The following is a 57,671-nucleotide window of genomic DNA, read 5'->3' on the forward strand; positions in this document are numbered from 1 at the left end:
GGTGGCACGCTGCTGGAGCTGCAGCCGCTGACCGGGCGCTCGCACCAGCTGCGTCTGCACCTGGCCAGCATCGGCCACCCCATTCTGGGCGACGCGCTGTACGCAGACCCGGCCAGCCAGGCGGCTGCGCCCCGGCTGCTGCTGCATGCCACGGCACTGCGTTATGTGCATCCTGTCACAGGGCAGGCCTTGCACATCGTGCAGCCGCCCGCCTTTGCGCCCGATGTCCGGCCTACCGTGTCGGTGGAAGCCGTCACCGACGCGTCCATCGCTTGACCCGGCCGCGCGCACAGGCTGCCCCGGCGCGCTACGATGGCCGGATGAGCTCCCACACCCCTCACCTCACCATTCTCACGGGCGCCTCGCGCGGCATGGGCCTGGCCATGGCGCAGCAGTTGCTGCAGCGCGGGCACACGCTGGTCTGCATTGCGCGCAGCGCCAATGCCGAACTGGCCCAGGCCGCCCAGGCCGCCGGTGCCACGCTGCTGCAATGGCAGCACGACCTGGCCCAGGGCGAACAGGCCGCGCAGCAGTTGCGCAGCTGGCTGGCGGCACACAACCCGCAGGCCTTTGCCAGCGCCACGCTGATCAACAACGCGGGCGTGATCCCGCGCATCGCCCCGCTGTCGGACAGCGACCCGGCCGAGCTGGCGCATGCGCTGCGCGTGGGGCTTGAAGCGCCCATGCAGCTCACCGCCGCCTTTCTGGCAGCCACCGAAGCCTGGACCGTGCCGCGCAAGGTGCTCAACATCTCGTCAGGCCTGGGCCGCCGGGCCATGGCCTCGCAATCGGCGTACTGCGCCGCCAAGGCGGGCATGGACCACTTCACCCGCTGTCTGGCGCTGGACGAAGCCCGCAAGCCCCATGGTGCCCGCGTGTGCTCGCTGGCCCCGGGCGTGATCGACACCGACATGCAGGTACAGTTGCGGGGCGCCGATCCGGCCGCCTTCCCCGACCTGGCGAACTTTGCCCACCTCAAGACGGCGGGCCAGCTCACCTCCCCAGCCGACGCCGCCACCCGCGTGCTGGCCTGGCTCGACCGCCCCGATTTCGGCTCTGCACCCGTGGCCGATGTGCGGGAAGCCTGATCTATCGTCTGCTATGTTTTTGATAGCTGCTCGTGCTTATTAAACCAGCACAAGCGGCCATTTTGATGCCTGAAAGGAAATCTCCATGAGCCGTGAAGTCGTCGTCGTCAGCGCAGTGCGCACCGCCATTGGCACCTTTGGCGGCAGCCTCAAGGATGTGCCGCCCACCGAACTGGGCGCGCTGGTCGTGCGCGAATCGCTCGCGCGCGCCCAGGTCGAGGGCAAGGACGTGGGCCATGTGGTCTTCGGCCACGTGGTGAACACCGAACCCAAGGACATGTACCTCTCGCGCGTGGCGGCCATCAACGGCGGCTGCGCCGAGGGCACGCCTGCCTTCAACGTCAACCGGCTGTGCGGCTCGGGACTGCAGGCCATCGTGAACGCCGCGCAGACCATCTTGCTGGGCGATGCCGACATCGCCATTGGCGCCGGGGCCGAGAACATGAGCCGCGCGCCCTTTGCCAGCCTGAACATGCGCTGGGGCGCGCGCATGGGCGACACCAAGATGGTGGACATGATGATCGGCGCGCTGCACGACCCCTTCCACACCATCCACATGGGCGTGACAGCCGAAAACATTGCGGCCAAGTGGGGCATCACGCGTGAAGAACAGGACAAGCTGGCACTGGAAAGCCACCGCCGCGCCGAGCGCGCCACCGCAGCGGGCTACTTCAACAGCCAGATCGTGCCCGTCACGCTCAAAGGCAAGAAGGGCGAGATCCACTACGCCACCGACGAGCATTTCCGCTCGGGCGCCACGCTGGAAGACATGGCCAAGCTCAAACCCGTGTTCGTGAAGGAAAACGGCACCGTGACGGCCGGCAATGCCTCGGGCATCAACGACGCCGCGGCCGCCGTGGTGCTGATGGACGCCAAGACCGCCCAGGCGCGCGGTGCCAAGCCCATGGCCCGCCTGGTGGCCTACGCCCACGCGGGGGTGGATCCGAAGTACATGGGCATCGGCCCCGTGCCCGCCACGCAGCTGGCGCTCAAGAAGGCCGGGCTCACGGTGGCCGACCTCGACGTGATCGAGGCCAATGAAGCCTTTGCCGCCCAGGCCTGCGCCGTGACCAAAGACCTGGGCCTGGACCCGGCCAAGGTCAACCCCAACGGCTCGGGCATCTCGCTGGGGCACCCGATCGGTGCCACAGGTGCGCTCATCACGGTCAAGGCCCTGCACGAGCTGCAGCGCATCCAGGGCCGCTATGCGCTGGTCACCATGTGCATCGGCGGCGGCCAGGGCATCGCCGCGATCTTCGAACGCATCTGACGCCGACGCCGCGCGCTGCCATCGCCACCTGCGATGGCAGCGCCGCACAACAGCAGGGCAGACCGTCGATTGCCCGCGTCATCATCGTGGCTTGCGCACGGCGCGCCATCCGCAGGCGCCGCACCACTCTATCGGAGACAACACCCCATGCTTCGCCAACTGCTCTCTTTGTCCGTGCTGTCGTTTGCCCTGGGCAGCACCGCCTTCGCACAGACCGCCCCTGCCGCCACGGCCGCGGGTGCCTACCCCAACAAGCCCGTGCGCCTGATCGTGCCCTTCCCGCCCGGCGGCGGCACCGACATCCTCTCGCGCCTGGTGGCCACCAAGCTCACCGAACATGCCAAATGGACCGTGGTGGCCGACAACAAGGCTGGCGCGGGCGGCACCATTGGCATCACCGAAGCCGTGAAGGCCGCGCCCACGGGCTACGACCTGGTGATGGGCCAGAAGGACAACCTGGTCATCGGCCCCTGGCTCTACAAAAACCTGCCCTGGGACCCGACCCGGGACCTGACCGCCATCGCCCACGTGGCCTACACGCCGGTCATCATCGCCACCAGCGCCAACTCCAAGTTCAAAACCCTGGCCGACGTGGTGGCCGCCGCCAAGGCCGCGCCGGGCACCGTCACCTACGGATCGCCTGGCAATGGCACATCGATCCACCTGGCAGGTGACCTGTTTGAAAAGGCTGCCGGCATCAAGCTCAGCCACGTGCCCTACAAGGGCTCCAACCCGGCCTTGATGGACGCGCTGGCCGGCAACGTGGACCTGCTGGTCTCGTCGGTGCCCTCGGCCATGGCCCAGATCAAGGCCGGCAAGCTGCGCCCGCTGGCCGTGACCTCGGCCAAGCGCAGTTCGTCGCTGCCCGACGTACCCACCGTGGCCGAATCGGGTTTCAAGGACTTTGACGTGAGCACCTGGTACGGCGTGTTCGCCCCGGCCGGTACGCCCGCCGCTGTGGTGAGCGCAGTGAACGCCGAAGTCAACAAACTGCTGGCCATGGCCGACGTGCGCGCCGCCATTCAGGCACAAGGCGCCGAGCCCGAAGCCATGAGCGCTGCGCAATTTGCCACCCTGCTCAAAACCGACCACGCCAAGTGGAAGGGCATCGTCGAGGCCTCGGGCGCCAAGATCGAATGACGCCTTTCTGAACCACGCTGTTCCAAGCGCAAGCAAAAACGGCTCCCGCGGGAGCCGTTTTGCATGGAGCCTGTGGTGGGCTCAGTCGCGCACCACCAGCACCGGCACATGTACCACGCCCAGCACGCGCTGCGTCACGCTGCCCAGCACCAGGCGCTCCAGGCCCCTGCGGCCGTGCGAACCCATCACGATCAGGTCTGCGCCCGAGCTTTCGACCGCCCGCACGATGCCCTCGTGCACCGCATGGCCTTCGCCGATCACGGTGGTCACGGCCACGCCTGCGTCGGCCATGGCCTGCTTGGTGGCGTCAAGCGCCACATTGGCCTCCGCAGTGGCGGCGCTGATGTACTGCGCCTGCCCATAAGCAAAGTCGGCACCGACGCCCGTGAACGGGTACGGGTCGATCACATACACGGCCGTAACGGCGCTGCCGAAGGCCTTGGCCAGCCCCGCAGCCTTCGAGACTGCGAGCATCGACGTGGGCGATCCGTCCACGGGAACCAGAATGTGCTTGAACATGGTGCTTCTCTCCTTGGTTGATGGGGCGGCGGGTTGTGCCCGCTCAGTTGCGAGTGTGTGCGCATGCCCCGGCCGACATCTTGATTCGCATCAAATGTCGCCGCTGCCGTCCCCGGGAAAGAAATGCAAGCTCTGGTAACGACCGTGCTCAGGTCGGCGCGTCGGCCCCCTGGAAACCCTTGCGCCGCAGCGTGACCACCAGGGTGTCGCGGTATCCACCGGCCGCCGTGGGCTGGATGGGGGTGGTCTCGTGGATCATGCGCGCATCGTCGAGCAGCAGCAGCGACCAAGGCTCGGTGAGCGTGAAGCGCTGACCCGCAGGACCAGCGGCCTCGAAGATGCGTGTTTCGCCGCCCTTCACGTCGTGGCGCGCCACCAGAAACACGGCCACCAGATCAACGCCGTCGCGGTGCGCGCCCTCGGGCGTGGGCCGGCCAATGCCATCGGTGGTGTCGATGCGGAACTGGTGCGCCTCGACAAACCAGCGCTCGGCCGGGCCCTGGGGTGCAAACACGGCGTCGCAGGTGGCTGCCAGGGCCTGCAGCAGTGCGGGCCAGGCCGGAGACTCCAGCGTGCGCGGCTCCATGGGCGCAAACATGCGCTCCATGCCGCCGTGCAGCGCGTTGTATTCCACCGGCTGCCAGTGCGCACGGTGCGGCGCCTGGCTCACCTGGCCCTGCTCCACCACAAAGCAGCTGTGGCGGCGGCGGCGGTAGCGGCCACCGTCGCGCAGGTAGTCGTCAGGAGGCAAGGCGTGCCAGTCGGCCTGGCGGTCCAGCAGCGCGGTCAGCTCGCAACCGGCCCACGCGGCCACATCGGCGGGCGAAAGCACGGCAAAACCGCGACTGGTCAATTGGGACGCCACATGGGCGGGCGCCGTGTACGGAGGGGGAAAGCTGACCTGGGGCATAGAAGCCCGAGCTTACCGCGCTGCGGCATCGGGCGCTGCTGCACGGGCACTGCGGGCATCGGCACAGCCCGGAGACTGCGCCGGCAAGACCGGCTCAGTCGTCGTGCTTGCCATGGCCCTTGCCGCGTCCGTGGCCATCTTCGTGGCCCTTGCCTCGACCCGGCCCACGGTGGTCGTCACCGCGCGCATGACCAAGCGGGCCGCCCTTGCCGCCCGCGTGTGGCTCCTTCACAAAGTACACGGGCTGGTGGCAGGCGTTGTACTTGGCACAGTGCTTGGGCCAGTTCTTGGCGTGGCCTGGCGGCACGTACAGGTACGCGGGTGCCATGGCCACGCCTGGCCCCGGGCGGTGCACGATGACCGGCTCGGCATACCAAAGCGGCGGCGGCGGGGCGTTGCCGATCTGCACCCGGCCGTACACACCCGGCGTGATCTCGCCGCTGATCGTGGCACTGATACTTTGCGCACCGGCAGGCCCCCACACGGTGGCAGCCACCGCCCCCATGCCTGCGAGCCAGGAAAGACGAGAAAAAGACAACATGCAGCACTCCGGTCGAAGGCCCTGATTGTCGTCACCCAACCGCCGCGGGATGTCACCGCAGCCCCCTATTTGTAACAACAGGCACACCCCACGCGACACGCACCAGCGGCGATACCGGCAACGCTGCGCTGGGGGCGTTTCGCAGGCCCGGGGCACGGTGTAGCATTCGGTAACACACAGCCCAGGAGACACCGCCCATGCCTTACGAACGCCGTCACTACGTGCGGGTCCACTTCGATGCACCGGCGCTGCTGACCACCCAGCGCGACGCCTTCAGCGTGCAGGTGCTGGACTTGTCGCTCAAAGGGGCCCTGGTGCGCATGCCGGTCGAAACCGCATTGGAGCCTGGCACGCTGTGCCAGCTGACCATGCCGCTGGCCGATTCGGGCAACCACATCGCCATGAGCACCGAGGTGGCCCACCTGCAGGGCACCCACACGGGGCTGCTGTGCAAGTCCATCGATCTGGACAGCGTCACGCACCTGCGGCGGCTCATTGAGCTGCAGTTGGGCGACCCGGCCCTGCTGGAGCGCGACCTGGCCGAGCTGATCCAGGCCCAGAACTGATGCGGCAGCGGCGGGTGCACCGCCGCCCGGCTCAGGCCACGCCGCGGCCCTGCTGGCTCGCGTAGTACACCACCTTGCGTGCGCGCTGCACCTCGCCCAGCGGCCGATGTGCGGCCAGCGCCTGCCAGGGGTCGAACACACTGCCCTCGACCTGCGTGGCAAACGCCTGTGCGGCGGCACTGTCCAGGTTCTGCTGCGGCAGCGCGAGCTTTGCCACGGTGGTGTAGGGCGTGGGCCAATCCACCGAGGCGTCTTCAATGGGCGTGATCGCTTCGCTCGCAAAGTACTGCAACTGCAGATCCCAGTGCAACGACCCGGCGCGCAGGCGGCGGGCCATGTCGGCGCCCCAGTCCTTGGCAGCAGCCTCGTCGGGTGCGCCGTTGGACGCCGCAGGCACCAGCCGCACCCGCACTGCGTAGGGCCCACAAGCGATTGGCGCAGCACTGTAGAAGGCCTGCGTGGCAAAACCGCCAAACGGCCGACCCACGGTGCGCTTGAACTTGGCCAGCTCGCGCGGCAGCGCCCAAAGCCCGTGCGTACGCACCAGATGGCCCAGCAAGGCCGCCGGACCGCGCGCGGCCGCTTCGACCAACGCGACAAAGGGCCCCGTGGTGGCAAAGGCAAACGCCTCCTGGTTGATGAGCGCGAAATCCTGGCTGGGCGTGGCATCGCCGCCCAGGGCCGAAGGCCCCTGCACGCCCAGCACCCGCAACGCGAAGCCGCGGATGTCGGGCACCCGGTCGGGCGCACGGTCCAGCCCGCCGTTGGACAGCCGCACCCAGGTGGCGTACGTGCCCGGCTGGGCAAACAGCCCATGCCGCGCAAAGTCGGGCAGATCGCCCAGCACCTGCAGCGTGCCCTGCAGGGCGGCCAGCGGTTTGCGGTGCAGCGTGCGCCCCGGGCCATAGCGCTGTGCGCGCTGGGCCTGGATGGCGGCAAAGCGCCGCGCATAGTCGGCAAAGCGCTCGGGTTCGTCGGCACCGATGCGTTCGGCCCAGTCGGTGCTGGGCAGGGGAATGGCGGTCATGCGAGGCCCTCTCAATGGTCGTGCAGAACCAGTGTAGGGGCCTGTGGGCCGGTCGGCCAGCGGCTTATGACTTGGCCTCGGCCTCCTGCAGCGCGCGCCACATCACCTTGCCGCTGCCGCTCTTGGGCAGTGCGTCGGCAAACTGCACGATGCGCGGCACCTTGTACACGGCCATGTTCTCGCGGCACCAGTCGATGATCTGCTGCTCGGTGGTGTCTTTGTGCGTGGCACGCAGCACCACCACGGCCTTCACCGTTTCACCGCGGTAGGCGTCGCGCGCCGCAATCACGCAGGCCTCCTGGATGGCGGGGTGGCGGAACATCAGCGCCTCGACCTCGGCGGGCCAGACCTTGAAGCCGCTCGCGTTGATCATGCGCTTGAGCCGGTCGGTGAGGAAGAAGTAGCCGTCTTCGTCCATGCGCCCCAGGTCGCCCGAGCGGAAGAAGCGCTTGCCGTCCAGCTCGATGAAGGCCGAGGCCGTGGCGTCGGGCCGCTTCCAGTAGCCGTCGAACACCTCAGGGCCGTGGATGATGATTTCACCCTGCTCGCCCACGGGCACCTCCTGCAGCGTGTCGGGGTCGATTACGCGCGCATCGGTGCTCATGAACGGAATGCCCAGGCACTGCTGCTTGGGGTGGTCGGGCGGGTTCGAGTGCGAGGGCGCAGCGGTTTCGGTCAGGCCGTAGCCCTCGGCGTAGCGCAGGCCGTACTGCTCCTGCAGGCGCTGGGCCACAGCCTGCGGCATGGCCGCGCCACCGCCGCCGATATAGACCAGGCTGGAGAGGTCGTAGCTCGCAAAGTGCGGGCTGCCCAACAGGTCGATGATCATCGTCGGGATGTTCGTCCAGTTCGTCACCTGGTAGCGCGAAATCAGCCGCCCGGCCAGGTCGCGGTCCCAGCGCGGCATCAGCACCATGGTGGCCCCGGCGTAGATCGACGCGTGCATCACGCTGACCATGCCGGTGATGTGGAACATGGGCACCACGGCCAGGGTCACGTTGTCGGCGCTGCCCGAGCCCCACAGGCTGCTGGACACCGCGTTGTGCATGATGCTGCGGTGCGGGTGTATGCAGCCCTTGGGCAGGCCGGTGGTGCCGCTGGTGTAGGGCAGGATGGCCAGGTCGGCCGAACCCGCCGTGCACGGGGCCAGCGCTGCCGTGCAGGCCAGTGCCTGCGGCCAGGCGTGCACCTGCCCCCCCTGCAGCGCGGGGGCCGGGTGCTGTGTGGTCAGCCAGGGCAGCCAGGCCTCGGGCGGGGCGTCGGGCCCGCTCACGCTGGCATCGAACGCGTCGGTGAAATGCGTGACCAGCAGGTGCGCCAGCCCCTGCCCTGCGGGCAGCGCGTTGCTGGCCTGGGCCAGCTCGGCCGCGAGGTCGGCCGTGGTGATGGCCACGCGCGCATCGGGGTCGGTGATGTAGTGCTTGAGCTCCTCGGCCCGGTTCATCGGGTTCACGGGCACCACCACCGCATCGGCCCGCAGGATGGCGAAATGCGCCATCACAAGCTGTGGGCAGTTCTGCATGCACAGCACCACGCGGTCGCCCTTGCGCACACCCAGCGACACGAGGTACGCGGCGATGCGTTCAGCGCCTTCGGCCAGCGCCTGGTAGCTCAGCGCCCGGCCAAAAAACTGCAGGGCCGTTTTGTGTGGATAGCGGCGTGCGTTGGTGGCCAGGTTGTCCCACAGCGAGGTGGCGGGCACGGTGATGGAATGTGGCAGGCGGCGGGGCCAGAACTGGTGGTGCGGGCGCATGGGCGGCAGGTCTCCTGTGTTTTGGAGTGCAAGCCTAGGCGCGCCGCGCGGCGGGGGCAATGGGGCCGCGCCGCAGGGGCGTCGCCAACGTGACGGCCGGCTCACACCGGCAGCACGCGTGGTCTCGGGCAGCGCCCGTGCCCACGGGCCTTGCGGGCTGCCAGGCCCTAGCCACCCGACGCAGGTGGGGACACACGCTCCAGCACATGCGCGGCCATGCCGCGGGCCAGTTCGTGCTCGCCCACAAACACCTCGCCCAGGCCTTCCTGGCGCAGCCATTCGGCCTCTTCGGCGCTGTGGGTGCGCAGCACGACTTCAATGCCTGGATTCAGCGTGCGCGCAATCTCGACCATGCGGCGCACGTCCACCGTGTCGGGAATCGCCACCACCAGCATGGCGGCGCGGGCAATGTGGCCCTGCACCAGCACCTCGGGCGTGGCGGCGTCGCCGCTGACCGCGGCCAGCCCGTCCTGGCGCAACGCGTTGACCAGCTCACGGTTCTGCTCCACCACCACCAGCGGAATGCCGCGCTCGCGCAGCGCCCGCGCAATGCGGCGGCCCACGCGGCCGTAACCCACCAGCACCACCTGGCCACTCAGCAGGCGGTGGTCGGTGCTCATGGGCAGCTCGGCCAGCGGGTCGTCGCGCATCTCCAGGCGGCGGGCCAGCGCTGAGCGCGCCAGCACCCAGCGGCGCAGCGGCTCGATGGCGGAAAACACCGCGGCGTTGGCCGCAATCGAGATCAGCGCCCCGGCCAACACCAGGCTTTGCCCCTCTTTGGGCAGCAGGCCCAGCGCCACGCCCAGCCCGGCCAGAATGAACGAGAACTCGCCAATCTGCGCGAGGCTTGCGCCCACCGTGAGCGCCGTATTGAGCGGATAGCGAAAAGCCAGCACCAGCGCCACCGCAGCCATCGTCTTGCCCACCAGAATGATGGCCACCACCGCCAGCAGCTTGAGCGGCTCGTTCCACACCACGGCCGGGTCGAACAGCATGCCCACCGACACAAAGAACAACACCGCAAACGCATCGCGCAGGGGCAGCGATTCGTCGGCCGCGCGGTGGCTGAACTCCGACTCGCGCATCATCATTCCGGCAAAAAACGCCCCGAGCGCAAACGACACATCGAACAGCTGGGCCGCTCCAAAGGCCACGCCTACGGCAATGGCCACCACGCCCAGCGTGAACAGCTCCTGCGAGCCCGTGCGCGCCACCCACCACAGCAGCTTGGGCAGCAGCCGCCGCCCCACCACCAGCATCAGCACGATAAAGGCCGTGACCTTGGCCAGCGTGATGCCCACCGTGGTCCAGATCTCGCGCGCCTCCGGCGCAGGTCCGGCATCGCCCCCGTGGGCCTTGAGCAGCCCTGCCAGAGCAGGCAGCAGCACCAGCACCATGACCATGACCAGATCTTCCACCACCAGCCAGCCCACGGCGATCTGCCCGTTGACCGACTTGAGCAGCCCCTTGGATTCGAGCGCGCGCAGCAGCACCACCGTGCTCGCCACCGACAGGCACAGCCCGAACACCACCGCCCCGCCCGGACTCCAGCCCCACCACAGCGCCACGCCAGCGCCCAGGGCTGTGGCCACCGCAATCTGCACGATGGCCCCGGGCACGGCAATCGCCTTCACGGCCATCAGGTCCTTGAGCGAGAAATGCAGGCCCACGCCAAACATCAGCAGCATCACGCCGATCTCAGCCAACTGGCTGGCCAGGCCCACATCGGCCACAAAGCCCGGGGTGGACGGCCCCACCACAATGCCCGCCAGCAAATAGCCCACCAGCGGCGGCATTTTGAAGCGCGTGGCCAGCAGCCCAAACACCATGGCCAGGCCAAAACCGGCGGCAATGGTGGCAATGAGGCTGACGTCGTGCGGCATGGGGTGTTGGGATTGCGTGGAACTGGGGCTGGGGGCGGCGCAGAGGCAAAGCACGGGCCGTACCACCGTGCTGCCGAACTTAGCATGTCCGGCTGGTGGGCGGTGTCGGCATTGCACCGAAGCCGCGCCATCGCAGCCCGGGCCCGGGCAGCGCATCGTTTGCTATTAATTTAATAGCTGCTCGTGCTTTACTTTCCTGCCTCACAGGCCGATTTGGTCTGTCATCTGGTGGTGCATGGAGCACAGACGCATCGCCTTGTGCCGCCTTGCCCCCAGGGCCTAGCCCCTGCCGCATGGCACGGCCATTTGAAGCTAGGAGAGCCCGACTGCGCCCCCTAGAATCGTCCGCCGGAGGACACCGGATGACGCCAGAGGCCCAAGCCAGGATCACGATTGATGCGCTGCTCACGGCCGCGGGCTGGCATGTGTGCGATGTGGCCCAGGCCAACATCCACGCCGCCGTGGGCGTGGCCATACGCGAGTTTCCGCTGAGCAACGGCTTTGGCTTTGCCGACTACCTGCTCTACGTGCAGGGCAAGGCCTGCGGCGTCATTGAAGCCAAGAAGCAAGGCGCCACCCTGACCGGCGTAGAGCTGCAAAGCAGCCGCTACGCCCAGGGCCTGCCGCCTGCCCTGCCCGCCTGGCGGCGGCCGCTGCCCTTTTTGTGGGAAAGCACCGGCGTTGAAACCCACTTCACCAACGGGCTCGACCCCGAACCCCGGGCCCGCACCGTGTTTGCGTTCTTCCGGCCTGAGATGCTGCTGCAATGGCTGGCCTACCTGCCCACACAGGCCAGCAGCGGCGCAGCCCAAGGAACACCCGGCACTTTTTTGGCCCGCATGCGGGCCATGCCACCGCTCGTCACCACCTGGAGCAGCGGCGGAACGCACTACCAACTGTGGCCCGCGCAAATCAGTGCCATCACCCGGCTGGAACAAAGTCTGGCCGCCAACAAGCCCAAGGCCCTGATCCAGATGGCCACCGGCAGCGGCAAGACCTTTACCAGCATTGGCTTCATCTACCGCCTCATCAAGTTTGGTGGCGCGCGCCGCGTGCTGTTTTTGGTAGACCGTGGCAACCTGGCCCGCCAGACCAAGAAAGAATTCGACGCCTACGCCAGCCCGTACAACAACTACAAGTTTGGCGAGGAATACATCGTCCAGCACCTGCAGGGCAGCCGCATCGACACCTCTGCCCGCGTGGTCATCTGCACCATCCAGCGCATGTACAGCCTGCTCAAGGGGCGCGAACTGGCCGACGAGGCCGACGAGGAATCCACCGAACGCATTGAAAGCCTGTTCAGAGACCCCGAGCCCATTGGCTACAACCCGGCAATCCCCATCGAAACCTTCGACATCGTCGTCACCGACGAAGCCCACCGCAGCATCTACAACCTGTGGCGCCAGGTGCTCGAATACTTCGACGCCTACCTGATCGGCCTGACCGCCACGCCCAACAAGCAAACTTTTGGCTTCTTCAACCAGAACCTGGTCATGGAATACGGCCACGCACAGGCCGTGGCCGATGGGGTAAACGTGAACTACGACGTGTACCGCATCCAAACCGAAGTGGGCGAAAGCGGTGCCAAGGTCGAAAAAGGCTTCTGGCTTGAAACGCAAGACAAAGCCACTCGCCGCCGAGCCGCCTGGCAACTGGACGACGACTTTGAATACCGGCCCGAAGACCTGGACCGCGCCGTACAAACGCCCGACCAGATCCGCACCGTGGTACGCACCCTGCAGGCACGCTGGCAGGCCGACATGTTTCCGCAGCGGCAAGAGCTGCCCAAGACCTTAATCTTTGCCAAAGACGACAACCACGCTGAAAAGATTGTGGAAATCCTGCGCGAAGAGTTTGGCCGGGGCAACGAGTTTGCGCAAAAGATCACCTACCGCAGCGCCCAGGGCGGCGGCACCAGCCCCGACCAGCTCATCAAAGACTTCCGCTCCAGCTACTACCCCCGCGTGGCCGTCACCGTCGACATGATCGCCACCGGCACCGACATCAAGCCGGTGGAAATCGTCGTCTTCATGCGCAGCGTCAAAAGCCGCAGCTTCTTTGAGCAAATGAAAGGCCGTGGCGTGCGCGTGTGCAACCCCACCGACCTGGCCGCCGTGAACCCCGGCGAAGGGGTGAAGAAAGATCACTTCGTCATCGTCGATTGCGTGGGCGTATGCGAGCGCGACAAAACCGACAGCCGCCCCATGGACACCAAAAAGAGCGTGCCGCTCGACAAACTGCTGCAAGCCGTGAGCCTGGGCAACATCGAAGACGAGGTGTTGAGCAGCATTGCCGCCCGCCTGAGCAGGCTGGACAAAGACGCCAGCGACGCCGACCGCGCCAAGGTGGTGGCGCTGAGCGGCGGCAAAACCCTGCGCGACCTGGCGCGCGGCATTGTGGACGCGCTGAACATCGACGCCACGCAAGACATGCCGCCCGCCGAAGCCGAACAACGCCTGCGCGACGCAGCCAAACCCTTTGCCGCCCCCGCCCTGCGCGATCAACTGGTGCAAATGAAGCGAAAGGCCGACTTGGTCATCGACACCGTGACGCGCGACACACTCGTTCACGCAGGCTTCAGCGAAGGCAGCGACCGCGCCACCGCACTGGTGCAAAGCTTTGAAGATTTCATCAAGCAGCACAAAGACGAAATCACCGCCCTGCAAATCTTGTACAGCAGGCCCACGCGCGCGCCGCTCAAATTTGAAGACATCAAGGCCCTGGCCGACGCCCTGCACGCCCCGCCACTCAATATTGACGAGGGTGCCCTGTGGCAGGCCTACGCCACGCTGCGCAAAGGCGCTGTCAAAGGGGCCAGCCAGCGCCGCCTGCTGACGGATTTGGTCAGCCTGGTGCGCTTTGCCATGCAGCAAACCAACGAACTGGTGCCCTACCCCGAGCGCGTGCAGGCCAACTTCAAAGCCTGGCTGGCCCAGCACCAGCAAACCGGCAACCAACCGTTCACCCCGGAACAACAACACTGGCTCGAAATGATCCGCGACCACATCGCTGCCAACCTCGGCATTGAGATAGACGACTTTGAATACGCCCCCTTCAACGCCCAAGGCGGCCTGGGCAAGGTGCACCAGCTCTTTGGCGCGGGACTGCCCAAGGTGATTGAGGAATTGAATCGGGAGTTGGCGGCGTGAGTGGGTTTCCGACGATTCAGCTAGGCGAAGTGACAACAAAGGTCGGCAGCGGCTCGACACCACGAGGTGGTGAGGCCGCGTACAAGTCAACCGGCACGCCGCTTATTCGCTCCATGAATGTGCACTTCGGTGGTTTTCGCGAAGACGGGCTGGCCTACATCGACGATGACCAAGCTGCCGCCCTGCGAAACGTCGAAGTACGAGCCCGCGACGTGCTTCTCAACATCACAGGTGCATCAATTGGGCGAGTCACCATCGCGCCGCCACATATGGACGGTGCCCGCGTCAACCAACATGTTTGCATCATTCGACCAGACGACCGGCTTGAACCTTCTTTTCTTCGCTGGTTTCTTGCGTCGCCCCATCAACAGCGGCTCATCAATTCAATGGAGTCTGGTGCGACCCGTCAAGCACTGACGAAAGAAAAAATCCTGGCGTTTGAGGTTCCTTTACCGTCATTGGAAGAGCAGCGCGAAATCGTCGCTGAACTCGAAAAACAGTTCTCCCGCCTCGACGAAGCCGTCGCCAACCTCCAGCGCGTCAAAGCCAACCTCAAACGCTACAAAGCCTCCGTCCTCAAAGCCGCCGTCGAAGGCCGCCTCGTAGAAACCGAAGCCACCCTGGCCCGCCGCGAAGGCCGCACCTACGAGACCGGCGAACAGCTTTTGCAGCGGATTCTTGAGGAGCGGCGTAGATCGTGGAAAGGGCGAGGTAATTATGCAAACCCGATTCCCGTAGCTGATATTGTTGACTCTCCGCTGCCGGAGGGTTGGTCGAGCAGCACTCTGGAGTCCGTCACTGATTCGAATCGAGTCATTTGCTACGGCATTCTTATGCCCAAAGACAATGTGGACGACGGCGTGCTCTTTGTCAAAGTGCGTGACATGCGCGGCGATTCGGTTGACTTGAATGCGTTACACAAGACTTCGTATGAGATCGCTGCCAAATATGCACGGGCTTCGCTCAAGACCGGCGATATCCTGTTGTCGATTCGCGGGACGTATGGCCGTGTTGCCGTGGTGCCGCCTCTGCTGGATGGCGGCAACATCACACAAGATACAGCCCGTATCGCCGTGAGCCATGAATGCAACCCTGAATTTGTCGCTGTTTTTCTGCGATCGGAGGATGCGCAACGGTATTTCAAACGAGTTGCCCGAGGCGTCGCCGTTAAGGGTGTAAATATTGGTGATGTGCGTCCAATGCCTATCCCGATTCCGCCGCTTGCCGAGCAAAACCGAATCGTCGCCGAAGTCGACCGCCACCTGTCCATCATCCGCGAAGTCGAAGCCGAGGTCGACACCAACCTCCAGCGCGCGCAGGCGCTGCGGCAATCCACATTGGCAAAGGCATTTTCGCCAGTACCATCCAATCAAGTAGAAACTTAGAGGACCAGCCATGAAAAAGCTGACATTGCGAAACATCGGTCAAATCAAGGAAGCCAATCTGACGTTTGGCGATTTGACCGTCTTGGTCGGACCCCAGGCCAGCGGCAAGAGTGTTTCACTGCAATGGGTCAAGCTATTGCAAGACAGTGGGCTGGTACAGCACCAGTTGCACACCTACGGTCTGGACTACGACGGCAAACTTCCTGAATTTTTAGATGTGTATTTTGGTGAAGGAATGCGTTCCACTTGGCGTTCGGACAGCGAGGTTTCGGTCGACGGCAAGGCCGTTGATGTCAAAAAACGCGTCGCCCGACAGCAAACTGGCAAGCGCCAGTCGGTTTTCTTGATTCCAGCGCAAAGGGTCATGGCGCTTGCAAACGGCTGGCCAAGGCCTTTCACGGATTACAAATCTGGTGACCCCTATGCTGTGCGCGACTTTAGCGAAAACCTGCGTTTGCTGATGGAGCGGGAATTTAATGGCAGCGGCCCATTGTTTCCGCAACCCAATAGGTTGAAGGCAGACTACCGCAAGTTATTGCAGGCCAGTGTGTTTGCCGACTTCAAGCTGTCCGTAGACAAGGTGCAGTCGCAAAAGCGCCTGGTGCTTGGTGTCGGCAGCGAGTCACTGCCGTTCATGGTGTGGTCTGCGGGGCAGCGGGAGTTTGTACCGCTGTTACTGGGCTTGTATTGGCTGATGCCTCCAGGCAAGGTGTCGCGCCGTAACGATATTGAATGGGTGGTGATTGAAGAGCTTGAAATGGGCTTGCACCCGCGTGCCATATCGGTGGTGTTGTTAATCGTTTTGGAGTTGCTGACGCGTGGCTATAAGGTGATTCTGTCAACGCACTCGCCGCAGGTGCTTGAACTGGTATGGGCGCTGGAGACGTTGCGCAAGACAGGAGGTAAACCCGAAGATCTCCTGGATTTGTTTGGTGCGCCCAGAAGTGCATCGTTGAAAGACATGGCAGGTAAGGCGCTGAAAAAATCGTCCAAGGTTTACTACTTCGATCCCGCTAGCAAGGTGGTAGATGTTACAAATCTGGACCCTACGTCGCCCGTGGCGCAAGAAGCGAGTTGGGGCGGACTGTTGGAGTTCAGCGCGCGCGCCAATGAAACGGTGGCAAAAGCGGTTGCTAACTCAGCTGCCTTTGCCTCTGGCGATTTGTTCAGGGAGCGCCCATGAGCTTCAAGGCTGATGTAGTTGGTGCCTTGGGCGAAGGTACTTTTAACAAAGGGTTGGGGGCCTTGAAGCAGGTCGATGCGGTCCACGTATCCAGCGCGCGTCCGCGTGAACTGGTGGGCAGCGCGGATGTGGATACTGCGCTGGCGGCAACCCTGCCCAACGCCCATCGCTGGGACTATGTGGTGGGTAAAAGCGCGGGGGGATCAGTTACAGCACACTGGATTGAGGTTCACCCAGCCAGTTCCACAAAGAATATTGCCGAGGTCGAGAGAAAGCTGGCGTGGCTTGCGCAGTGGCTTCAGGGAAATCCTTTGGGCAAGTATCCAAAGGATGTCGTCTGGGTCGCGTCCGGCAGAAGCACCTACAACACGCGTTCACCGGCGGTGAAGGCATTGGCGGCCAAGGGATGTCGATTTGTTGGTGGGCATCTGGCGCTTTAACAAGTAGCTATGCAAACGCCATTCTCCCTCCGCATCTTCGTCGCCGACGGCGACCCCGACGGTCTGCGCATCGTCGAGAAATCCAACTGGATCGGGAAGGCGCTGGTGTTTCCGCGTGCGCTGCTGCCGCAGGTCAAGGCCCGGCCCGAGCTGGCGCAGACCGGCGTGTACCTGCTACTGGGGCCGCGCCCGGACGGCGAGGGCGACATGCTCTACGTGGGCGAGGGCGACCCCATTCGCCCCCGGCTGGAGAGCCACTATGCGCAAAAGGAGTTCTGGACCCGGGCCATCGGCTTCACCACCACCACGGCCGGGCAGCTCAACAAGGCGCATGTGCAGTTTCTGGAGTCGCGCCTCATCGCACTGGCCCGCGCCGCCAAGCGCCTGCCGCTGGACAACGCCAACCAGCCCGCCGAGCCGTCCTTGAGCGAGGCCGACCGGGCCGATATGGAAGTCTTTTTGGGCCACATGCTGGGCATGCTGCCGGTGCTGGGGGTGCATGCGTTTGAGCAAGCGCCCAAAGGCCCCGCTGCCATGGCCGCCCCGGTGCTCACCTGCAAGGGCAAGGGCGTGCAGGCCACGGGCTACGAGACGAGTCAGGGTTTTGTGGTGCGGGTGGGGTCGCAAGCTGCGGCCACCGTCACGCCCAGCTTTGCGAAGATGGCCGGCCCCAGCGAGCTGCGGGCCGACCTGCTGAAGAACGGGGTGCTGATGGCGGAAGGCGATGTGCTGAAGTTCACGCAGGACTATGTGTTTTCAGCCCCCTCGGCAGCATCGGACATCGTGCTTGGCGGTTGTACCAATGGCCGGCTCAGTTGGCGGGCAGAAGATGGCCGCACGCTGAAAGAACTGCAAGAGGCCGAGGCGGCCCAGTAGGCACCCACAGCCATTCGCTACTACTTTGATAGCTGCTCGTGCTTGTTAAATAAGCACAAGAGGCCGTTTTGACCCACAAGCTTGCAACGGCCACCAGATCAGTTTATATTCAATATTCGCGATTTGCGAATATTGAATTTTCATGCAACTCAAGCCCCAAGACTTTCTGGTCGCCCTCAAGCTCGTGGCCTGGGGTGCGCAGCGCTGGACGTATGCGCGGCTGGCGCAGGAGCTGGGCATCAGCGTGTCAGAGGCGCATGCCTGCATCAAGCGCGGCTTGTTGGCCGGGCTGTTGCTGCCCAACCGAGAGGCTGCACCGGCTGCCAGCGCGGCGGGCCCCGGTGCCCACCACATGGGCAGCGATGTGGCCGCACAAGAGCCTGTAGGCATTTACCGCGTCACCCGCAAGCGGGTACGCCGTGCGGCCCTGGCGGATGATGAGCAGGGGCCAGACGACAACCCGGTGCGCCCCCATGCCCGCAACCTGGCGGAGTTTGCCTTGCATGGGGCCAAATACGCCTTCCCGGCCGTCAAGCTGCCTTTGGTGGCCGGTGTGCCCACCAGCCACAGCGCGCCGGCCTTTGCCGGGGTGTTTGCGCCGGGCAGTACAGACTTTGTGTGGCCGCACCCCAACGGCACAGTGCGCGGTGTGGGCATAGAGCCGTTGCACCCCGCCGTGCCCTTTGCGGCCATGCAGGACGCCAAGTTGTACGACCTGCTGGCGCTGTTTGACGCACTGCGCGTGGGCAAGGCACGAGAGCGGGGCATGGCGCTGGGGCGGCTGCAGGCACTGATCGACCCCGAGTCGTCCACCCAAGCCAAAGGCCCATCGTATGGCTAACCCCAACCTGGCACTGTTGCTGGGCATTGCCCGCGCTATGGGGCCGCTGTGCGAACAGGTGGTGTTTGTGGGCGGCTGCGCCACCGGCCTGCTGGTAGACGACGCGGGCTTGATGGATGTGCGCCCCACCGAAGACGTGGACGCCATTGTGGAGGTGGCCACCTTGGGCGCTTACCACCGCCTGGCAGAGCAGCTGATGCAGCGCGGTTTTACGCAGACCCTGGCCGACAATACGCCGCCCTTTCGCTGGTTTTGGCACCGCATGCAGCTGGACTTGGTGCCGCTGGACGAAAAAGTGCTGGGCTTCGCCAACCCCTGGTACCGCGAGGGTTTCAACGCGGCGCTCACAGCCACCCTGACAGACGGGCTTGCAAACGGGTTGGTGGTGCGCCACCTGTCGGCTCCGCACTTCTTGGCGACCAAGCTCGAGGCCTTCAAAGACCGCGGCGCAAACGATGTGTACCTGAGCCACGACCTGGAAGACATCATGACCGTGCTGGAGGGCCGCGCCGCCGTGGCCCGCGAAGTGGCTGCCGCCAGTACCCCCGTGCGCCAGCACGTGGCGCAGGCAACCGCTGCGCTGCTGCAAATGCCTGCCTTCCACAACGCCCTGCCCGGCCTGTTGAGCGACCCCGAGCGCGAGCCCACCGTGAAAGTCCGGCTGGCACAGATTGCACGATTGAAAGACCGATGAACACCACTACCCACTCCCTCGTCCAGAAGCTCTGGAACTACTGCAACGTGCTGCGCGACGACGGCATGAGCTATGGCGACTATGTGGAGCAGCTCACGTACTTGCTGTTTCTGAAGATGGCGGACGAACGATCGCAGCCGCCGTACAACCAGCCCAGCATCGTGCCCGCTGAATACGCCTGGCCGACGCTAGTGGCCCGCGATGGCGACGCGCTGTTTGACCACTACCGCCATGTGCTCGAAAAACTGGGGCAAGAAAGGGGCACGCTGGGCCTGATCTTCAGCAAGGCGCAAAACAAGTTTCAAGACCCGGCCAAGTTGCGCCGCGTGATTGTGGATTTGATTGGCGCTGAGACCTGGACGATTCTCGGGGCCGACGTGAAGGGCGACGCCTACGAAGGCCTGCTGGAGCGCAATGCGCAAGACACCAAGAGCGGCGCAGGCCAGTACTTCACGCCCCGGGCGCTGATCCAGGCCATGGTGGAATGCATTGCGCCCCAACCGGCCGAACGCATTTGCGACCCGGCCTGCGGCACGGGTGGCTTTTTGTTCACGGCCCACCACTACATCACCACGCACCACAAGAACCTGACGCGCGAGCAGCTCAAGCACCTGAAGGAAAAGGCCTTTACCGGCTACGAACTGGTGCAGGCCACGGCGCGGGTGTGCGCCATGAACATGCTGCTGCACGGCATTGGCTCTGAAAAGGCCGTGCCTGTGGTGGTGGGCGACGCCCTGGCCGCAGACCCGGGCGAGCGCTACGAGGTGGTGCTGGCCAACCCGCCGTTTGGCAAGAAGAGCAGCACCGTCATCGTGGGCGAAGACGGCCGCACCAGCACCGAAAAAGACACCATCGAGCGCGACGATTTCTGGGCCACCACCAGCAACAAGCAGCTCAATTTTGTGCAGCACATCAAGACGCTGCTCACCACCCACGGCCGCGCAGCCGTGGTGCTGCCCGACAACGTGCTATTTGAGGGCGGCGCGGGCGAGACCATTCGCAAGAAGCTGCTGCACGAATGCGACCTGCACACTCTGTTGCGCTTGCCCACAGGGCTGTTCTATGCGCAGGGCGTGAAGGCGAACGTGCTGTTCTTCGACAAAAAGCCTGCCAGCGAGACGCCCTGGACCCAGCAGCTCTGGATTTACGACCTGCGCACCAACAAGCATTTCACGCTCAAGACCAACCCGCTGACGCGCGCAGACCTGGACGAGTTTGTGGCCCTGTACCGGGCCGACAACCGCCAGCAGCGCCAGGCCACCTGGACGCCCGAGACGCCCGATGGCCGTTGGCGTGCCTACCGCTACGACGAGCTGCTGGCCCGTGACAAGACCAGCCTGGACATCTTCTGGCTCAAAGACGAATCGCTGGCAGACAGCGACAACCTGCCACCGCCGGGCGTGATTGCGCGCGAGATTGTGGAAGACCTGCAGGCCGCGCTGGCGCAGTTCAGGCTGATTGCGGACGACCTGGGGGAAGCGGTCGAGGATTGAGCAGGGCGCAGGGCGCGATCCCCTGCCCCCTCAGCTCTGGATCTGCGCCCAGAGCTTGTCCAGCCGCTTCACGCTCACCGGCTGGGGCGTGCGCAGCTCTTGCGCAAAAAAGCTCACGCGCAGCTCTTCAAGCAGCCAGCGCAGCTCTTGCATGCGCACATCCACCGCGCCTTTGCGCTCGGCCACCAGGCGCCAGTAGCGCTGCTCCTGCGGGCGCAGTTCGGCCAGTTTGGCGGCGTCGCGGGCGGGGTCGGCGCGGACTTTGTCCAAGCGCAGCGTGATGGCCTTGAGGTAGCGCGGAAAGTGCGCCAGCTGTGCCCACGGCGCCTGGGCGATGAACTGCTTGGGCATCAGGCGCTGCAGTTGCTGCTGCACATCCTGCGTGGCGTCGGGGGCGTTCTTGGTGTCCTTGAGCTTGCGCGCCGCGGCCGCGTATTCGGTGAGGATGGTGGCGGCCAGGCGAGCGACTTCGTTGGCAATCAACGTCAGGCGGCCGCGGCCTTCGTCCACGCGGCGCTTGAAGCCCGCCTCGTCGGTGGGCAGGGGCTCTTGCAGAAACGCGCGGTCGAGTGCCACGTCGATGATCTGGGCGCGCAGCTCTTCCTGCGTGCCGAGCGGCATGTAGGCCACGGCCATTTTCTGCAGGTCGGGGATGTTCTTTTCGAGGTACTTGAGCGCGTCCTTGATCTGCAGCGCACACAGGCGGCGCAGGCCTGCGCGGTGCTTGGCGGCGGCCACTTCGGGCTCGTCGAACACTTCGATGGTGACAGCGTCGCCCACGTCGATGAGTGCGGGAAAGCCGATCAGCGTCTGCCCGCCCTTGCGGATTTCCATCAACTCCGGCAGCTCGCCGAAGCTCCAGCCCGTGTAGCGCTGGCCTGCGGTGGCGGCCGGGGCCGCGCTGGTGTTGCCAACGCGGGCGGGGGCGGCCGCGGTGCCAGGTTTCGTGGCCTCAACCGCTACACTTTTAGTAGCTGCTCGTGCTTGATTTTGCTGGTCTGCAGCCGATTTTGGCGCTGCATCTGCCCCACCCTGCCCCAGCTTGAGCCCCGCGAGCGCCTGGAAGGCCCCGCGCGCCTTGGCACCCCAGTCGGCCTTGAGCGCGCCCAGATTGCGGCCCTGGCCCAACTGGCGGCCGTGTTCATCGACCACGCGCAGGTTCATGAACAAATGCGGGCTGAGCATGTCGAGCTTGAAGTCGGCGCGCTTGACGTCGAGCGAGGTCTCGTCGCGCACCTGCTTGAGCAGCGCGTCCGTCAGGCTGCCCGTGCCAAAGCGCTCGGGCGCGCCCAGCAGATCGGCCAGGCGTGCGGCCGATTCGGGCAGCGGCACAAAGCGGCTGCGCGGGCGCTGCGGCAGGCTTTTAAGCAGGGCCTGGATCTTGTCCTTGAGCATGCCGGGCACCAGCCATTCGCAGCGCTCTTCGCTCACCTGGTTGAGCACGAACAGCGGCACCGTGACCGTGAGGCCGTCGCGCGCATCGCCGGGCTCGTGCAGGTAGCTGGCCGCGCAGTCCACCCCGCCCAGGCGCACGGTGCGCGGAAACGCATTGGTGGTGATGCCCGCGGCCTCGTGCCGCATGAGCTCGTCGCGCGTGAGCTTGAGCAGGTCGGGCCGGGCGCGGCTGGCTTCGCCGTACCAGCGCTCAAAGGTGGCGCCGCTGCACACGTCCTGTGGTACCTGCTGGTCATAAAAAGCGTAGATCAGCTCATCGTCCACCAGCACGTCCTGCCGGCGCGACTTGTGCTCCAGCTCCTCGACCTTGGCAATCAGCTTCTGGTTGGCGGCCAGGAAGGGCAGGCGCGTGTCCCACTCGCCCGCTACCAGCGCCTCGCGCAAGAAGATCTCGCGCGCGCCGTGGGGGTCCACCTTGCCGAAGTCCACCCGGCGGTTGTTGTAGATGACGATGCCGTAGAGCGTGGCACGCTCCAGCGCCGACACGCGCGCGGCTTTTTTCTCCCAGTGCGGGTCGAGCATCTGCTTTTTGAGCAAATGGCCACCGATCTGCTCGATCCACTGCGGCTCGATGGCGGCAATGCCGCGGCCGAACAGGCGCGTGGTTTCGACCAGCTCGGCCGCCACGATCCAGCGGCCGGGCTTTTTGTTCAGGTGCGCGCCCGGGTGCTTGTAGAACTTGATGCCGCGCGCGCCCAGGTACCAGTCGTCCTCGTCGCTCTTGCAGCCGATGTTGCCCAGCAGGCCCGCCAGCATCGAGAGGTGAATCTGCTCGTAGCTGGCCGGCTGGGTGTTGATGCGCCAGCCGTGCTCGGTCACCACCGTGAGCAGTTGCGTGTGGATGTCGCGCCACTCCCGCAGGCGGCGGATGTTGATGAAGTTCTGGCGCAGCAGCTGCTCGTACTGCCGGTTGCTGAGCTTGTGCGTGGGCGCGGCCTCGGCCGCAGGCACGGGGGCTGGTGCGGGGGCCGCCTGGCGCTGCGCCACCGGCAGCACGGCCTGCGAGGGCGCGCCTTTGCGGGCGGCGTCGCGCTGCGCGCGGGCCGACGGCAGGCTGGGCGCACCGCCTCGGGCGTCGTTGATCCACTTCCAGAGCTTGAGCGTGCTCGAAAACTCGCTCTTGTCGTCGTCGAACTTCGCATGCGCCTGGTCGGCCTGCTGCTGCGCCTCCAGTGGCCTGTCGCGCACGTCCTGCACCGACAGGGCCGAGGCGATCACCAGCACTTCGTCCAGGGCGCGGCGCTCACGCGCTTCCAGGATCATGCGGCCCACGCGCGGGTCCAGCGGAAGCTTGGACAACTCCACCCCCATGGGGGTGAGCTCGTTCGCATCGTCCACCGCGCCCAACTCACCCAGGAGCTGGTAGCCGTCGGCAATCGCACGGCCCGAGGGCGCCTCGATAAACGGGAACTGCGCCACATCGCCCAGGTGCAGCGACTTCATGCGCAGGATCACGCCCGCCAGCGAGCTGCGCAGGATTTCGGGGTCGGTAAAGCGCGGACGGCTGGCAAAGTCCGCCTCGTCGTACAGGCGGATGCAGATGCCGTTGGCCACGCGGCCGCAGCGGCCCGCACGCTGGTTGGCCGCGGCCTGGCTGATGGGCTCGACCAACAGCTGCTCGACCTTGCTGCGGAAGCTGTAGCGCTTGACGCGGGCCGTGCCGCTGTCGATCACATAGCGGATGCCCGGCACCGTGAGCGAGGTTTCGGCCACGTTGGTGGCCAGCACGATGCGCCGGCCGGTGTGGCGGTCGAACACGCGGTCTTGCTCGGCCTGCGACAGGCGCGCAAACAGCGGCAGCACCTCGGCCGCGCGCAGCACCGGGTGGTGCGACAGGTGCTTGCGCAGGTGGTCGGCGGCTTCGCGGATCTCGCGCTCGCCGGGCAGAAACACCAGGATGTCACCGGGCGCATTGCCCGCCCACAGCTCGTCCACCGCGTCGGCAATGGCGTCGTTCAGGTCGTGGTCGCGCGTTTCTTCAAACGGGCGCCAGCGCTGCTCCACCGGAAAGGTGCGGCCCGACACATAGAGGATCGGCGCCGGCACAGGTTCGCCCCCACGCTCCCCCACTGCGTGTGGGTCGCTGCCCCCCAAGGGGGCCGCGCCTGGCTTGGGACGGCCCGGCGCCGGGCGGGCAGACTCGAAGTGCTTGGCAAAACGCTCCGCGTCGATGGTGGCCGAGGTGACCACCACCTTCAGGTCGGGCCGGCGCGGCAGGATCTGGCGGATGTAGCCCAGCAGGAAGTCGATGTTGAGGCTGCGCTCGTGCGCCTCGTCGATGATCAGCGTGTCGTAGGCTTCGAGCAGCGGGTCGGTCTGCGTCTCGGCCAGCAGAATCCCGTCGGTCATCAGCTTGACCGAGGCGTTGCGCGACAGGCGGTCCTGAAAGCGCACCTTGTAGCCCACCACTTCGCCCAGCGGCGTGTTCAGCTCTTCGGCAATGCGCTTGGCCACGCTGCTGGCGGCAATGCGGCGCGGCTGGGTGTGGCCGATCAGCCGCCCCTTCTGGCCCGGGGCGGCGTTGCATTTGCCCCGGCCCAGCGCCAGCGCAATCTTGGGCAGCTGCGTGGTCTTGCCCGAGCCGGTTTCGCCACAGACGATCACCACCTGGTGCTGCGCGAGCGCGGCCATGATCTCGTCGCGCCGGCCCGAGACGGGCAGCGATTCAGGAAATTCGAGCGTGAACGGCAGTGTGGACAAGGGCAGACGGGCGCACAGGCGCGGGCAAAAACGGGGCAAAGGGAAGGCCCTGCGGACCACCGTGCCGGGCCTTCAGGCCAAGGCGGCAGGGGCGTTGCAGGCGTGCGGCAGCCGTGGCGCTGCGCAAAGGGCTGGATTATCGCGCCAAGGCCCGCCCTGCGCCGGGGCCTGGCACACCGGCGACCGGGGTCCCAGCATCCCCTGCCTACAATGCAGGCGCCGCCCACCCGGGCGGCACAAGCGTTCTCAGGGCGGGGCGAAATTCCCCACCGGCGGTGATGGCGGGCCGAGCATCCCTTGGCCTGCACAAGCCCGCGAGCGCCCGCCTGCCGGCTAGCCCGGCGGGCGGGGTCAGCAGACCCGGTGCGATTCCGGGGCCGACGGTCACAGTCCGGATGAAAGAGAGCGCGTGGCACCGCCCGTGCGGCGGCGGCCTGTGGGTGCGCGCGCCTGCAGGCGGCTGCGGCATGGGCGGGCCCGTGCGCACCCTGATTTCCTGTCCCCTTCACCGGACTTCGGAGTCAGACCATGAACCTCAAAGACTATTCCCACCCCGATCTGGGCCAGCGCCCCGATTCGATCGCGCCCATCCGCCTGCCGGCGGGCGGGCGCTATGCCTTTATTGAAGCCGCCTGGCATGCCGACATCGTGCAGCAGGCCCGTGCGGCCTTTCTGGACGAGATGGCGCGCCACGGCGTGCCGCGCGAGGCCATCGACGTGCTGGGCGTGCCCGGCGCGTTCGAGATCCCGCTGCACGCGCAAAAACTGATCGCCACCGGCCGCTACCAGGCCGTGGTGGGCTGCGCGCTGGTGGTGGACGGCGGTATCTACCGCCACGAATTCGTGGCCCAGGCCGTGATCGATGCGCTGATGCGCGTGCAGCTCGACACGGGCGTGCCCGTGATCTCGGCCGTGCTCACGCCGCACCACTTCCACGAGCATCTGGAGCACCGCAAGTACTTCCAGAACCACTTCAGCATCAAGGGCAGCGAAGCCGCCCGCGCCTGCGTGGAAACGGTGTCGAGCCTGCACCAGCTGCCCGCCGCGGCCTAGCCCCGCCACCACAGGCTGTGGCGCGCCCGGTGCTACGTACGCAGCCGCGGGGCCGCGCCAGGCCTTGCTGCGGGCGGTGTGGGCTATACACTGTGCGCCTTTCGCAGCCCACCCCGCCACCGCCCCGCTCCACTGCGCCATGTCCGCCGTCTTCAACTTCACCTTTGTGCCCTGGTTCCGGTCGGTGGCGCCCTACATCCACAAGTTTCGCAACCAGACGTTTGTGGTCGGGCTCACGGGCGAGGCCATTGCGGCGGGCAAGCTGCACAACATCGTGCAAGATCTGGCGCTGATCCAGGCCATGGGCGTGAAGATCGTCCTGGTGCACGGTTTTCGGCCGCAGGTGAACGAGCAGCTCGCGGCCAAGGGCCATGCGGCCAGGTACTCGCACGGCATCCGCATCACCGATTCGGTGGCACTCGACTGCGCCCAGGAGGCCGCGGGCCAGTTGCGCTACGAGATCGAGGCGGCCTTCAGCCAGGGCCTGCCCAACACGCCCATGGCCGGGGCCACGGTGCGCGTGATCTCGGGCAACTTCCTCACCGCACGCCCGGTGGGCATCGTCGATGGGGTGGACTTTCAACACTCGGGCCTGGTGCGCAAGGTGGACGTGGCCGGCATCATGCGCACGCTGGACATGGGTGCGCTCGTGCTGCTGTCGCCCTTCGGCTTCTCGCCCACGGGCGAAGCCTTCAACCTCAGCATGGAAGAAGTGGCCACCAGCGTGGCCATCGAGCTCAAGGCCGACAAGCTGATCTTTCTGACCGAAGTGCCGGGCATCCGCATGAACCCGCTGGAGCCCGAAGGCGAAGACAACCCCATCGACACCGAACTGCCGCTGGCCGCAGCCGAGGCGCTGCTGCGCCAGCTGCCGCGCGCCCAGCAGCCGACCGACGTGGGCTTTTATCTGCAGCATTGCGTCAAAGCCTGCAAGGCGGGCGTGGAGCGCAGCCACATCATCCCGTTTGCGCTGGATGGCTCGCTGCTGCTGGAGGTGTACGTGCACGACGGCATCGGCACCATGGTGATCGACGAAAAGCTCGAAGAACTGCGCGAGGCCACCATTGACGACGTGGGCGGCATCCTGCAGCTGATCGAGCCGTTCGAAAAAGACGGCACGCTGGTCAAGCGCGACCGCACCGAGATCGAGCGCGACATCGAGAGCTATACCGTGATCGAGCACGACGGCGTGATCTTCGGCTGCGCGGCCCTTTATCCCTACCCCGAGGGCCGCACGGCCGAAATGGCCGCCGTGACGGTATCGCCCCAGAGCCAGGGCACGGGCGACGGCGAAAAGCTGCTCAAGCGCATCGAGCAGCGCGCACGTGCCATGGGGCTCGAAAGCATTTTCGTGCTCACCACCCGCACCATGCACTGGTTCATCAAGCGCGGCTTTCAGCCGGTGGACCCAGACTGGCTGCCCGACGCGCGCAAACGCAAGTACAACTGGGACCGCCGCAGCCAGGTGCTGGTCAAGAAGCTCTGAACCCGCACCGCCGGGCGGCGCACGCCCGGCTTTCAGGCCAAATCGGCCTGCAACCCAGCAAATTTAACCACGAGCAGCTATTGATTTGATAGCAAAAAGACCTGCCGGTGGGCGGCTCAGCGGGCCAGCCACTGGGCCTGTAGGTGCTCTGGCACCGTGTCGATCTGCGCGGGGTCGAGAAACTGCTCGCCATAGCGGCGGTACACCTGCTCGCGCACAAACACCTCGAACAGGTCCGGGTCGATGTGCCCGTTGTCGCGCATGCGGGCCATGATGGCCAGCGCCTGCGACAGGCTCATGCCGCTTTTGTAGGGCCGGTCGGCGGCCGTCAGTGCCTCAAAGATGTCGGCAATGCCCATCATGCGTGCCTGCCACGACATCTGCTCGCGCGTGAGACCCCGCGGGTAGCCGCGGCCGTCCATGCGCTCGTGGTGGCCGCCCGCGTACTCGGGCACGTTGCGCAGGTGGCGCGGCCAGGGCAGCGTCTCCAGCATCTTGATGGTGGCCACGATGTGGTGGTTGATCACGTCGCGCTCGGCCTGCGTGAGCGTGCCGGAGCGGATGCTGAGGTTCTCCACCTCCTCGGCCGTGAGAAAGCTCGTGAGCACGCCGTCCGGGTTGCGCCACTGGTAGGCCGTGGCCAGGTCGCGCACGCGCTGGCGGTCAGCCTCGGGCATGACCTCCTGGCCCTGGTTGGCGCGGCGCAAAAAGGCGCGGTCGTCCTCCAGCGCCTGCAACTGCGCTTGCAGGCCAGCCTGTACCTGCGCTTCGGCCGCCGCGTCCGCCACGGGGCGCAGCGCGAGTTGCTGGCGCAACGCGGCCAGTTCGGCGTCGCGCTTGAGCACTTCCACGCGCGTGTCGATCAGCCCGATGCGGTCGTACAGCGTCTGCAGCTTGGTGGCCTTGTCCACCACATGCACGGGGGTGGTGATCTTGCCGCAGTCGTGCAGCAGCCCGGCCATCTTCAGCTCGTAGCGGTCGCGCTCGCCCATGCGAAAGTCGGCCAGCGGCCCCTCGGTGGTGCGGTCGGCGGCCTCGGCCAGCAGCATGGTCAGCGCAGGCACGCGCTGGCAGTGACCGCCGGTGTAAGGTGATTTCTCGTCGATCGCCACGTTGATCAGGTTCACGAAGGACTCGAACAGCTTTTCGAGCTGCGAGATCAGCAGCCGGTTCGTCAGCGCAATCGCCGCCTGCGAGGCCAGCGACTCGACCAGGCTCTGGTCGGTGCTGGTAAAGGGCTGCACTGCGCCGGTCTGAGGGTCGGTGGCGTTGATGAGCTGCATCACGCCGATCAGTTCGCGCTCGTGGTTCTTCATGGGCACCGTCAGAAACGAGTGCGAGCGGTAGCCCGTGCGCTCGTCAAACGCACGCGTGCCCGAGAAGTCGAAGTGCTCCTGGCAGTAGGCGTCTTCGATATTCACCGTGCGGTCGTGGATGGCCGCATAGGCCGCCACCAGCGAATCGTTGGGCTGGCCGTCCGGCAGGTGCAGCGGCAGCTCGGGAAAGCCCGTCACCTTGCCCGCCGTGCCGCCCAGGTGCAGGCCCAGCGAGGCGGTGCGCACGATCTCGAAGCGCAAAAAACGGCCGTCGTCGCTCACGCTGTAGAGCGTGCCGCCGTCGGCGCCGGTGATGGCGCGCGCGGCCTCGACGATGTTTTCGAGCAGCCGGTCGATGTCGCGCTCGCGCGAGAGCGCTGCGCCGATACCGTTGAGCTGTTCAAGCCGGCGAAACAGGTGGACGGTGGATTCCTTGCTCATGCGCGCTCGCCCCTCCGGGCAGTGGAATGATGGCCTGCGAGCGCCGATGGTAGCGGCATTGCCCCGCGCGGCACAGCGCTGCGCGCACGGGCCTATGATGCGCGCCGTGAACCCGACCGCCGACGCCCACCCGCTCCCGACACCGCCGCAGCTCGGGCTGCCGGTGCTCTACAGCTTTCGCCGCTGCCCCTATGCCATGCGCGCGCGCATGGCGCTGGCCGCCTGCGGCGTGGCCGTGGAACTGCGCGAAGTGGTGCTGCGCGACAAGCCCGCGTCGCTGCGGGTGGTGTCACCCAAGGCCACGGTGCCCGTGCTGGTACTGCCCGATGGCACCGTGATCGACCAGAGCCTGGCGATCATGGACTGGGCACTTGGGCACCCGGGCGCACCCGCGTGGCATGGCCCGGACGCCGCCTCGCAGCAGGCCATGCAGGCCCTGGTGGCCGAGAACGACGGTGCGTTCAAGCAGGCGCTGGACCGCTACAAGTACCCCGAGCGCCACCCCGAACACCCGCGGGCTGACGTGTACGCGCAGGGCGTGCGATGGCTGCAGGGGCTGGACGCTCGCCTGCAGCACGGCCCCTGGCTGTGGGGCGCGCAGCCGCTGCTGGCCGATGTTGCGGTGTTTCCCTTCGTGCGCCAGTGGGCGGCGGTGGACGCGCAGGCCTGGGAGGCCGGCCCCTGGCCGCGGCTGCGCACCTGGCTGGCCGCCTGCCAGGCTCTGCCCTGGTGGGATACGGCCATGGTGCGCCCCGCGCCATGGGAAGACGGCACCGCCGGCGTGCGCTGGCCGGCGAACCGCTGAGCGCGTGCCCAGCCCCGCTCAGGCAGCGGCAGCGCGCAGGCGGCTGGACGGGCGCAGCCCGCGTACCAGCATGACCAACATCACAAGCCCAAACGCGACAAAGGCGAGGAAGGTCCAGTTGGCAATCGAGCCGCCCAGAAACGTCCAGTCAATCTTGGTGCAGTCGCCCGAGCCACGGAAGATCATGGGCACGGCGCGGCTGATGGGGTAGTTTTCGATCATGCCGTAGAAGTCGCGGCCGCAGGTCACGATCTCGGGCGGATACCACTGCAGCCAGCTCTGGCGCGCAGCCACAAACGCACCAAAGCCGGCGGCCGCCACGCCCGCCACAGCCCAGCCCATCCACCAGCCGCGGCTGTTGCGCAGGCTGCCCAGGGCGGCAAACACCGCCACCCCGATCAGCGCATAGCGCTGCACGATGCACATAGGGCACGGGTCCAGCCCCACCACATGCTGCAAATACATGCCGAAAGCCAGCATGGCCACGCAGGCCGCGCTGATCAGCGCCAGCACCCGGCGCGGGGCCTGGTCGATCCAGTTCAACACCATCATCCTCATCCCATCCACAGTAGCCACCCTGGGGCGTTGCCCCTCAAACCGTCACAGCCGCGTTGCGCAGAGGGCCGCAAGGGCCGCTCCGCAGCACAGGCCGTTGTCTCCCTCAGGGGGAAGACACGAGGCGGCTCAGGGGGGTCAAATCCCGGCAGCGTGGTCCAGAAACACCCGGGCTTGGCGCGGCGTGACCACCAGCGTTTCACCCTCTTTGAAACCCAGCTCCTTGAACTGCTGCGCGGGGATCTGCGCCTCGATCAGCTGTTCAGGAGCGGCATTGTCCGCTGGTTGATGGTCGTCGGTGGGAATAAGTTCCAGGCGGGCCACGGGGCCCACCACAATGGCCCGGCTGAGCTGGGCCACGATGCCGCGCGGGCGGCCCTGCGCATCAAGTCCCGCCCCTGGCGCATAGCGCTGCACGTCCAGATCGTGCGGGCGCACATAGGCAAAGGCTTTGGCGTCGCGCGCCTGCGCGTGCTCGGGCGAGTCGATCTGCATGCCCTGCAAGGTGACGAGCCCCTCGTGCGCGCGGCCATGGAACAGGTTCACGTCGCCCAGGAAGCCGTACACGAACGGGCTGGCCGGTTGTTCCCACACCTGCTGCGGCGAGCCGCTTTGCTCGATGCGGCCCTGGTTGATCACCACCACCCGGTCGGCCACTTCCAGGGCCTCTTCCTGGTCGTGCGTCACGAAGATGCTGGTCACATGCAATTCGTCGTGCAGGCGGCGCAGCCAGCGGCGCAGTTCCTTGCGCACCTTGGCGTCCAGCGCGCCAAAGGGCTCGTCGAGCAGCAGTACCTTGGGCTCCACGGCCAGCGCGCGGGCCAGCGCAATGCGCTGGCGCTGCCCGCCCGAGAGCTGCGACGGATAGCGCTCGGCCAGCCAGTCGAGCTGCACGAGCTTGAGCAGGTCCGTCACCTTCTTCTTGATTTGCGTATCGCTCGGACGCTCGCTGCGCGGCTTGACGCGCAGGCCGAACGCCACGTTCTCGAACACCGTCATGTGGCGAAACAGCGCGTAGTGCTGGAACACGAAGCCCACGTTGCGCTCGCGCACGTGCACGTCGGTCGTGTCTTCGCCGCTGAAGTGGATGGTGCCGACATCGGGCGTCTCCAGGCCCGCGATGATGCGCAGCAGCGTGGTCTTGCCACAGCCCGAGGGCCCGAGCAGCGCGATGAGTTCGCCGGACTCGATGTCCAGGCTCACGTCGCGCAGGGCCTGGAAGTCGCCGAACTGTTTGCTGACGTTGCGGATTTCAATGCTCATGATCTGACTGTCCTTGTATGTCCATTCCGCGTCCCATCACCAGCGGACGCCGCGCTGGCGCCGCCCGCCGCCTCGGCGCAGCCGAGAGACGCAGGAAGCCGCGCAGCGGTTCAGGGGGTTGCCGGTCGTTCGGGGGGAAGGTCGGCCGAGGCCTTCATCTGCTGCTCGTGCTTCCACTCGGCCACCGACTTGATGACCAGCGTGACCAGCGCCAGCAGGGCCAGCAGAGAGGCGGCAGCAAACGCGGCCACAGACTGGTACTCGTTGTAGAGAATCTCGACGTGCAGCGGAATCGTGTTGGTCTGGCCACGGATGTGCCCCGACACCACCGACACCGCACCAAACTCGCCCATGGCACGCGCATTGCACAGGATCACGCCGTACAGCAGCCCCCATTTGATGTTGGGCAGCGTCACGTGCCAGAAGGTCTGCCAGCCTGTGGCGCCGAGCACGATGGCGGCCTGCTCCTCCTCGGTGCCTTGGGCCTGCATCAGCGGAATCAGCTCGCGTGCCACAAAGGGAAAGGTCACGAACACGGTGGCCAGCACGATGCCCGGCACTGCAAAGATGATCTTGATGTCGTGCTCGGCAAGCCAGGGCCCCAACCAGCCGTTGGCCCCGAACATGAGCACATACACCAGGCCCGCCACCACGGGCGACACCGAAAACGGCAGATCGACCAGCGTGGTCAGGAAGGCCTTGCCCCGGAACTCGTACTTGGCAATCGCCCAGGCCGCGGCCACACCGAACACCAGGTTCAGAGGCACGGCAATGGCGGCGGTGATCAGCGTGAGCTTGATGGCCGACCAGGCATCGGGCTCGCGCAGGCCCTCCAGGTAAGCACCAAAGCCCTTGCGCAGCGCCTCGGCAAACACCGCGGCCAGCGGCAGCACCAGAAACAGCAGCACGAAGGCCAGCGCCAGGCCGATCAGTGTGTAGCGCACCCAGGCGGCTTCGGTGGTGCCTGCCTTGGCGCGGCGCGGTGCGGCGCTGCGGGCCGCACCCAGCGGAGAAGGGGTTGCACCGCTCATGCCGGAGCTCCTGCGTGGCGGCGCTGCCAGGCCTGCAGCGCGTTGATGATGAGCAGCAGTACGAACGAGATGACCAGCATCACCACGGCCACGGCCGTGGCGCCAGCGAAGTCGTACTGTTCGAGCTTGCCGATGATGATCAGCGGCGTGATTTCAGACACCATGGGCACGTTGCCTGCAATGAAGATGACGGAGCCGTATTCACCCACCGCGCGTGCAAACGCCATGGCAAAACCCGTGAGCAAGGCAGGCGTGATGGACGGCAGGATGACCTTGGTGAACGTCTGCCAGCGTGTGGCGCCCAGGCAGGTGGCGGCCTCTTCCAGCTCTTTTTCGGCGTCCTCCAGCACGGGCTGCACGGTGCGCACCACAAACGGCAGGCCGATGAAGATCAGCGCAATCACCACCCCGGCCGGCTGAAAGGCGAGCTGGATGCCCAGCGGCTCCAGGTGGCGGCCCACCCAGCCATTGCCCGCCAGCAGCGCGGTGAGCGAGATGCCCGCCACCGCGGTGGGCAGCGCAAACGGCAGGTCCACCAGCGCGTCCATGATCTTTTTGCCTGGAAACTGGTAACGCACCAGCACCCAGGCGATCAGCAGGCCGAACACCAGGTTCACCATCGCAGCGATGAACGAAGCGCCGAAGGTCAGGCGGTAGGCGGCCAGCACGCGCGGAGCGCTGACGGCTGCCCAGAACTGGTCCCAGGTGAGCGTGAAGGTTTTGAACAGCAGACCCGACAGCGGGATCAGCACGATCAGGCTCAGGTAGAACAGCGTGTACCCGAGGGTGAGACCGAAGCCCGGCAGCACGCGGCGCGGGGCCCGCCGCGCGGCGGGCGCGGCGGTGGCAATCGCAGCAGCAGCCATGGATCAGCGACCGCCTGGCGTGTAGAGCTTGTCGAACTGGCCGCCATCGTTGAAGTGCACCTTCTGCGCTTCGCTGAGGCTGCCGAAATACTTGGCCACGGTGAACTGCTTGATCGGCTTGAACGTGGCGGCGTACTTCTTCAGGATGGCTTCGTTGCGCGGCCGGATCGCGTGCTTGGCAGCGATCTCCTGGCCTTCGTCGGAGTACAGATAGTCGAGGTAGGCCTTGGCCACGGCGGCGTTGCCCTTCTTGGCCACGGTGCGCTCGACCACCGCCACCGGGTTCTCGGCCACGATGCTCACCGACGGATAGATCGCGTCCACCCTGCCGGCGCCGAATTCGCGGTCAATCGACACAACTTCCGATTCAAACGTGATCAGTACGTCACCGATGTTGCGTTGCAAGAAGGTGGCCGTGGCATCGCGGCCGCCCTTGGCCAACACCGGCACGTTCTTGTAGAGCTTGGAGACGAATTCCGCGGCCTGGGCCTCTGTGCCGCCCTTCTCGCGGATCGCGCCCCAAGCGGCCAGGTAGGCATACCGCCCGTTGCCACCGGTCTTGGGGTTGACGACGATCACCTGGATGCCGGGCTTGATCAGGTCTTCCCAGTCCTTGATGCCCTTGGGGTTGCCATTGCGCACCAGGAACAGCATGGTCGAAGCCGTAGGCGCAGCATCGTGCGGGAAGCGCTTGGCCCAGTCTTTGGCCACCACACCGTTGCCCGCCAAGAATTCGATGTCGGTGGTGGTGTTCATGGTCACCACGTCGGCGGCCAGGCCGTCGTTCACCGCACGGGCCTGCGCGCTGGAGCCAGCATGCGACATGTCGATCTTGATGTCTTGGCCTGTGGTCTTTTTGTAATGGGCCACGAAGGCGGCGTTGTAGTCCTTGTAGAACTCGCGCGCCACATCGTACGAAACATTGAGCAGCGAGGTCTGGGCCGAAGCGGCGGCACTGGCAGCCAGGGCCAGGGTGGCCAGAAGGGAACGGAGTCGCAGTTGCATGGTCGGGTCGCCCATTGGAAAGCTGAGGATGGAGCGATTGTGGAGACCGGCCTTACAAACTCAAAAGAATATATTTTTGTTTACTAAGCCTGTTTTGGCATATCAATGGCACCTGCAGCCGATGCGGCACCAGCGCCAGCAGCCTGCGTGTCTACCCCCAGAGACTGCAGCAAGGCCCAACCCAGCGCCCACTCCCCGTGGCCCGACGCGATGTTGATATGGCCGGCGTCTGGCAGCCGCACAAACTCACTGCCCCAGGCCCGTGCGTAGGCACCGGCCAGGCGAATCGGGCAGTACGGATCATTGCTGCTGGCCACCAGGATGCTGCGGTACGGCAGCCGCGTGGACGGCACGGGCGCGAAGTCGTGCAGTACCGCGCGGCGCTCCGGGTCGGCAGGAGCCACCAACAGCGCGCCCACCACGCGGGACGCGGCCTCATGGGGCAGGTGCACGGTGGTGATGCAGCCCAGGCTGTGCGCGACCAGCACCACCGGGTGCGGCGCCTGGGCAATCGCATCGGCCAGCGCACCCACCCAGGGTTCGCGGCGGGGCGTCCACCAGTCGGCCTGCTCCACGCGCTGTGCGCCTGGTAGACGCTCGGCCCAGAGGCTCTGCCAATGGCCGGGGCCGGAGTTGCGCCAGCCCGGCACGATGATGATGGAATTGGATGACGGCACGGATTCGCCGGGGCTCCTTGCCGCAGCCGGGAAGCCCCAGGCGGACAGACGCGGCTGCGCCGACACGCTGGGACCGCAGTGCACCGGAAGAAACCCCGCTCAATGAATGGGATGCGCCCATTCTGCGAGCCGCCCTTCAAAACCCAAAAGAATATCTCGTTGTTACTTCATCAAAAAATCATCTGATGAAAACATGCCGCGAGCGCCAACCCCACGGCGTATGACCCCGCTATGCGCCCAGCAGGCGGGCATCGCGCGCCAGACGAGGCACGCTGCCACCAGTGCCACTGGCGGTGTCGGCACTCAAGCGGAACACAGCCACCGCGCCCACCAGGTCGTTGGCCTGAAGGTGCAGGCGCTCGGCCGCGGCAGCCATTTCCTCGACCAGCGTGGCGTTCTGCTGGGTGGACTGGTCCATGTGGGACACGGCCTGCCCCACCTGCCCGACGCCTGCACTTTGCTCGGCGCTGGCGGTGCTGATCTCGCCCATGATGTCGGTCACCCGGCGGATCGCCGTGACCACGTCGTGCATCGTCGCTCCGGCCTTGTCGGCCAGTCGGCTGCCTTGCTCGGCACGCTCCACGCTGTCCGTGATCAGCGTCTTGATCTGCTTGGCGGCCTCGGCACTGCGCTGGGCGAGGCTGCGCACCTCGCTGGCCACGACGGCAAAGCCTCGGCCCTGCTCGCCAGCCCGCGCCGCTTCCACCGCTGCGTTCAGCGCCAAGATGTTGGTCTGGAAGGCAATGCCGTCGATCACGCCGATGATGTCGGCGATCTTGGCACTGCTGTCGTGGATGCCCTTCATGGTCTGGACCACCTCGGCCACCACGTTGCCGCCATCGGCAGCCACACCCGAAGCGCTCATGGCCAGCTGGTTGGCAGCGCGGGCGTTGTCGGCGTTCAGCCGTACGGTCACGCCCAGTTCCTCCATCGACGCCGATGCCTGCTGCAAGGCGCTGGCCTGCTGCTCGGTGCGGTCCGACAGGTGGCCATTGCCCGTGGCGATCTCGGCGCAGGCCGTCTCGACATGGTGTGCCGACTGGCGCACCAGCGCCACGGCGCTTTCCATGCGGCGCAGCGTGGCCTGAAGCGAACGGGCGGGCCCGGTGGTCACCGGCACGGCGACAGCCTCCGCCAGTGCGATGCCATCGGGCCGGTCCACCACAGTCACCAATTGGCGCAACTCCTGGCCCTGGGCGGCCGTGCGTCCCAAGGCCACGGCCATCATGGTCTCTAGCGCCGTCTGGATGACCACATACACCGCATGGATCACCACCCGGCCAAAATCAGGCTCCGTCAGGCAATACAGCCCCCAACCTGCGGCCTGCAGACGGTCAAACAGCACGTGGTGCACGGCAAACAACACGGCGGCGAAGACGATCGGCCGCCAGTCGAGGTACACCAGCAAAATGGCCAGTGTGACGAACACGCCAAAGTGGAACTCCGTCATGCCCTGCGCGAGCTGGATGTGCAACGCCACCATGGAGGACTGCACAAACGCCAGCACCATGCGCGAGGCCAGCGTGCCCTGCGCCATCACAAACGCCACGATGGCCACGGCCAGCAGCGCACCCGCCGCTGTCCAGGCCACTGCAGATTCGACAAAACGCGCGCCCAATACCACCGCCGTGAGGGCACTAACCACAATGGCCGCGAGCAAGACGCGATCGCCCAACACGGTGTGTGAGACGGCGGTGCCCGACGGGCCCTGCCCGGCAGTGATACGCGCATCCATCATGAAAACTCCTGTCTAAGAAAAATCCGGGCAACGGTGGCCGCCGCAGACAAGTGCCTGGGCCATACCGCAGCCGTGGCTGGAAATCGGGGAAAAAGTGGTCGGGATACGTCGCCAGTCCCACCTAAGCCTGCGCCTTGCCCCTGCAGGGACATCAACGGAGGGTCACAGCGACCGGAAAGCAGTGCGTGGGGGCGGACATCGAAAAAGACGCGCCGACAGGCGCTGGCCCGCAGGCCTCTCAACCCACACAATTTGTAACACCCGGAGTATCGCGCGAAGGGCTTATCAGCGCGACATCAAGGGTTTTCCCTTAGATGCGGTGATCCAGCATGCACGCCGGGTGTCGACCGGCTCCCAGTGAAGTCGAGGCGCCGCCCCGCGGACGGTCGGACCGAGGCATCCCTCGCACTGGAGACCGCCCACGCGCTACGGTGCGCAGAGTCGGCGCACAAAGCCGATCCATCGAGTGCACAACGGAGCGACGCCCGTTCAGCGTGAGCGCGTCCGGGGTGCCACGGAGCGGTCTTCGCCGAAACGCTTTGCAGCGCCTGCGCATCGGTGCGACAGGCGGCCACAACCCCTTCCCGGGCCAGTGCTGCGCCCTTCCAACCTCAGAAGCCGACCGCTTCAAAAGCCGGGTGCAACGCGTCGATCCAGTGGTCCAGCTCCTCGTGCGACACGTGCAAGTGCTGCATGCAGGCCTCGCCGTGCTCAGTCCACTCGCGCGTGGCGGGCAGACTGTCGTGCTGGTTGACCAGGTAATCAGCCAGTGCACCCATGGCCACCAGGTGGCGCACCGTCGGGTCGAAGCGCTCGTCTGACAGACACGAGAAGTCGTGGTGCAGCCAGATGGCCTGGGCCACGTCGCCGGGCAGGTGCCAGGTGCGCGCCACGATGGCACCGACCACCGCGTGGTCGGTGCGGTGGTTGGCGTTTTCGGTCTGGGTAAAGGTGCGGTCCTTGCGCGCCAGCGCCTCGGTGACGGTGCTTCCGTAGCCCCGCACGGCCTTGACCAGCACCGGCATGCCCACATGGCAGAACAGACCGAAGCTGTAGCCCAGACCAGGATCGAGGCTGTAGAGCTGCCGCCCAATGTGCTCACAGGCAATGGCGCGGCGCTGGGAGCTTTCCCAGAAGTGTTCGAGCAGCGGCGAACGCACATGCAGCGCATGCCGGGTGATGAAAGCGGACAGCAGTTCCACCGCCGGGCGCATGCCCAGCACCGTGAGCGCCATGCCCACCGTCTGCACGGGCTGCGCCAAGCCGAACAGGGGGCTGTTGGCCTGGCGAATGAGCGCGGCGGCCAGCGCCACATCAGAAGCAGCCAGCTGCTCCAGCGCGCCCATGTCGGGGTCGGCTTCGCGCAGGATGGCCTGCAGCCGCAGCAGCGACTCGGGGCATGGCGGAATCACGATGGCGCGCACCGCCGGCTGGGCGCGCAACTGCTGGATGTGCTCGTCGATCGGATGGGTGTTCACAACGGATCCTGTCGGTCCCTCGGCCGTGGCAGTGCCATACGGAATGATTTTGTTTCAGATTGTGCGCCATCCGGAGGGACGCGCAGCGCAATTCCGCGACAGAGGCACGGGCTCCAGAGCGTCCGCCCGCCCGCGCGTCAGTCAAGGTTCCGTCGGCTTTCGTGTCCCATCCGTCCTGGCATGCTGTTGCGCCCGGGCACGGTCTCGCCCAGGTAATCCAGAAAGCGCCGCACGGCCGGCGACAGCCCACGGCGCGAGGGAAACACGGCATGCACGATGGCGGGCGCCGGAGCCCAGTCGGGCATCACCCGCACCAGCCGGCCTTCGCGGATTTCTTCGTGGCACATGTAGTCGGGCAGCCAGCACACGCCGGTACCAGCCAGGGCCGCGAACTTCAGCGACAGCAGATCATCGGCCACATAACGCGGCTGGTGCTGCACCGCTTGCTGCGCACCACCGGGCCCCACCAGGTGCCAGGTGGAGCGTCCGTCCGGGGCCGACATGGCCACGCTGTCCATGCGGGCCAGTTCTTCGAGCGTGGTCGGGGTGCCCTGGCGCTGCAGCAGCGCCGGGCTGGCCACCAGCACCTGCAGGGCCTGGTCAAGCCGCTTGACGACCATGCTGCCGCTGTCGTCCAGCGAGGGCCGCACCCGCAGGGCCACGTCCACGCCCTCTTCCACCAGGTTCACCACGCGGTTGCTCACCATCATCTCCAGGCGCACCAGCGGGTGGCGCTCCAGAAACGCAGGCATCAGCTCGGCCACCACGGTCTGTGCAAGCGTGACCGGGCAGCTCACCCGGATGGTGCCGCGCGGCTCCGTCTGCACCTGGGCCACGGTGTCGGCCGCCGCCTGGGCCGACTCGCGCATGGCCTGGCAGTGGCGCAGGTAGGCCTCGCCCACCTCGGTCAGCGACAGCCGCCGCGTGGTGCGCTGCAGCAGGCGCACGCCCAGCGTGGCCTCCAGTTCCGACACCCGGCGCGACAGGCGCGATTTGGGAATGCCCAGCGCACGCCCGGCCGCTGCAAAGCCGCCACGTTCCACCACCTCGGCGAAGAACAGCATGTCGTTCAGGTCTTGCATGCACGCTCCATCGTTCTGAATTCAGAACAATCTATCGCCAAAGCGCCTTCTTATCAACGGTTCGACCTAATTCCATACTTTCTGCCATGGCCGAAGCCGTCGGCCCACACCCCCAAGGAGCCTGTCATGCAACTGCTGCACATCGATTCGTCCATCACCGGCGAGGCCTCGGTCTCGCGCCTGCTCACCGCCCGCACCGTGGCCGCCTGGGTGGCGGCCCATCCGGAAACCCAGGTGCAATATCTGGACCTGGCCACCCATGCCCCGGCGCACCTGAGCGCCCAGGCCCTGGGCTTTCGGCAAGTGCCGGGCGGCCCCGCCCCCACGGCCGCACAGCAGGCCGAAAACGCGGTGTCCGAGGCGCTGGTGAGCCAGTTCCTCGCGGCCGACGTGGTGGTGATCGGTGCGCCCCTGTACAACTTTTCGATCCCGAGCCAGCTCAAGGCCTGGATTGACCGCGTGGCCCAGGCGGGCCGTACCTTCCGCTACACCGCCCAGGGCCCTGAAGGCCTGGCCGGGGGCAAGACGGTGATCGTGGCATCTAGCCGCGGCGGCCGCTATGCCGACAGCGAACAAGGCCGCGCGCTGGAGCACCAGGAAAGCTACCTGCAGACCGTGATGGGCTTTTTCGGCATCACGGACGTGCGCATCGTGCGCGCCGAAGGCGTGGCCATGGGCGCGGATGCCCGCGATGCCGCCCTTGGGCAGGCCGACGCCATGATCGCCGCCGCGGTCGCCCAGCGGCCGGCGCAGGTGGGTGCCGCACTGGCGGCGGCCTGAGCAGGCAGGCAGCGCGACGCAATGCCCCCCGGCCGCATCGTCCCTTAAAAGAACGCATTGCTATTGATTTAATAGCTGCTCGTGCTTGAAAAACAAGCACGAGCAGCCTGTTGAGCACTTAATGCCCTGCCCCACCCCAACGGCAAACCCACTGACCGGCCAGCAGGTTCGCCGCACAGGCCGGCCCCCAAGCCTGCCCGTCGCGATGCCGGTGGTGCGGCCGCTGCGGGCCGCGCTGTCAATGCGCTTGCGAGGGTGCGCCGCGCTCGGGCATGGGTTCGGGCGAGGGTTCGGGTGATTCATCACCCCCACCGGCCGGCCCCAGCCAGGCACTGGCCAGCGCGGCAGGCGGCAGCGCCGGGGCGAAGTGCCAGCCCTGAAAGCGCTCGCAACCCATGGCCAGCAGCAGGTGGAACTGGCTTTCGGTTTCCACCCCTTCGGCCACCACGGCCAGGCCCAGCGCCCGGGCCAGCGCGTGGATGGTGCTGCAAATCTCGCGGTCCTGCGCGGCGGTTTCCAGCTCCTGCACGAACAGGCGGTCGATCTTGAGTTCGCTCACCGGAAGGCGGCGCAGCTTGATCAGCGACGAATGGCCCGTGCCAAAGTCGTCGATGGACAGTTGAAAGCCGGCCTGCCGCAGCGCGTCGGCCATGGCGTACAACGATTCGTCCAGCAACTGCGACTCGGTGATCTCGAGCACCAGTTGCTGGGGCGGCACACCCGCCTGGGCCGCGCGCTCCCGCAGGGCCTGCACAAAGCCGGGCTCGCGCATCTGCAGGGTGGACACATTGATCGACAGCACCGGCGGGCGCAGCCCCTGGTCGCGCCAATGCGCCCACTGCTGGCAGGCCTCCTCAAACACCCACAGGCCAATGGCCGGGATCAGCCCCATTTCTTCGGCCATGGGAATGAACACGTCCGGCCCCACGGGTTTGCCGTCGGGTGACCAGCGCAGCAGTGCCTCGACCCCCACCGCGCGGCCCTCGCGGTCCACCTGCGGCTGGTACACCAGGCTCAGCTCCCGGCGCGCCAGCGCGTCGCGCAGCCGCTGGCGCAGGGCCAGGCGGTCGCGTGTGAGCTGGGTGAACTCCTCGCGATAGAAGCGGTAGGTGCCGCGGCCTGCGGACTTGGTGGCGTTCATCGCCGCAAGCGCATGGCGCATGAGTTCGGTTGCATCCTGTGCGTCGTCGGGCCACAGGCTGATGCCGGTACTCGCCCCCAGGTATTGCACCGTGTGCCCGCCCACGCTCCAGGGCTGGGCCAGCACGTCCGAGACCACGGTGGCGCACTGCGCCACGGCCGTTTTGGTGCGTACGCGCTCCAGCAACAGCAGAAACTGGTCGTTGGCCAGACGCGCCAGCAGGGCCCCTTCGGGCACGCTGCGCTGCAGGCGCTGCGCGGCCTCGACCAGAAGTGCATCGCCCACGGCGGCACCGTAGGTTTCGTTCACCTGGTCAAAGTGGTCCAGGTCGATGAACAGCAGGGCCACACGGCGCTCAGAGCGCTCGGGGCCCTCGGGCAAGCGCTCGGCATCGGCCACGGCGCGCTGCAGGGCGTCTTCGAGCGACCGCCGGTTGGGCAGGCCGGTCAGCGCATCGTAGTGCGCCAGGCGGTAGAGCCGCTCTTCATTGCGCAGCACAGCCGCTTCGGCCTCGCGCATCCGGTCGGACAGGCGCAGCACCAGCACCTGCCGCAGCGCCGCCAGCAGCAGCACGCCCATGCAGGCCGCAAACACAAACACGCCCAGCAGGCCGCGCCGCGGCACCTGCAGCATCAGCAGGCCGAGCGTGACCGCCGCCATGCTCATGGACGCCAGGGGCACCCAGGACAGCGCACGCTCGCAGCGGCGCCGGTAGCACGGGTCGGGATCGGGCTCGAACCGCAGGCCCAGCGCCCCCCACCCCAGCACCAGGCCGCACAGGCTGAAGCTCAGGTTGAACACCATCCCCGGGACGATGGCGTTCTCGAGGGTCAGCAGGTTCCAGCGCATCCAGCTCAGGCCGTAGCCCAGCAGGCCCAGGCCCACGAGCAGATGCGAGGGCGTGAAACGCACCCCGCTGGCCACCAGGGCCAGCGCTGCGACGAACGCCGCTGTGAGCATGCTCACCGGATAGGCCACCAGTACGGCCCCCGCCCACACCGATGGAATGGCACCGCCTGGTACGTAAATCACAAGGGTGAGCGCCAGCAGTGCCAGCACAGCACCGCCGAAATCCAGCGCAAGTGGCCATACCCGGTCTGTCGGCAGGTGCTGGCGCAAGGCGCGCAGCAAGGAGAGCGCCCACACCGGCCCGGCGAGCAGGTACAGCGCGTCGGCGGGCGCTGGAAATGGGTTCCATCCCACTGCCACCTGGAGATTCCACGCCATCTGCCCCAGCGCCAGCAGGGCCGCCCCCTGGAACAGCCCCTGCAGCACCGCCTGGCTGGTGCCCGTGGCGGCGTTGCGTGCCGTCCAGCAGGCCCAGGCCGACCACAGCATCGCGATCGACCAGCTGAGGTTGTCGAGAAAGACCTGCAGGGGCTGCGACGACGCCACCAGCGAACCGGCCCAGGCCAGTACGCTGGCGGACAGCGCCGCCGTGGTGGTCAAACTCCGTCGCGCATCGGGCATGCAACTCCTGCGAGAGGCCGTGGATGTTTCTACATGTTAACCCCGACCCCCTGGGTGCCGCATGCGCTGTGTGCGCCACTCGGACACCGTCGCTCGCCATCTGGCGCGCTGCATGGCGGCCCGGGCCGTCACGCCCGGTGGCAGGCCCACCCGGTAAGGCCTGCGCTCAGTCGGCGGGGCGGGAGGCCGATGCTCCCGCAGGCGATACCCCCGCCGCAGCGGGCGTGTACACCAGACGCACCGGCAGTCGGGTGGCCTTGCCAACGTCACCACGGGCCTCGCCCGTGACCAGGTCGACCGCCCAGCCCATGTTGGGCAGCACGCGCGGGCCCCCGCCCCCCTCGCGCTGCTGCTGCACCGAGCCGTAGTTGTAGGGGTTGTCGCGCGTTTGGTGCACCTGGGCCGTGGCCGACCAGTGCCACTCGGCCGGTGCGCCCGGAAACACCCGGTACGGCAGCCCGGGCACGCGTGCGTTCTTGTCGAGCAGGCGTTGCAGCTCCACCACCCGCGGCAGGCGCCAGCCCAGACCGTCGGCCTGCGCCCGCTCGCCCGCATAGGCCGACGCCTCGCCGCGCGACATCAGCCGGGGCTGGCCGCTGCAGGTGAGCCCAGTCCACTGCATGCCGGCCACGCAGCGCGCCCACACCAGGCCGGTGCGTTCGTCGCGCACCGCCTGGCCGTCGGCCAGCAGCGTCCAGCCGGCCGGCAACCCGGGCACCGCAGCTGAGCGGGACGCCGCGGCCGTGGGGGCAGCGGGGCCAGCCGCCCAAGCGCACGAGGCGGCCAGCCCCAGCGCGCACGCCATCACAGCCACCGGGTGGCCCGCCGTACGGGAAAAGAATGTCCGTGCCATGGCTTGACGCTACACCGTGCAGGCGCAGCGCGCCAGTGTTTTGCGCAAACCGGTGTGCGCAAGTGTTCCCCTGCGCTGACCGTTCGCTGCCGCTGCGCTGGCCCCAGACCATCAATCTACAGCCCCAAAATAGCTGCTCGTGCTTGTTTTAAAAGCACAAGCAGCTATCAAAAACATAGCAATCTGGCTCCAGGCCTCTGCGGTGGTGCGGCGCAGCACCACCGCCAACCGGCCCACGCACAGCCCCAGCCCGTATGCTGCCGCCATGCCCATGTCCCCGTCCTCCACGCCCAACTTGCTGCAGGTGCTGGAAGAATGCGCACTCAACGCTTGGCCCGCACCGCGCACCGTGCTGCACCAGGGGTGGGTGCTGCGGGCCAATGGGGGCTTCACCAAGCGGGCCAATGCGGTGTCGGCACTGCAGGATCAGGCCCCCTGGGCTGGCATGCAGGCCACCGCCGAGGCGCACTATGCCCGGCTGGGCCAGCCAGCGGTGTTCCGCATCACCGCGCTTGCGCCCGCGGAGGCCGACGCCGCGCTGGAACAGGCCGGCTACCGGTACTTTGATCCATCCTGGGTGATGACTGCACCGCTGGAGGCTGCGGCCCCCGATGCCCGCGTGCACTGTGCGCCTGAGCCCACGGCCCCATGGCTGGACGGGACCGCCGCTGCACAGGGCTACGCGGTCGAGGCATGGCCGCTGCACCACGCCACCGTGCGGGCCGTGGTGCCACCGCATGTGTGCGCGACGCTGTGGGCCAACGGCCAGGCGCTGGGCTATGGGCTGGCGGTGTGCGAACGCGGCTGGGTGGGTTTGTTCGACCTGGTGGTGCTGCCGTCCGCGCGCGGCCAGGGCCTGGGCACGGCCCTGGTGCGCGCGCTGATGGACTGGGGCCGACAGGCGGGTGCCCAGGCCGCCTACCTGCAAGTGCGCAGCGCCAACCCGCGCGCGCAGCAGCTCTACGAGCGACTGGGCTTTGTGCCGACCTACCGCTACCACTACCGCGTCCCCGGTTCGCGCACCTGATCGCCGCGGCCGCCTGCGCAGGGGGCCTGCGGCTTGAGCCAAGTCAATACCGGCGGCCCGAGGCGCTCTTAGACTGCGCGGCGCTCGCCCTCCTGCCCCCGCCCCGGGGGCGTTCTGCCCCGCCATAGCCTTTTCATGTCCGTGCTGCGTTTGCTCGCCCTTGCCCTGCTCGTGCCTTTGCTGGCCACGACCGGCAGCCCCCGCTCCGAGGCCGCCACCGCGCGTGCAGAGCCCCGCCACGACCGGCTTGCGCGGATCGAAGCCACCGGCGTGCTGCGGGCTTGCGTGTGGCCCGACTACTACGGCATCTCCTTTCGCAACCCACGCTCGCAACAGCTCAGTGGGCTTGAAATCGACAACGCCCGCGAACTGGGCCGCATGCTGGGCGTCGACGTGGTGTTTGTGGACAGCTCTTTCTCGCGCCTCGTGGACGACCTGCTCGCCGACCGCTGCGACATCGCCACCTTTGCCATCGGCATCACCCACGAACGCCAACAGCACCTGCGCTTCACGCGGCCACACCTGGCCAGCGAGATCTACGCCATCAGCGCGCGCAGCAACCGGCGGGTCCAGCAGTGGGCAGACATCGACCGCCCGGGCACGGTGGTGGCGGTGGCCAAGGGCACGCTGCACGAGGGCGTGATGCGTGAGCGCCTGCGCGCGGCCGAGCTGCGCGTACTCGACACCCCGGCCGCCCGTGAGCAGGAGGTCATGTCGGGCCGCGCCGATGTGTTCATGACCGACTACCCCTTCAGCCGCCGCCTGCTCGACCAGAGCGACTGGGCCCGCCTGATCAGCCCGCCCGGCCGCTACCACGTCACCCCGTACGGCTGGGCCATGGCCCCGGGCGATGAACGCTTTCATGCCCGGGTGGACCAGGCCCTGGCCACCATGCTGAGCGACGGGCGGCTGCACGCACACGCGCGCCGCCACGGGCTTGAACCCATCGTGGCGCGCTGAACGTGCCACCCGCCCTGCCCCCGCCCCACGCAGCCGCCTACCACCCGGGGGCGTCGCCACGCATGTCCGCCCTGGCACCACTGCCCCTGCGCCAGACGCAGTGGCTGGCCCTGATGGCGGTGGCCGCACTGTGGCTGGCCGCGCTGGGCTACACACTGTGGCGGCTGCACGACCAGGCGGTGGAAAACGCACAGGCCCAGGCCGAGTTGCACGTGCGCAACTTCGAGACCCACATCACCCAGGCGCTGCAGATCATCGACCTGGCCGCCGCGGGACTGGACTCTGCCCTCGACGCTCCCCCCGATCCGGCCGCGCTGCAGCGCCACCTGCTGTCGGTGCTGCGTCCCACGTCGTTCATCCGCTCGATCTCGGTGGTGGATGACACGGGCCGCATCGTCGCCAGCTCCGACAGCGCCAACCTGGGGGTGCAACTGCCGCTGGATCACTTCTATCCGCCCACGCTGAGCGACCTGCTGCGCATTGGCGTGCCCTGGCGCGGCCGCGATTTCCACAACGGCGAGGAGGGGCCCTTCGACGACGCCACGCCAGGCTTCGTCCCAGTGCTGCGCGGCATACCCTCGCGCAGCGGGTCGATGGCGCTGCTGGTCACGCTGCACCCGGACTTTTTTGCCCACCACACACGCCAGCAGCTCGACGAGGCCGTGGGCCACACCCAGTGGTTGCGCTACGACGGCCAACCCCTGTTCCGCTCGCGCAGCCTGCCTGCGGCACTGGCCGACGCGCTGGACACCACCATCACCATGCGCCTGCAACAGACCGAGCAGGGCCGCGTGACACTGCCCGGCGGACAGGCCGCGCCCATGCTGAGCGCATTCCGTGCGTCACCGCAGTTTCCGGTGGTGGTGGCCACCCACCTCGACCATGCGCAGGTCCTGGCCGCCTGGCGACAGGAGGCACAACGCCTGGCGCTGGTGGTGCTGCCGATGGTGGCGACGCTGCTGCTGCTGGGCGTGCTGGCGCTGCGCCGCCAGCAGCGCGTGGCCGCCAAGCAGGCCGAGCTGCGCGAAGAGCGGCGCCTGACCTCCAGCGTGTTCCATGCGAGCAACGACGCCATCATCGTCACCTCGGCCTCGGCCGACATCCTGTCGGTGAATCCGGCCTTCGAGCGCATCACCGGGTACAGCGCCAACGAGGTGCGCGGATGCAACCCCCGCATGCTGTCCTCCGGCCAGCAAGACCAGGCTTTCTATGCGCGCATGTGGCAGCGCCTGCTGGCCACGGGCTTCTGGCAGGGCGAACTGGTCAACCGCCATCGCGACGGCTCCCACTACGTGTGCCACATGACCATCAGCGCCGTGCAGGACGATCAGGGCCATCTGAGCCACTACGTCGGCGTGGCCCGCGACATCACAGTGCACCAGGCCGCAGAAAAGCGCCTGCAGCTGGCGGCCAGCGTGTTCAGCCACGCCCATGAAGGCATCATGATCACCAACGCCGACGGCGTACTGGTCGATGTGAACGAGGCCTTCAGTCGTATCACCGGCTATGCGCGCGAAGAGGTGCTGGGCCAGACACCCCGCATGCTGAGCTCGGGCCGCCAGCCGCGCAGCTTCTACGAGCGCATGTGGAGCGAGCTGCGCACCGTGGGCGCCTGGAGCGGCGAGGTCTGGAACCGCCGCAAATCGGGCGAGGTGTACGCCGAGATGCTGCACATCAGCGCCGTGGCCGACAGCAACGGCCAGCTCAGCCATTACGTCGCGCTGTTCTCCGACATCACCCAGAACAAGGAACAGGAGCGCCGCCTTGAGCGCATCGCCCACTACGACGCACTCACCGGCCTGCCCAACCGCGTGCTGCTGGGCGAGCGCCTGCGCCGCAGCATGCAGCAAATGCAGCGCCTGCGCAGCACGCTGGCAGTGGTGTTTCTGGATCTGGACGGATTCAAGGCCATCAACGACCAGCACGGCCACGACGCAGGCGACCACCTGCTGGTCGCCCTGGCCGGACGCATGAGCCACGCGCTGCGCGAGGAGGACACCATCGCCCGCCTGGGCGGCGACGAGTTTGTGGCCGTGCTGTCGCACCTGCACACCGTGCAGGACTGCATTCCGGTGATCGAGCGGTTGCTGCGCGCCATCAGCGATCCGGTGGTCGTCGAAGGCGTCACGCTGCAGGTCACAGGCAGTCTCGGCGTCGCGTTCTACCCGCAGGCCGACGAGGTGGATGCCGACCAGCTGCTGCGCCAGGCCGACCAGGCCATGTACCAAGCCAAAGTCGCCGGCAAAAACCGCTATCAGGTGTTCGATGTGGAGCAGGACCGTACGCTGCGCGGCCGCCACGAGAGCCTCGAACGCATCCAGCAGGGTCTGGACGACCACGAATTCGAGCTGTACTTCCAGCCCAAGGTGAACATGCGCAGCGGCGAAGTGCTGGGCGTGGAGGCGCTGCTGCGCTGGAACCACCCCGAGCACGGTCTGCTGCCGCCCGGTACCTTCCTGGACGTGATCGGCGACCACCCGCTGCACCTGCAACTGGGCGAATGGGTGATCGAGCAGGCGCTGGTGCAGATCGTGGAGTGGAAGCGCGCGGGTCTGCACATGCCGGTGAGCGTGAACGTGGACGGGCGGCAGTTGCAGCACCCGGAGTTCATGACGCGGCTGCAGGCACTGCTGGCGCGCCACCCGCAGGTGCAGCGTGGCGACCTGGGCCTCGAGGTACTGGAGAGCAGCGCGCTCAGCGACATTCCACATGTGTCGGGGGTGATCGACGCCTGCGAATCGCTAGGCGTGGACTTCGCGCTTGACGACTTCGGCACCGGCTACTCCTCGCTCACCTACCTGCGCCGCCTGCCCGCGCGGGTGCTCAAAATCGACAAGAGCTTTGTGCAGGGCATGCTCGAAGACCCGGAAGACCTGAGCATCCTTGAAGGCGTGCTGGGCCTGGCGCGCGCCTTCCGACGCGCCGTGGTGGCCGAAGGCGTGGAGAGCATCGCCCACGGCCAGATGCTGCTGCGCATGGGCTGCGAGGGCGCACAGGGCTATGCCATCGCCCGGCCCATGCCCGCGCGAGCGCTGCCCGTGTGGCTGGCGCAGTGGCGGCCCGATGCGCGCTGGCTCGGGCAGCGCACCTGCTCGGGCGACGAGTTGCCGGTGCTGTTTGCGGTCGTCGAACACCGTGCCTGGACCGATGCCGTACACGCCTATGTCACAGGCGAGCGCGACACGCCTCCCTCGCTGGACGCAAGCGCCTGCCGCCTCGCGCACTGGATTGCCAACAGCCACGGCAGCGCATCGCCCAACCGCCAACGCGTGCTGCTTGACATCGCCGCCGCACACGACCACACGCACGCCGTGGCACGCCGCATATGCGCGCTGCGCGCATCGGGCCGCAGTGGCGAAGCCCGGGCGCTGTGCGACGCATTGGGCGCAGCGAGCCTGCACCTGCAACAAGCGCTGGACCGCTGGCTGGAGCCCGCCCACCCGGGCGCATCCTCGCCCAGCGCCAGCTGGTTTGCACCGGCAGTGGCAGAAGACCCCCATGGCACGCCCTGCCCGCTGAACTAAGCAGCGCATGCAGCGCGAAACCAATCACTATCAAATCAATAGCAAACTTTTGAGCCTGTAAAACCACAAGCCGCCTTTCTCAACGACGACTTCCAGTCCCCAGCGGCGCCGCCACCAACGACGCTACAGGCCGCAGGGACATGGCCCGCTCCAAGCCTGACCAGCGGTCATTTCTTGCTACAGTGCCGCCCCAGAGGTTCCGGGCCGCTTCTTGCAGCCTGCGGACCCGCCAAAAAAAGCACCCCACCCGCCCGCCGCGCAGCCGCTCATGGCCGCATGTGCGGGCCCTCGCGCGACAGGACCATCACATGGCACGTACCGTTCAATGCATCAAACTCGGCAAGGAAGCCGAAGGCCTCGACTTTCCCCCCTACCCCGGCGAACTCGGCAAACGGATCTGGGAAAGTGTGAGTAAAGAGGCATGGGCCGCCTGGATCAAGCACCAGACCATGCTGGTCAATGAAAACCGCCTGAACCTGGCCGACGCCCGCGCCCGCCAGTACCTCGCCCGCCAAATGGAAAACCACTTCTTTGGCGGCGGCGCAGACGCCGCGGCGGGCTACGTCCCGCCCAGCGCGTAACGCTGCGCAGCAGCGTGCAGTGCTGCCAGAAGGGGTTTCGACAAAACCACTTCTTGGGCGGCGGCGCAGACGCTGCGAGGGGCTCCAGCGACGCCCAGCGCGCAATGCCCTGCGGCATTGGGGCGTACCACTGCAGAAACGCCATGCGCCCCTGACCCATTTGCCAGCCCATGTCCGAACCCCTCGAATGGCTGGAAGACGGCACGCCCTACAGCCCGCGCTTCCAGGACCGCTACCACAGCAGTGCCAACCGCGGGCTTGACCAGGCGCGCGACGTCTTCCTGCGCGGCTGCGGTCTGCCCGCGGCGTGGGCACACCGGCCCTGCTGGCGCATTCTGGAAACCGGCTTCGGTTTCGGGCTGAACTTCCTCGTCACCTGGGCGGCCTGGCGGGCCGACCCGGCACGCCCTGCGCGGCTGCATTTCGTCTCGACCGAAGCCTGGCCCGTGCGGGCCGAAGACCTGCTGCGCGCCCTGTCGGTGCATGCCGATCTCATGCCGCTGGCACGCGAGCTGGCCGCGCAGTGGTGGGGCCTGCTGCCCGGCGTGCACCGGCTGCGGCTCGATGGCGGGCGCGTGCTGCTCACGCTGTGTGTGGGCGACGCGCAGGCGCAACTGCGCGAGCAGACGCTGCAGGTCGACAGCGTGTACCTGGATGGTTTCAGCCCCGAGCGCAACCCCGAGCTCTGGAACCTGCACACCCTGAAAGCGGTGGCGCGCTGCTGCCAGCCGGGCACGCGCCTGGCCACCTGGTCGGTGGCGCGCAGCGTGCGCGACCACCTCACGCAATGCGGCTTTGCGGTCGAGCGCGTGCCCGGCGTGCCGCCCAAGCGCGCCAACCTGCAGGCGCTGTACGCCCCACGCTGGCAGGTGCGGGGCGGGCCTGCGGTGGAGCCCGCGGCCACACCGGCCCGCTGCCTGGTGATCGGGGCAGGCATCGCCGGCGCGGGCGTGGCCCATGCGCTGGCTTTGCGCGGATGGCAGGTCCAGATGCTCGACCGGGGCACGCGGCCCGCGGCTGGGGCCTCGGGCCTGCCCGCCGGGGTGTTTGCCCCCCATGTCTCGCCCGACGACGGCCTGCTCTCGCGGCTGTCGCGCGCAGGCGTGCGCTGCGTACAGCACCACGCACACCAATGGCTGCAGGCGGGCAGCGAATGGGCCGCCAGCGGCGTGCTCGAACACCGCACCGATGGCACCCCGGGCATCGGCCCCGGGTGGCTGGACGGCCCCGGGGCCGACTGGACGCGCCCGGCAGACGCCGCCCAACGCGCCCGGTGCGGCCTGCCTGATGCGGCCGTGGCCCTGTGGCACGCGCAAGGCGGGTGGCTGCGCCCCGGCCAGCTGGTGCCGCGCCTGCTGGAGGGGCCGGGCATCGCCTGGCATGGAGGCGTGGCCGTGGCGCGTCTGCAGCACACCGGCGGCCCGGCCGGCGTGTGGCAGGCGCTGGACGCCGACGGCCACCTATTGGCCGAGGCCGAACGCGTGGTGGTGGCCGCGGGCTACGACAGCCGCGCTCTCGCCGCGCCGCAGTGGCCGCTGTACGCGCTGCGCGGGCAGGTGAGCTGGGCCCCGCTCGACGCCGCAAGCCAGGCGCTGCCCCCCTTCCCGGTCAACGGCCACGGCAATCTGGTCCCGGCCTTTGGCGCGGCCGATTTGCTGGGCGGGCCGGCCGACGCGCGCGCCTGGGTCATGGGTTCCACGTTCGAGCGCGGCATCACCCGCGCCGAGGCCACGCCCGAAGAACAGCACGCCGCCCATGCGCTGCACCGCGACAAGCTGGCGCAGTTGCTGCCCGCGGGGCTACCGCTGCTGGGGCCAGCACTGGATGCCGCGCTGGCTGGCCACCCCAGCCCGGTGCGCACCTGGGGCGCCGTGCGCTGCACCACACCCGACCGGCGCCCCATCGTGGGCCCGGTAGACACCGAGGCCGCGCCGGGCCTGTGGATCTGCACCGCCATGGGCGCGCGCGGGCTCACGCTCGGCCTGCTGTGCGGCGAACTGCTGGCCGCGCGCTGGCACGCCGAACCGCTGCCCAGCGAACCGCGCTTGGCCCAGGCCCTGGGCAGCGAACGCGTGCCCCGCAACCCACCGCCTGCTGACGCCTGAGGCGGCAGGATGCTGCAGGAGGCCGCCTGCGGCAGCCCGTTGCACCCACGGGCGCGCAGGCCGCGCCAGCGTTGGCGCATAAGCTTATGCGCATAAGGGCAGCACGAAACAATCGTTGGTTTTCATAAGCAGGCCGCCTACAGTCGCGGCCATGCAGGAAATGGCCTTCATCGTTGCAGGGTTTGGCGTCGGGCTGATCGTCGGGCTCACGGGCGTGGGAGGCGGCTCGCTGATGACGCCGGTGCTGATCTTCTTTTTCGGCGTCAAACCCCATCTGGCCATCGGCACCGATCTGCTGTTTGCCGCCTTCACCAAACTCGGCGGTACCGTGAGCCTGGCACGCCAGCGCCTCGTACCCTGGCGGGTGGTAGGGCAGCTCTGCGCGGGCAGCCTGCCGGCGGCGGGCCTGTCGCTCTGGGCGCTGCACCACATCGGCCCAGCCAGCGCTGCGGCCCAGCGCATCATGACGACCACGCTGGGCGTGGCCCTGCTGCTCACCGCTGCGGCCACACTCTACAAGGTGGCGGTGTTCTCCCGCGAACGGCAGGCCGCCGAGGCCGCCGCGCGCCAGGCCAGCGGCCCGGCCGCCACCCGGCCCCGCCACTGGAGCCTGCCGATCCTGCTGGGCGCGGTCATTGGCGCGCTGGTCACCTTCACGTCGGTTGGCGCGGGCGCCATTGGTGTCACCGTGCTGCTGCTCGTCTACCCCCTTTTGCCGCTGCCGCGCGTGGTCGGTGCCGACATCGCCTACGCCGTGCCGCTCACGCTGGTGGCAGGGCTGGGCCATGCGTCGCTGGGCTCGGTCGACTGGCCGCTGCTTGCACAATTGCTGGCTGGATCGCTGCCCGGCATCTGGCTGGGCTCGCGCCTCGTGTCGCGCACGCCTGAACGGCTGATCCGCTCTCTCCTGTCCGTCCTGCTGGCCTGGGCGGGCCTCAAACTGGTTCTGATCTGACCCCACCATGTACCAATACACCGACTTCGACCGCCAGTTCGTGCAACAGCGCGCCGCGCAGTTCCGCGACCAGCTCGAGCGCTGGCAGGCCGGCAAGCTCGCCGACGATGAATTCCGCCCGCTGCGCCTGCAAAACGGCTGGTACGTGCAGCGCTACGCCCCCATGCTGCGCGTGGCCGTGCCGTACGGCGAGCTGTCTGCGCACCAGCTGCGCACGCTGGCCCGCATTGCGCGCGAATTTGACGAGCCCGAAGCCGAGGTCTTCCGCACGGCCATGCAGACGCAGGGCCAGCTCGGCACCACGCACCTGCCTACGCACTGCGCGCACTTCACGACGCGCCAGAACGTGCAGTTCAACTGGATTCCACTGGACAAAAGCGCCGACGTGATGGACCTGCTGGCCAGCGCCCACATGCACGGCATACAGACCAGCGGCAACTGCATCCGCAACATCACCAGCGACGAACGCGCCGGCATTGCGGTGGACGAGATTGCCGACCCGCGGCCGTTCGGCGAAATCATGCGCCAGTGGAGCACGCTGCACCCCGAGTTTGCGTTCCTGCCGCGCAAGTTCAAGATCGCGATCAGCGGCGCTGCCGAAGACCGCGCGGCCATCGGCTGGCACGACGTGGGCCTGCAACTCGTGCGCAACCCGGCCGGTGAGCTGGGCTTCAAGGTGCTGGTGGGCGGCGGCATGGGCCGCACGCCGGTGATCGGCAGCGTGATCCGAGAGTTCCTGCCCTGGAACCAGATCATGAATTACCTGGAAGCCATCGTGCGCGTGTACAACCGCTATGGCCGCCGCGACAACCTCTACAAGGCCCGCATCAAGATCCTCGTGAAAGCCGAAGGCCAGCGCTACTTTGACGACGTGGAGGCCGAGTACCGCCAGATCGTCGAGCACGATGGCGCGATGCACACCATCACGCAGGCCGAATTCGACCGCGTGGCCGCCTGTTTTGTGGACCCGCCGCTCACGCGCCATGTGGGCGCGCCGCTGGCCGCGCTGCCCACCGACCCGGCCTTTGTGCGCTGGCTCGAACGCAACGTGGCCCCGCACAAGAACCCCGCGCTGCGCGCCGTGACGCTGTCGTTCAAGCGCCCGGGCGCCTCACCCGGCGATGCCTCGGCCGAGGTGCTCGAAGCCGCGGCCGACCTGGCCGACCGCTTCAGCGCCGGTGAGGCCCGCGTAACCCACACGCAAAACCTGCTGCTGCCCTGGGTGCACGTGAACGACCTGGTCGAGGTGTGGCAAGAGGCCCGCCGACTGGGCCTGGCCCAGCCCACGGCGCACCTGCTGACCGACATGATCGCCTGCCCCGGCGGCGACTTCTGCGCGCTGGCCAACGCCCGCTCGCTGCCGATTGCGCAGGCCATCCTGGAGCGCTACCAGGACCTCGACGAGCTGCACGACCTGGGCGAGATCGACCTGCACATCAGCGGCTGCATCAACTCCTGTGGCCACCACCACAGCGGGCACATCGGCATCCTCGGCGTCGACAAGGACGGCAAGGAGTGGTACCAGGTCACGCTGGGCGGGGCCGACGGCTCGGACCGCAGCGGCCCGGCCGTGGCCGGCAAGGTGGTGGGCCCTTCGTTCTCGGCGGCCGAAGTGCCGGGCGTGATCGAGGCTGTGCTCGACACCTACCGCACGCTACGCCAGCCGCAGGGCGTGCGCGCAGAGTCCTTCCTTGAAACGCTGCGCCGTGTCGGCGCCGAGCCCTTCAAGACCGCGGCCAATGCCGCCCGCCTGCCCGTGGCCGCCACCGAGGCCGACACCGCCACCGCCTGAGACCTCCCCATGAAGATTCTTGCCGCCCAGGACCACCAGCCCATCGCCGAGGGCGATGCCCGCGCCGTGGCGCTGCCCAACGACGCCGACCCGCTGGCGCTCGACCTTGCCGGGGTGCAGCGCATCGACCTGCACTTTCCGAAGTTCACCGACGGCCGCGCCTACAGCCAGGCCTACCTGCTGCGCCGCCGCCGCGGTTTTGCGGGCGAACTGCGCGCCACGGGCGACGTGCTGATCGACCAGCTCGTGCAAATGGCCCGCACCGGCTTTGACGTGGCCGTGCTGCGCGCGGGCGTGGACGCCGCCGACGCGCAGCGCCAGTTCGACCGCTTTGCGGGCTTCTACCAGGGCGACGCCGTCACGCACCAACCCCTGTTCACCCGCCGCGCCGCATGAGCACCACCAGCCCCCTGCAGGCCGCGCGCTCTGCGCCGCCCAAGGCCACCGCCCTGCACGCCAAACCCAGCGCCGACTACGCGGCCAAGCGCGAGCGCACGATCGCCCTGCTGCGCGAGGCCGCTGCCCACGGCGCTCCGGGCAGCGTCACGCAGGCCTCCAGCCTGGGCGCGGAGGATGTGGTCATCACCCACCTCATCAACACGCTGGGCCTGCACATTCCGGTGTTTGTGCTTGAGACCGGCGCGCTGCACACCGAGACGCTCGCGCTGCTGGAACGCACGCAGGCCCATTCGCAGGCCCCGGTCACGGTGTACCGGCCCGACACCCACGCCGTGGTGCACTTCATCCGCAGCCACGGGCAGGACGCGATGTACCGCAGCATCGAACTGCGCAAGGCCTGCTGCCAGGTGCGCAAGATGGAGCCGCTGGCCCGCGCGCTGGCGGGCAAGAGTGGCTGGATCACCGGCCTGCGCCGCGAACAGTCGAACGCCCGCGCCGACGTACCGGCCATCGACACCTCGGAGGTCGCCACCAAGGGCCTGACCAAATTCAACCCGCTGGCCGACTGGACCTGGGGCGACGTCTGGCACTGCATCGCCACCGAAGGGGTGGACTACAACCCGCTGCACGACCAGTTCTTCCCCAGCATCGGCTGCGCGCCCTGCACGCGCGCCATCAGCCTGGGCGAGGAATTCCGCGCCGGGCGCTGGTGGTGGGAGGATGAGGCCGCCAAAGAGTGCGGCCTGCACGTCAAGGCCCCCGCCCCCACCACCGACGCCCCGCACACCGCCGAGAAAGGACTGCCGGCATGAACGCCCGCACACACGAGCCGACGCTGGCCCCGCCCGCGCACCACCTGAACAATTCGCACCTCGACGCGCTGGAAGAAGAAACCATCTTCATCCTGCGCGAAGTGGCCGCTGCGTTCGAGCGCCCGGCCCTGCTGTTTTCGGGCGGCAAGGATTCGCTGGTCATGCTCAAGTGCGCCGAAAAGGCTTTTGGCGCGGGCCGCATTCCGTACCCGCTGCTCATGATCGACACGGGCCACAACTTCCCTGAAGTGACCGACTTCCGCGACTTCCGCGCCAAGGAACTCGGGGCCGAGCTGATCGTGCGCAGCGTCGAAGACTCGATGGCCCGCGGCACGGTGCGCCTGGCCCATCCGGGCGAAAGCCGCAACGTGCACCAGTCGGTCACCCTGCTCGAAGCCATTGAAGAATTCCGCTTCGACGCGCTGATTGGCGGCGCGCGCCGCGACGAAGAAAAGGCCCGCGCCAAAGAGCGCATCTTCAGCCACCGCGACAGCTTCGGCCAATGGCAGCCCAAGGCGCAGCGGCCCGAGCTGTGGACGCTGTTCAACACCCGCCTGGCCCCGGGCGAACACTTCCGCGTGTTCCCCATCAGCAACTGGACCGAGCTGGACGTGTGGCAGTACATCGACCGCGAGCAGATCGGCCTGCCCAGCATCTACTACACGCACAAGCGCCAGGTGGTGGACCGCAAGGGCCTGCTGATGCCGGTGACCGAACTGACCCCGCCGCGCGAGGGCGAAGTGGTGCAGACGCGCGACGTGCGCTTTCGCACCGTGGGCGACATCACCTGCACCGCCCCGGTGGAGAGCACCGCCGCCACGCCGGCCGAGATCGTGATCGAAACCCTGGCCGCCGAGGTGAGCGAGCGCGGTGCCACGCGCATGGACGACAAGACCTCCGACGCCTCGATGGAAAAGCGCAAGAAGGACGGGTACTTCTGATGACGAATGCTACTGATTTGATAGCTGCTCGTGCTTATGAAACAAGCACGAGCAGCCAAAATGACCTGCACAACGACCACGCCTCGGCGCTGCGCTTCATCACCTGCGGCAGCGTGGACGATGGCAAGAGCACGCTGATCGGCCGCCTGCTGGTGGACAGCCGCGCCGTGCTGCAAGACCACCTGGCCGGCGTGCAGCGCGGCGGCGAGGTGGACCTGGCCCTGTTGACCGACGGTCTCTCGGCCGAGCGCGAACAGGGCATCACCATCGACGTGGCCTACCGCTACTTCGCCACCGAGACGCGCAAGTTCATCATCGGCGACGCGCCGGGCCACGAGCAGTACACACGCAACATGGTCACGGCCGCCAGCAGCGCCGACGCGGCCGTGGTGCTGGTCGATGCCACCAAGCTCGACTGGCGCAACCCGCAGCTCGCGCTGCTGCCGCAAACGCGCCGCCACAGCCTGCTCGTGCACCTGCTGCGCGTGCATTCGCTGGTGTTCGCCGTGAACAAGCTCGACGCCGTGGAAGACCCGGCGCTCGCCTGGCTGCACATCCAGGCCGCGCTGGCGGCGTTTGCCCAGGCCGCGGGCATTGCGGTGCGCGCCACCGTGCCCGTCTC

47 protein-coding genes and 1 riboswitch (2 of these 48 only partly in view) are annotated in these 57,671 nt (G+C 67.2%); of the genes, 28 read left to right on the forward strand and 19 right to left on the reverse strand.

The genetic code is table 11. From position 1 onward, the window contains the following. From ABD866_RS05985 to ABD866_RS06000, 4 genes are all read left to right on the forward strand, one after another. On the forward strand, positions 1-276 hold the 3' portion of the coding sequence (locus tag ABD866_RS05985) for an RluA family pseudouridine synthase (RefSeq protein ID WP_345062507.1). 429 nt of this gene lie to the left of the window's left edge; the window shows 276 of its 705 coding nt (coding positions 430-705); its start codon lies beyond the left edge, outside the window; it ends in the stop codon at positions 274-276. A 44-nt stretch (positions 277-320) separates the two neighbouring features. Beyond that, on the forward strand, positions 321-1,088 hold the full coding sequence (locus ABD866_RS05990) for an SDR family NAD(P)-dependent oxidoreductase (protein WP_345062143.1): 768 nt from the start codon (positions 321-323) through the stop codon (positions 1,086-1,088). Positions 1,089-1,173: 85 nt separating this feature from the next. After that, positions 1,174-2,358, forward strand: coding sequence for a beta-ketothiolase BktB (bktB, locus tag ABD866_RS05995; protein WP_345062145.1), 1,185 nt, complete (start codon positions 1,174-1,176; stop codon positions 2,356-2,358). A 147-nt stretch (positions 2,359-2,505) separates the two neighbouring features. Then, positions 2,506-3,498, forward strand: a complete 993-nt coding sequence (locus tag ABD866_RS06000; RefSeq protein ID WP_345062147.1) for a Bug family tripartite tricarboxylate transporter substrate binding protein — start codon at positions 2,506-2,508, stop codon at positions 3,496-3,498. 81 nt (positions 3,499-3,579) lie between these two features. On the opposite strand, the gene ABD866_RS06005 is transcribed toward ABD866_RS06000, so the two are convergent. From ABD866_RS06005 to ABD866_RS06015, 3 genes are all read right to left on the reverse strand, one after another. Continuing rightward, positions 3,580-4,017 (reverse strand): universal stress protein, encoded by a 438-nt coding sequence (locus ABD866_RS06005; RefSeq protein ID WP_345062149.1) that lies wholly within the window; start codon positions 4,015-4,017, stop codon positions 3,580-3,582. Positions 4,018-4,165: 148 nt separating this feature from the next. After that, on the reverse strand, positions 4,166-4,927 hold the full coding sequence (locus tag ABD866_RS06010; RefSeq protein WP_345062151.1) for a 2OG-Fe dioxygenase family protein: 762 nt from the start codon (positions 4,925-4,927) through the stop codon (positions 4,166-4,168). Positions 4,928-5,021: 94 nt separating this feature from the next. Continuing rightward, positions 5,022-5,468, reverse strand: coding sequence for a Csu type fimbrial protein (locus tag ABD866_RS06015; protein ID WP_345062153.1), 447 nt, complete (start codon positions 5,466-5,468; stop codon positions 5,022-5,024). Between the two features lie 197 nt (positions 5,469-5,665). Between ABD866_RS06015 and ABD866_RS06020 the strand changes: the two genes are divergently transcribed. Next, on the forward strand, positions 5,666-6,034 hold the full coding sequence (locus tag ABD866_RS06020) for a PilZ domain-containing protein (protein WP_345062155.1): 369 nt from the start codon (positions 5,666-5,668) through the stop codon (positions 6,032-6,034). Between the two features lie 31 nt (positions 6,035-6,065). Here the strand turns inward: ABD866_RS06020 and ABD866_RS06025 are convergent, their stop codons facing one another. The 3 genes from ABD866_RS06025 to ABD866_RS06035 all read right to left on the reverse strand — a co-directional run bounded on the left by ABD866_RS06025 (position 6,066) and on the right by ABD866_RS06035 (position 10,697). Beyond that, positions 6,066-7,061 (reverse strand): catalase family protein, encoded by a 996-nt coding sequence (locus tag ABD866_RS06025; protein WP_345062157.1) that lies wholly within the window; start codon positions 7,059-7,061, stop codon positions 6,066-6,068. Between the two features lie 64 nt (positions 7,062-7,125). Next, entirely contained in the window at positions 7,126-8,814 is a 1,689-nt protein-coding gene (locus tag ABD866_RS06030; RefSeq protein WP_345062159.1) for a long-chain fatty acid--CoA ligase, read from the reverse strand. A gap of 167 nt (positions 8,815-8,981) precedes the next feature. Next, positions 8,982-10,697: a cation:proton antiporter domain-containing protein gene (locus ABD866_RS06035; protein ID WP_345062161.1), complete on the reverse strand. Its 1,716-nt coding sequence runs from the start codon at positions 10,695-10,697 to the stop codon at positions 8,982-8,984. A 362-nt stretch (positions 10,698-11,059) separates the two neighbouring features. Between ABD866_RS06035 and ABD866_RS06040 the strand changes: the two genes are divergently transcribed. The 8 genes from ABD866_RS06040 to ABD866_RS06075 all read left to right on the forward strand — a co-directional run bounded on the left by ABD866_RS06040 (position 11,060) and on the right by ABD866_RS06075 (position 20,758). Then, positions 11,060-13,846: a type I restriction endonuclease subunit R gene (locus ABD866_RS06040; RefSeq protein ID WP_345062163.1), complete on the forward strand. Its 2,787-nt coding sequence runs from the start codon at positions 11,060-11,062 to the stop codon at positions 13,844-13,846. Continuing rightward, the gene (locus tag ABD866_RS06045; protein ID WP_345062165.1) at positions 13,843-15,231 is read left to right on the forward strand and encodes a restriction endonuclease subunit S; all 1,389 of its coding nucleotides are present in this window, start codon (positions 13,843-13,845) and stop codon (positions 15,229-15,231) included. Before ABD866_RS06040 ends, ABD866_RS06045 begins: the two co-directional genes overlap by 4 nt. A gap of 10 nt (positions 15,232-15,241) precedes the next feature. Further along, entirely contained in the window at positions 15,242-16,414 is a 1,173-nt protein-coding gene (locus ABD866_RS06050) for an AAA family ATPase (RefSeq protein WP_345062168.1), read from the forward strand. After that, positions 16,411-16,854, forward strand: a complete 444-nt coding sequence (locus ABD866_RS06055; RefSeq protein WP_345062170.1) for a hypothetical protein — start codon at positions 16,411-16,413, stop codon at positions 16,852-16,854. The genes ABD866_RS06050 and ABD866_RS06055 overlap by 4 nt, the downstream gene beginning before the upstream one ends. 9 nt (positions 16,855-16,863) lie before the next feature. Beyond that, positions 16,864-17,730, forward strand: coding sequence for a GIY-YIG nuclease family protein (locus ABD866_RS06060; protein ID WP_345062172.1), 867 nt, complete (start codon positions 16,864-16,866; stop codon positions 17,728-17,730). Between the two features lie 142 nt (positions 17,731-17,872). After that, complete coding sequence (locus ABD866_RS06065) at positions 17,873-18,571, forward strand: CoA transferase family protein (protein WP_345062174.1); 699 nt, start codon at positions 17,873-17,875, stop codon at positions 18,569-18,571. Further along, entirely contained in the window at positions 18,564-19,265 is a 702-nt protein-coding gene (locus tag ABD866_RS06070) for a hypothetical protein (protein WP_345062176.1), read from the forward strand. The genes ABD866_RS06065 and ABD866_RS06070 overlap by 8 nt, the downstream gene beginning before the upstream one ends. Further along, a complete protein-coding gene (locus ABD866_RS06075; protein ID WP_345062178.1) occupies positions 19,262-20,758 on the forward strand; it encodes a type I restriction-modification system subunit M in 1,497 nt (498 codons plus the stop codon). Before ABD866_RS06070 ends, ABD866_RS06075 begins: the two co-directional genes overlap by 4 nt. 30 nt (positions 20,759-20,788) lie before the next feature. On the opposite strand, the gene hrpA is transcribed toward ABD866_RS06075, so the two are convergent. Then, positions 20,789-24,844: an ATP-dependent RNA helicase HrpA gene (gene hrpA / locus ABD866_RS06080; RefSeq protein WP_425549552.1), complete on the reverse strand. Its 4,056-nt coding sequence runs from the start codon at positions 24,842-24,844 to the stop codon at positions 20,789-20,791. A gap of 307 nt (positions 24,845-25,151) precedes the next feature. Then, positions 25,152-25,324, forward strand: a riboswitch (FMN riboswitch). A 117-nt stretch (positions 25,325-25,441) separates the two neighbouring features. Between hrpA and ABD866_RS06085 the strand changes: the two genes are divergently transcribed. Both ABD866_RS06085 and argA read left to right on the forward strand, forming a co-directional pair. Then, positions 25,442-25,966 (forward strand): 6,7-dimethyl-8-ribityllumazine synthase, encoded by a 525-nt coding sequence (locus ABD866_RS06085; protein ID WP_345062180.1) that lies wholly within the window; start codon positions 25,442-25,444, stop codon positions 25,964-25,966. A 139-nt stretch (positions 25,967-26,105) separates the two neighbouring features. Then, positions 26,106-27,452, forward strand: coding sequence for an amino-acid N-acetyltransferase (gene argA, locus ABD866_RS06090; RefSeq protein WP_345062182.1), 1,347 nt, complete (start codon positions 26,106-26,108; stop codon positions 27,450-27,452). 116 nt (positions 27,453-27,568) lie between these two features. On the opposite strand, the gene ABD866_RS06095 is transcribed toward argA, so the two are convergent. Continuing rightward, entirely contained in the window at positions 27,569-29,209 is a 1,641-nt protein-coding gene (locus ABD866_RS06095; protein ID WP_345062184.1) for an HD-GYP domain-containing protein, read from the reverse strand. A gap of 106 nt (positions 29,210-29,315) precedes the next feature. Here ABD866_RS06095 and ABD866_RS06100 point away from each other — a divergent pair, with 106 nt between their 5' ends. Further along, positions 29,316-30,014, forward strand: a complete 699-nt coding sequence (locus ABD866_RS06100) for a glutathione S-transferase (protein WP_345062186.1) — start codon at positions 29,316-29,318, stop codon at positions 30,012-30,014. A gap of 18 nt (positions 30,015-30,032) precedes the next feature. Here the strand turns inward: ABD866_RS06100 and ABD866_RS06105 are convergent, their stop codons facing one another. The 9 genes from ABD866_RS06105 to ABD866_RS06145 all read right to left on the reverse strand — a co-directional run bounded on the left by ABD866_RS06105 (position 30,033) and on the right by ABD866_RS06145 (position 39,709). Beyond that, positions 30,033-30,563: a disulfide bond formation protein B gene (locus ABD866_RS06105; protein ID WP_345062511.1), complete on the reverse strand. Its 531-nt coding sequence runs from the start codon at positions 30,561-30,563 to the stop codon at positions 30,033-30,035. A gap of 144 nt (positions 30,564-30,707) precedes the next feature. Further along, positions 30,708-31,832: a sulfate/molybdate ABC transporter ATP-binding protein gene (locus tag ABD866_RS06110; protein ID WP_345062188.1), complete on the reverse strand. Its 1,125-nt coding sequence runs from the start codon at positions 31,830-31,832 to the stop codon at positions 30,708-30,710. Positions 31,833-31,942: 110 nt separating this feature from the next. Further along, positions 31,943-32,863 carry a sulfate ABC transporter permease subunit CysW gene (cysW, locus tag ABD866_RS06115; protein WP_345062190.1) on the reverse strand — a complete coding sequence of 307 codons (921 nt, stop codon included), beginning with the start codon at positions 32,861-32,863 and terminating at the stop codon, positions 31,943-31,945. Then, positions 32,860-33,729, reverse strand: coding sequence for a sulfate ABC transporter permease subunit CysT (cysT, locus tag ABD866_RS06120; RefSeq protein ID WP_345062192.1), 870 nt, complete (start codon positions 33,727-33,729; stop codon positions 32,860-32,862). The genes cysW and cysT overlap by 4 nt, the downstream gene beginning before the upstream one ends. A 3-nt stretch (positions 33,730-33,732) precedes the next feature. Continuing rightward, positions 33,733-34,734, reverse strand: coding sequence for a sulfate ABC transporter substrate-binding protein (locus ABD866_RS06125; RefSeq protein ID WP_345062194.1), 1,002 nt, complete (start codon positions 34,732-34,734; stop codon positions 33,733-33,735). Between the two features lie 83 nt (positions 34,735-34,817). Continuing rightward, positions 34,818-35,411, reverse strand: a complete 594-nt coding sequence (locus tag ABD866_RS06130; RefSeq protein WP_345062196.1) for an RBBP9/YdeN family alpha/beta hydrolase — start codon at positions 35,409-35,411, stop codon at positions 34,818-34,820. A gap of 229 nt (positions 35,412-35,640) precedes the next feature. Then, positions 35,641-37,149: a methyl-accepting chemotaxis protein gene (locus ABD866_RS06135; RefSeq protein WP_345062197.1), complete on the reverse strand. Its 1,509-nt coding sequence runs from the start codon at positions 37,147-37,149 to the stop codon at positions 35,641-35,643. Between the two features lie 611 nt (positions 37,150-37,760). Then, the gene (locus tag ABD866_RS06140) at positions 37,761-38,627 is read right to left on the reverse strand and encodes an HDOD domain-containing protein (RefSeq protein WP_345062199.1); all 867 of its coding nucleotides are present in this window, start codon (positions 38,625-38,627) and stop codon (positions 37,761-37,763) included. 137 nt (positions 38,628-38,764) lie between these two features. Then, on the reverse strand, positions 38,765-39,709 hold the full coding sequence (locus tag ABD866_RS06145) for a LysR family transcriptional regulator (protein WP_345062201.1): 945 nt from the start codon (positions 39,707-39,709) through the stop codon (positions 38,765-38,767). Between the two features lie 126 nt (positions 39,710-39,835). Between ABD866_RS06145 and ABD866_RS06150 the strand changes: the two genes are divergently transcribed. Further along, positions 39,836-40,489 (forward strand): FMN-dependent NADH-azoreductase, encoded by a 654-nt coding sequence (locus ABD866_RS06150; RefSeq protein ID WP_345062203.1) that lies wholly within the window; start codon positions 39,836-39,838, stop codon positions 40,487-40,489. A 238-nt stretch (positions 40,490-40,727) separates the two neighbouring features. Here ABD866_RS06150 and ABD866_RS06155 read toward each other — a convergent pair whose 3' ends face one another. Together ABD866_RS06155 and ABD866_RS06160 are read right to left on the reverse strand one after the other, a co-directional pair. After that, positions 40,728-43,100, reverse strand: a complete 2,373-nt coding sequence (locus ABD866_RS06155; protein WP_345062205.1) for a putative bifunctional diguanylate cyclase/phosphodiesterase — start codon at positions 43,098-43,100, stop codon at positions 40,728-40,730. Between the two features lie 166 nt (positions 43,101-43,266). Continuing rightward, on the reverse strand, positions 43,267-43,953 hold the full coding sequence (locus ABD866_RS06160; RefSeq protein WP_345062207.1) for an Lcl C-terminal domain-containing protein: 687 nt from the start codon (positions 43,951-43,953) through the stop codon (positions 43,267-43,269). Positions 43,954-44,224: 271 nt separating this feature from the next. Here ABD866_RS06160 and ABD866_RS06165 point away from each other — a divergent pair, with 271 nt between their 5' ends. The 11 genes from ABD866_RS06165 to ABD866_RS06215 form a co-directional block, all read left to right on the forward strand. Continuing rightward, positions 44,225-44,980, forward strand: coding sequence for a GNAT family N-acetyltransferase (locus ABD866_RS06165; protein ID WP_345062209.1), 756 nt, complete (start codon positions 44,225-44,227; stop codon positions 44,978-44,980). A gap of 135 nt (positions 44,981-45,115) precedes the next feature. Further along, positions 45,116-45,940: a substrate-binding periplasmic protein gene (locus ABD866_RS06170; protein ID WP_345062211.1), complete on the forward strand. Its 825-nt coding sequence runs from the start codon at positions 45,116-45,118 to the stop codon at positions 45,938-45,940. 62 nt (positions 45,941-46,002) lie between these two features. Continuing rightward, the gene (locus tag ABD866_RS06175) at positions 46,003-49,464 is read left to right on the forward strand and encodes an EAL domain-containing protein (RefSeq protein WP_345062213.1); all 3,462 of its coding nucleotides are present in this window, start codon (positions 46,003-46,005) and stop codon (positions 49,462-49,464) included. Between the two features lie 308 nt (positions 49,465-49,772). Further along, the gene (locus tag ABD866_RS06180; protein WP_345062215.1) at positions 49,773-50,045 is read left to right on the forward strand and encodes an oxidative damage protection protein; all 273 of its coding nucleotides are present in this window, start codon (positions 49,773-49,775) and stop codon (positions 50,043-50,045) included. Positions 50,046-50,215: 170 nt separating this feature from the next. Next, the gene (gene mnmC, locus ABD866_RS06185) at positions 50,216-52,150 is read left to right on the forward strand and encodes a bifunctional tRNA (5-methylaminomethyl-2-thiouridine)(34)-methyltransferase MnmC2/FAD-dependent 5-carboxymethylaminomethyl-2-thiouridine(34) oxidoreductase MnmC1 (RefSeq protein ID WP_345062217.1); all 1,935 of its coding nucleotides are present in this window, start codon (positions 50,216-50,218) and stop codon (positions 52,148-52,150) included. Positions 52,151-52,301: 151 nt separating this feature from the next. Beyond that, positions 52,302-53,105 carry a sulfite exporter TauE/SafE family protein gene (locus ABD866_RS06190; RefSeq protein ID WP_345062219.1) on the forward strand — a complete coding sequence of 268 codons (804 nt, stop codon included), beginning with the start codon at positions 52,302-52,304 and terminating at the stop codon, positions 53,103-53,105. A 7-nt stretch (positions 53,106-53,112) separates the two neighbouring features. Then, complete coding sequence (locus tag ABD866_RS06195; RefSeq protein ID WP_345062221.1) at positions 53,113-54,897, forward strand: nitrite/sulfite reductase; 1,785 nt, start codon at positions 53,113-53,115, stop codon at positions 54,895-54,897. A gap of 9 nt (positions 54,898-54,906) precedes the next feature. Further along, a complete protein-coding gene (locus ABD866_RS06200; RefSeq protein WP_345062224.1) occupies positions 54,907-55,293 on the forward strand; it encodes a DUF934 domain-containing protein in 387 nt (128 codons plus the stop codon). Beyond that, positions 55,290-56,108, forward strand: a complete 819-nt coding sequence (locus ABD866_RS06205) for a phosphoadenylyl-sulfate reductase (RefSeq protein WP_345062226.1) — start codon at positions 55,290-55,292, stop codon at positions 56,106-56,108. The genes ABD866_RS06200 and ABD866_RS06205 overlap by 4 nt, the downstream gene beginning before the upstream one ends. Then, on the forward strand, positions 56,105-57,049 hold the full coding sequence (gene cysD, locus ABD866_RS06210) for a sulfate adenylyltransferase subunit CysD (RefSeq protein WP_345062228.1): 945 nt from the start codon (positions 56,105-56,107) through the stop codon (positions 57,047-57,049). The genes ABD866_RS06205 and cysD overlap by 4 nt, the downstream gene beginning before the upstream one ends. Then, positions 57,049-57,671, forward strand: the 5' end (the start) of a protein-coding gene (locus tag ABD866_RS06215; protein WP_345062231.1) for a sulfate adenylyltransferase subunit 1. 763 nt of this gene lie beyond the right edge of the window; 623 of the gene's 1,386 nt are visible here — the first part of the coding sequence; the start codon lies at positions 57,049-57,051; its stop codon lies off the right edge, out of view. The genes cysD and ABD866_RS06215 overlap by 1 nt, the downstream gene beginning before the upstream one ends.

Origin of the sequence: Acidovorax lacteus (assembly GCF_039540375.1) — a bacterium.
Classification (GTDB): domain Bacteria; phylum Pseudomonadota; class Gammaproteobacteria; order Burkholderiales; family Burkholderiaceae_C; genus Acidovorax_G; species Acidovorax_G lacteus.

Coding starts and splice junctions, on each gene's coding strand:
- ABD866_RS06005 (WP_345062149.1), bottom strand. CDS start 4,017: ATGTTCAAGCACATTCTGGTTCCCGTGGACGGATCGCCCACGTCGATG.
- ABD866_RS06085 (WP_345062180.1), top strand. CDS start 25,442: ATGAACCTCAAAGACTATTCCCACCCCGATCTGGGCCAGCGCCCCGAT.
- ABD866_RS06200 (WP_345062224.1), top strand. CDS start 54,907: ATGAAGATTCTTGCCGCCCAGGACCACCAGCCCATCGCCGAGGGCGAT.
- ABD866_RS06110 (WP_345062188.1), bottom strand. CDS start 31,832: ATGAGCATTGAAATCCGCAACGTCAGCAAACAGTTCGGCGACTTCCAG.
- ABD866_RS06070 (WP_345062176.1), top strand. CDS start 18,564: ATGGCTAACCCCAACCTGGCACTGTTGCTGGGCATTGCCCGCGCTATG.
- ABD866_RS06145 (WP_345062201.1), bottom strand. CDS start 39,709: ATGCAAGACCTGAACGACATGCTGTTCTTCGCCGAGGTGGTGGAACGT.
- ABD866_RS06000 (WP_345062147.1), top strand. CDS start 2,506: ATGCTTCGCCAACTGCTCTCTTTGTCCGTGCTGTCGTTTGCCCTGGGC.
- ABD866_RS06075 (WP_345062178.1), top strand. CDS start 19,262: ATGAACACCACTACCCACTCCCTCGTCCAGAAGCTCTGGAACTACTGC.
- ABD866_RS06065 (WP_345062174.1), top strand. CDS start 17,873: ATGCAACTCAAGCCCCAAGACTTTCTGGTCGCCCTCAAGCTCGTGGCC.
- mnmC (WP_345062217.1), top strand. CDS start 50,216: ATGTCCGAACCCCTCGAATGGCTGGAAGACGGCACGCCCTACAGCCCG.
- ABD866_RS06105 (WP_345062511.1), bottom strand. CDS start 30,563: ATGGTGTTGAACTGGATCGACCAGGCCCCGCGCCGGGTGCTGGCGCTG.
- bktB (WP_345062145.1), top strand. CDS start 1,174: ATGAGCCGTGAAGTCGTCGTCGTCAGCGCAGTGCGCACCGCCATTGGC.
- ABD866_RS06170 (WP_345062211.1), top strand. CDS start 45,116: ATGTCCGTGCTGCGTTTGCTCGCCCTTGCCCTGCTCGTGCCTTTGCTG.
- ABD866_RS06175 (WP_345062213.1), top strand. CDS start 46,003: ATGTCCGCCCTGGCACCACTGCCCCTGCGCCAGACGCAGTGGCTGGCC.
- ABD866_RS06155 (WP_345062205.1), bottom strand. CDS start 43,100: ATGCCCGATGCGCGACGGAGTTTGACCACCACGGCGGCGCTGTCCGCC.
- ABD866_RS06205 (WP_345062226.1), top strand. CDS start 55,290: ATGAGCACCACCAGCCCCCTGCAGGCCGCGCGCTCTGCGCCGCCCAAG.
- cysW (WP_345062190.1), bottom strand. CDS start 32,863: ATGAGCGGTGCAACCCCTTCTCCGCTGGGTGCGGCCCGCAGCGCCGCA.
- ABD866_RS06165 (WP_345062209.1), top strand. CDS start 44,225: ATGTCCCCGTCCTCCACGCCCAACTTGCTGCAGGTGCTGGAAGAATGC.
- argA (WP_345062182.1), top strand. CDS start 26,106: ATGTCCGCCGTCTTCAACTTCACCTTTGTGCCCTGGTTCCGGTCGGTG.
- ABD866_RS06160 (WP_345062207.1), bottom strand. CDS start 43,953: ATGGCACGGACATTCTTTTCCCGTACGGCGGGCCACCCGGTGGCTGTG.
- ABD866_RS06195 (WP_345062221.1), top strand. CDS start 53,113: ATGTACCAATACACCGACTTCGACCGCCAGTTCGTGCAACAGCGCGCC.
- ABD866_RS06025 (WP_345062157.1), bottom strand. CDS start 7,061: ATGACCGCCATTCCCCTGCCCAGCACCGACTGGGCCGAACGCATCGGT.
- ABD866_RS06010 (WP_345062151.1), bottom strand. CDS start 4,927: ATGCCCCAGGTCAGCTTTCCCCCTCCGTACACGGCGCCCGCCCATGTG.
- ABD866_RS06150 (WP_345062203.1), top strand. CDS start 39,836: ATGCAACTGCTGCACATCGATTCGTCCATCACCGGCGAGGCCTCGGTC.
- ABD866_RS06190 (WP_345062219.1), top strand. CDS start 52,302: ATGCAGGAAATGGCCTTCATCGTTGCAGGGTTTGGCGTCGGGCTGATC.
- cysT (WP_345062192.1), bottom strand. CDS start 33,729: ATGGCTGCTGCTGCGATTGCCACCGCCGCGCCCGCCGCGCGGCGGGCC.
- ABD866_RS06050 (WP_345062168.1), top strand. CDS start 15,242: ATGAAAAAGCTGACATTGCGAAACATCGGTCAAATCAAGGAAGCCAAT.
- ABD866_RS06015 (WP_345062153.1), bottom strand. CDS start 5,468: ATGTTGTCTTTTTCTCGTCTTTCCTGGCTCGCAGGCATGGGGGCGGTG.
- ABD866_RS06095 (WP_345062184.1), bottom strand. CDS start 29,209: ATGAGCAAGGAATCCACCGTCCACCTGTTTCGCCGGCTTGAACAGCTC.
- hrpA (WP_425549552.1), bottom strand. CDS start 24,844: ATGGCCGCGCTCGCGCAGCACCAGGTGGTGATCGTCTGTGGCGAAACC.
- ABD866_RS05990 (WP_345062143.1), top strand. CDS start 321: ATGAGCTCCCACACCCCTCACCTCACCATTCTCACGGGCGCCTCGCGC.
- ABD866_RS06135 (WP_345062197.1), bottom strand. CDS start 37,149: ATGATGGATGCGCGTATCACTGCCGGGCAGGGCCCGTCGGGCACCGCC.
- ABD866_RS06125 (WP_345062194.1), bottom strand. CDS start 34,734: ATGCAACTGCGACTCCGTTCCCTTCTGGCCACCCTGGCCCTGGCTGCC.
- cysD (WP_345062228.1), top strand. CDS start 56,105: ATGAACGCCCGCACACACGAGCCGACGCTGGCCCCGCCCGCGCACCAC.
- ABD866_RS06030 (WP_345062159.1), bottom strand. CDS start 8,814: ATGCGCCCGCACCACCAGTTCTGGCCCCGCCGCCTGCCACATTCCATC.
- ABD866_RS06040 (WP_345062163.1), top strand. CDS start 11,060: ATGACGCCAGAGGCCCAAGCCAGGATCACGATTGATGCGCTGCTCACG.
- ABD866_RS06020 (WP_345062155.1), top strand. CDS start 5,666: ATGCCTTACGAACGCCGTCACTACGTGCGGGTCCACTTCGATGCACCG.
- ABD866_RS06060 (WP_345062172.1), top strand. CDS start 16,864: ATGCAAACGCCATTCTCCCTCCGCATCTTCGTCGCCGACGGCGACCCC.
- ABD866_RS06180 (WP_345062215.1), top strand. CDS start 49,773: ATGGCACGTACCGTTCAATGCATCAAACTCGGCAAGGAAGCCGAAGGC.
- ABD866_RS06055 (WP_345062170.1), top strand. CDS start 16,411: ATGAGCTTCAAGGCTGATGTAGTTGGTGCCTTGGGCGAAGGTACTTTT.
- ABD866_RS06035 (WP_345062161.1), bottom strand. CDS start 10,697: ATGCCGCACGACGTCAGCCTCATTGCCACCATTGCCGCCGGTTTTGGC.